The organism is Streptomyces sp. NPDC001914, assembly GCF_042891215.1.
Taxonomy (GTDB): Bacteria; Actinomycetota; Actinomycetes; order Streptomycetales; family Streptomycetaceae; genus Streptomyces.
Genome location: NZ_JBIASW010000005.1, coordinates 110,887 through 167,851, shown reverse-complemented (window position 1 = coordinate 167,851; position 56,965 = coordinate 110,887). Strand labels below are relative to the sequence as shown.

Genomic DNA, 56,965 nt, shown 5'->3' with positions numbered 1-56,965 from the left:
CCGTCCAGGTCGCCGCCGAGCCGCTTGCGCAGCCGCTTCCAGGCCACTCCGACGCCGACGGCGTACGCCAGTCCGTAGGCGCCGGCCATGCCGACGACCGCCCACTGCGCGGGCAGGATCACGTAACAGACGGCCGAGGCGGCGGCGTTGACGCCGGCCACGATGACCGTGTTGTAGAAGGGGGTGCGGGTGTCTTCGTAGGCGTAGAAGCCGCGCAGGACCACGTACTGCACCGAGAACGGGATCAGGCCGAGCGCGAAGGCCATGAGGACGTAGCCCTGGGACTGGGCGGCGGCGATGCCGCTGGAGCCGAAGAGCAGGGTGCACATGGGGATGCCCAGGGCGACGAACATGAAGGCCACCGGGACGATCGCGACGGCCGAGGTCCGCAGACCCTGCGAGATGTCGTCCCGGACGGCTCCCGGGTCTCCGTCGTGGGCCGCTCGCGAGATCCGCGGGAGCATGGCCGCCATGACGGAGACCGTGATGATCGCCTGCGGCATGCCCCAGATCAGCTGGGCGTTGGCGTAGGCCAGGATGCCCGCTCCGTCCTTGTCCGAGGCCTTGCCCGCGGCCGTGGCCAGCTGGGTGACGACGAGGACGCCGGCCTGGTTGGCGAGGACGAAGAGCACGGTCCACTTGGCGAGCCTGATGGCCTTGCCGAGGCCGTGGCCCCGCCAGTCGAAGCGCGGACGGAACCGGAAGCCGGCCTCGCGCAGGTACGGAATCATCGCCGTGGCCTGGACGACCAGGCCGAGCAGGGTGCCGATGCCCAGCAGGCGGACGCCGTCCGGCGGAATGTTGGTCACGTCCATGCCGGAGTGACGGGCGGTGCCGTAGACCCACAGGAACATGCCGAAGGTGAAGATCATGACGATGTTGTTCAGGACCGGGGTCCACATCATCGCGCCGAACTTCCCGCGGGCGTTGAGGATCTGGCCCATCACCACGTGGACGCCCATGAAGAAGATCGTGGGCAGGCAGTACCGGGCGAAGGTGACGGCCACGTTGTTGGACGCCGGGTCGCTCGCGATGGAGTTCGACATCAGCTGGATCAGCAGGGGCGCGATGAAGACCGCGGCCGTGACGATCACACCGAGGGCGACCATGACGAGCGTCAGCAGGCGGTTGGCGTACGCCTCGCCCCCGTCGTCGTCCTCCTTCATCGACCGCACGAGCTGGGGCACGAAGACCGAGTTGAGGCCGCCGCCGACGGTGAGGATGTAGATCATCGTCGGCAGGGTGTACGCGACGGTCCAGGCGTCACCGAGGGTCGCCGCTCCCAGCGCCGCGGTGATGATCATCGTCCGTACGAAGCCGGTGAGGCGGGACACCAGGGTGCCCGCCGCCATCACGGCGCTCGACTTCAGCAAACCGGAGGCACGGCCGCCGGACTTCGCCGGAGCGGCCGCGGGAGGCTGAGCGGCGGCCGGAGCCGGCTCGGGAGCGGGTGCCGGGACCGCGGGGGAAGCGGAGGGCGCGTAGCCGTGGCGGACGCCGCCCTGCTGCTGGTCGCGGAAGAGATGAGCGAAGGCGTCGGGCTCATGCTGGTCCTCGCCGGCCTGGGTGACCAGATCGTCCACGCCCACGTACTGGGTGGTGCGGGCGTCGTCGCCGTACGGCAGGTGACGCGTCGGCCCGGCCGGCTCGGGAGGCGGCGTCTGGGCCCACAGCCGCGGGTCGGGCGCGTACTGCGACGCGGGCGGCTGGGCGTAGAGGGACTGCTGGGGCGCGTACGTCCCGGGCGGCGGCGGAGGGTGCGCGGCACGGTCGTAGAGCGCCTCCGCGACCGGGTCCTGGGCCGAGAGGTCCTGAGCCCGGTACGGATCCTGGTCGTAGGCGTCCTGGAGGTACATGTCCGCGGGCGAGCCCTGCGGCATGTGAGCGTTCTCCGGCGAGCCCTCGGGGTGGCCGGAGCGGCCCGCGGCCTGGTCCGGGTAGTCCTCGGGGTAGCCCGAGGATCCCGCGCCCTGGCCGCGGTCACCGTCGTACGGCGCGTTCATGGTTACCCCACCTCATCGTCCCCGGGCCCACCGGCCACGACATCGCTCAACGGTCCACTCTCTCACCCGTGCCGGACGGGTCGGCGCTTTCCGGTGCGGTGTCCGGTGTCGGGTCACTCGGCTGCTCCGGGGCGTCTGCCCCGGACTCCGAGGCGGAAGCCCGTTCGGGACCGGCATCGGAATCCTCGGTGGAGTCAGTGTCCACGGTGGCGTCGGCGTCCTCGCTGTCGCCCCCCGCCTCGGGACCGTCCTGCGCGTCCTCCGCCGCCTGCCGGGCCGCGGCGCGCTTGCGCTGCGTGTACATCCGGAAACCGGCGAGAACGAGGAGCAGGACGCCGCCGCCGATGACGAGCATCACGGTGGAGGTGATCTCGGTGACCTTCACCTCGAAGGCGACCGGGTCGCCGTACGGCTGGCCGTCCTCCGTGTAGAGCTGGGCGACGACCTGAACCGGACCGTTGGCCTTGGTGGACGTCGTGAACTTGACCGACTGGCTGTGCTCGCCCGCGACCTGGATCGGCTGCTCGTCGTACGGGCCGTCACCGATCTTCAGGCGGGTGGGCTGCTGCGAGGTGAGCCGCAGCATCAGATGGCCCACGCCCTGCACGAGGTTGTTCTGCACCGTCACGGGGATCGTGGCGCTGCGCCCGGACAGCTTCGCGTCCGACTTCTGGATGAGATGCACCAGGCCCATGAGCCCGTCGAGATAGGTCTCCACGCCCTGCCGGAAGTCCGCCGCCTCCGCCGTGCGGCCGCGCCAGGACGAGGACATGCCGCGCTCTATGGCCCGTCCGAACGGCGTGACCACACGGGACTCGTCGGTCAGGATCACCCGGAACTTGTCGAGCTTGGCCTGGGTCGCCTGGATCCGCTCGAACGCCGAGCGCGGCAGTTCCCGGTGGCGCAGCGCCGACGGGTACGAGGACGCGGAGGGAACCCTCGTGGTGGCGCCGGGGTCCGGCTTGGCCTTGGCGGCCTCGGTCAGTCCCTGGGACTGCGACCAGTTCCCCTGCTGGAGCGTCCGCACCGCCTCGGCCATGGACTGCGCCTGGCTCGCCGTGGGCATGCGCTGCGGAGCCACGACGATGCTGCGTTCCTTCTTCGGCTCCTGAAGGTTGATCATCAGGCTCTGCGCGAGGAACTTCTGGACGGCGAGGGTCGAGGCGTCCGCCTTCATCATGTCGCCCTGGAACGCGGTCGACATCCGCTCGTCCGCGACCACAGCCGTGGTGCCGCCGCCGATGGGGCGGGCTGCGCTGGGCGTGTAGGACAGGCCGCCCGTCTCACGGAGGCTGTCGCTGCGGGCGATCACCTTGTCCGCGCCGGCGGAGGTGGCCACCTTGATGATCGAGGGGTCCACCGCACCGTCCGCGGGCCAGGCGAACTCCGTGCTCGGCTTCACGTGGACGATCGTCTCCACCGTGTCGGCCGCCACATCGGTGGCGTCCTTGAGGTGGCTCAGGGAACCGGTGACGTCCTTGCCGTGGTGGGCCAGGGACGCGAGATCGGGGTCGGCGAACGGAAGGGCCACGAGGCTCTGGCCCTGGACCGTCTTCTCCAGCTTGTCGAGCCAGGCATTGGCCACCGCCTGGTTCTTCCCGGCGACGGTGGTGCCGTTCTTCTGCTGGATCCGGTAGCCGCCCCGCATCGCGTCCACGGAGGCCAGCAGGTCCGGGTCGAGGACCCAGGTGACGTCGAGCTGGCTGCCCAGCGACAGGAGCTGGTCCAGGCGCCCGCCCGGGGAGATCTCCTTGGCCAGGTCGTCGTTCTTGAAGACGGGCGTCTGCTGGGCGTCCGACCCCGTCTCCGCCGTGAGGTGGACCGTGGAGATGAGCGGCCAGAGGTACGTCGTCTTCGTCTTCGTGTCCGCCGCGTCGGGCTGCCAGGGCAGGAACGTCCGCTCGATGCCGAGGACCTGGTCCCACGGCTGCGCGGTGGTCCGGCCCGTGAGCGACACACCGAGCTGGTAGACCCCGTCGTCGCCGAGGTCGAGGTCCTTGACCGGGACCGAGATGGAGAAGTGCTGCGAGCTGCCGGCGGCGAGCTTGGTGACCTTCGCGACGTACTTGCCGCCGAGTTCCAGCGTGTCGACGCCCGGCTGGAAGCTGGTGCGCTTCGCGACCGTGTCGATGGCGGTGCGGGTGTTCAGGGACGGCCCCACCCGGATGCCCACGTGGGCGTCGGTGACCGTCTGCTTGCCGGTGTTGGTGACCGAGCCCGAGACCGTGACCGTGTCGCCGTCGGTGGGGGCACTGGGAGTCAGCGAGTCGAGACTGACGTCCACGGGGCCGGACGACCCCGCGGCGGTGGCCGCGGACCCGGCCGCGGTGGACACGGAGGCCTTCTCGGCGGCCTGTGAGGGCGTACTGAGGGGCAGCTGGAGCAGCCCGGCCAGCAGCGGCGCCCCGGCCAGCAGTGCACCGCTGCGCCGGAGCCACCGGCGGGCAGGTGAGGGACTCGTCCCTTGGAAGTCTGCCGCCTCGGCCACGCGCTCGCCCGTCCCTCGTCGTCGTCAGTGGTCGTCGGAATGTGCGTCCACGCATGGTAACGAGGTGCGCTGAGAGTAAGTGCCGCGGAGTGGTCCACAAGATCAGGGATCAACGCGGACTGTCCTGTATGTGCGCCCATTCTGCCCGGGAAAAGATTGTGGGGCGCGGGTGTGGGATTTATCCAGGCGCTCCCCGCCGCCTCGGCCACGTACCCTTTTCTGTTGTGCCGAACGCCAACGAAGACAATTCCAGTGCCCTGAGCCAGGTGCAGCGCCGCGCGGTGAGTGAACTGCTGCGGGTGTCTCCTGTCGCCGACGAGCTCGCCCGCCGTTTCCAGGAGGCAGGGTTCTCGCTCGCCCTGGTCGGCGGCTCGGTCCGGGACGCGCTCCTCGGCCGGCTCGGCAATGACCTGGACTTCACGACGGACGCCCGGCCCGAGGACGTACTGAAGATCGTCCGGCCCTGGGCGGACGCGCTGTGGGAGGTCGGGATCGCCTTCGGCACGGTCGGTGCGCAGAAGGAAGCCCGCGTGGGCGATGTGGATCAGTCGTTCCAGATCGAGATCACGACGTACCGCTCCGAGGCGTACGACCGGACCTCGCGCAAGCCCGAGGTCTCCTACGGCGACTCCATCGGGGAAGACCTCGTGCGTCGCGACTTCACGGTGAACGCGATGGCCGTCGCGCTGCCGGAGAAGGAGTTCATCGACCCCTACGGCGGTCTGGAGGACCTCGCGGCCCGCGTTCTGCGTACCCCGGGCACTCCGGAGGCGTCCTTCTCCGACGACCCGCTGCGGATGATGCGTGCCGCACGGTTCGCCGCGCAGCTCGACTTCGAGGTGGCACCCGAGGTCGTCGCCGCCATGACGGACATGGCCGGGCGCATCGAGATCGTCTCCGCGGAGCGGGTGCGGGACGAGCTGAACAAGCTCATCCTGTCCGCCCATCCGCGCAAGGGGCTGACGCTGCTCGTGGACACGGGGCTCGGCGAGCACGTGCTCCCCGAGCTTCCCGCCCTGCGCCTGGAGCGGGACGAGCACCACCGGCACAAGGACGTCTACGAACACACGCTGATCGTTCTGGAACAGGCGATGGCGCTGGAGGAGAACGGGCCCGATCTGACACTCAGGCTCGCCGCACTGCTCCACGACATCGGCAAGCCGCGGACGCGTCGCTTCGAGCAGGACGGACGGGTTTCGTTCCACCACCACGAGATGGTGGGCGCCAAGATGACCAAGAAGCGGATGACGGCGCTCAAATACTCGAACGACCTCGTCAAGGACGTCTCACGTCTGGTCGAACTGCATCTGCGCTTCCACGGCTACGGCACCGGGGAGTGGACGGACTCCGCCGTCCGCCGCTATGTACGTGACGCGGGCCCGCTCCTCGACCGTCTCCACAAGCTGACCCGTTCCGACTGCACCACCCGGAACAAGCGCAAGGCGACCGCTCTCTCCCGTGCCTACGACGGGCTGGAGGAGCGCATCGCCCAGCTCAAGGAACAGGAAGAGCTCGACTCGATCCGTCCCGACCTCGACGGCAACGAGATCATGGGAATCCTGGGCATCGGCCCCGGCCCCGCGATCGGTCAGGCCTACAAGTTCCTGCTGGAGCTGCGCCTGGAGAACGGACCGATGGAGCATGACGCCGCGGTGACGGCGCTCAAGGAGTGGTGGGCCGAGCAGGGCTGAGGGGTGGGCGGCCCGTCATGTTTCACGTGAAACATTGCCGTCGGGCCACGCGAAGGGGCAGTGTTTCACGTGAAACACCGCCCCTTCGCGTCTGTACGGGTCTTACTTGGAGGCGAGCTCCTCCAGGCAGAGGGTGAAGTCGTTCTTGCCCGTCTCGGTGTACTCGGCGTACTTGGTGCGGTCGCAGCCGGAGTTGTCGGTCTTCTTCTCCGCGACCTTGTACTTGGCCTTGGCGTCGCCGCAGCCCACGACCTTCAGGCCCGGGTCCGTGGAGCTGTCCGGGTTGCTGATGCTCATGCAGTCGCCGACCTTGGCGGTGTCCGGGTCGTGCCGGCTCGCCAGGTAGCCGATGCCGGCGGCTATCACGGCAACAACCACGACCGCGCCGCGCAGGTACTGCTTGATGCTGCGCTTCGGGCGCTGCGGCGGGACCGGGGCGTAGCCGGCGGTCGGCTGCTGCGGGAATCCCTGCGGCGGCTGGCCCTGGGCGAACGGGTTGCCCCCCTGGGGTGGCTGGCCCTGCGCGTAAGGATTCTGACCCTGAGGCGGCGGCGGAGTTGTCATGGGGTCCCCCCTGGAACGTAGATGCGTGAGCCGAACGTAAGACTCACGTAAGCTATCGGGCCCCTGTGACATCACGGTCGTCAGAAGGGGGTCTGTGTCACTGATGTGACACTTGCCGACGTTCAAAGCGGGCCATAGCAACCGCAATTGATGCGTAGACCGCTGCCACGGTGAGGACGAGGGGAACCGACCGTCCGTCAGAAGGCAGCATCAGCGCGGCCACTGCTGCCGCCCCGACGAAGGCGATGTTGAACAGGACGTCGTAGACGGAGAAGATCCGGCCGCGGAATCCGTCGTCCACGGAGGACTGCACGATGGTGTCCGTGGCGATCTTCGCGCCCTGTGTGGTCACGCCCAGCATGAAGGCGGCTCCCAGCGTGGGGGCCGGGGCGAAGGGGAGGCAGAGCCCCGGAACCAGGACCGCGGCGGCGCCGGCGCAGCAGGCGATCCAGCGGCCCGGTCCCAGCCGTCCGGCCGCCCCGGGCGTCACCACGGCGGCGACGAAGAACCCGGCTCCCGAGACGCCCACGGCCAGTCCCAGGAGCGCGAGCCCGTCGTCCGAGCCGGACGCCCATGCGTAGCGGCAGAGCATCAGCACCATGACCGTCAGGGCGCCGTAGCAGAAGCGCATCAGGGTCATCGTCATCAGCGCCCAGGCCGCCTCCCGCCGCGGAAGCTCCGCGAGATGGCGTACACCGAGGACAAGACCCCGCGCGGTGCCGGCGAGGGCCGTGCCCACGTACGGGCGGACCCGCTCCTGGTCGGGCCCCAGGACCTCCGGGGCGATACGCAGCGAGGCGAGGGCCGCGCACAGATAGAGGACCGCCCCCACGAGGACCACCGCCGCGTCGGAGTCCGCGACGACCAGCCGTACGGAGAACGCGAGGCCCGCGCCCACGGTGGCGGCGAGCGTTCCGGCGGTCGGCGAGAGCGAGTTGGCCACCACCAGCCGCTCCCTGTCGACGACACGGGGCAGCGCGGCCGACAGCCCGGCCAGGACGAAGCGGTTGACGGCGGTGACACAGAGCGCGGAGGTGTAGAAGAGCCAGTCGGGCACCGGGCTCAGCATCAGGAGGGCCGTCACGGACGCGAGTGCCGCGCGCAGCAGGTTGCCGTACAGGAAGACCTGCCGCCGCCGCCATCGGTCCAGCAGGACGCCCGCGAAGGGACCGACGAGGGAGTACGGGAGGAGGAGCACCGCCATCGCGGAGGCGATCGAGGCCGCCGAGGTCTGCTTCTCCGGCGAGAAGACCACGTAGGTGGCCAGCGCGACCTGATAGACGCCGTCGGCGCCCTGGGACAGCAGCCGTACACCGAGCAGGCGTCTGAATCCCTGGAAGCGCAGGAGGACGCGCAGGTCACGCACGACGGCCATGGGTCACACCCTCACATACGAGGAGGGTCCCCGGGCAGTAAGCCCGGGGACCCTCCTCAGCAGCGAGCACGGAATCGTGCTTAGCGCTCGACCTCGCCCTTGATGAACTTCTCGACGTTGGCGAAGGCCTCGTCGTCGAAGTACTGGACCGGCGGGGACTTCATGAAGTAGCTCGACGCGGAGAGGATCGGGCCGCCGATACCGCGGTCCTTGGCGATCTTCGCGGCGCGCACGGCGTCGATGATGACACCGGCCGAGTTCGGGGAGTCCCAGACCTCGAGCTTGTACTCCAGGTTCAGCGGGACGTCGCCGAAGGCACGGCCCTCGAGGCGGACGTACGCCCACTTGCGGTCGTCGAGCCAGGCCACGTAGTCCGAGGGACCGATGTGGACGTTCTTCTCGCCCAGCTCACGGTCGGGGATCTGCGAGGTGACGGCCTGCGTCTTCGAGATCTTCTTGGACTCGAGGCGGTCGCGCTCCAGCATGTTCTTGAAGTCCATGTTGCCGCCGACGTTGAGCTGCATGGTGCGCTCAAGACGGACACCGCGGTCCTCGAACAGCTTCGCCATCACGCGGTGCGTGATGGTCGCGCCGACCTGCGACTTGATGTCGTCGCCGACGATCGGGACGCCCGCCTCGGTGAACTTGTCCGCCCACTCCTTGGTGCCGGCGATGAAGACCGGGAGGGCGTTGACGAAGGCGACCTTGGCGTCGATGGCGCACTGGGCGTAGAACTTCGCCGCGTCCTCGGAACCGACGGGCAGGTAGCAGACGAGGACGTCGACCTGCTTGTCCTTGAGGACCTGGACGACGTCGACCGGCGCCTCGGCGGACTCCTCGATGGTCATGCGGTAGTACTTACCGAGACCGTCCAGGGTGTGACCACGCTGGACCGTGACGCCCTTGTTCGGGACGTCGCAGATCTTGATGGTGTTGTTCTCGCTGGCACCGATGGCGTCGGAGAGGTCGAGGCCGACCTTCTTCGCGTCGACGTCGAACGCGGCGACGAAGTCGACGTCACCGACGTGGTAGTCGCCGAACTGGACGTGCATCAGGCCGGGCACCTTGGTCGCCGGGTCGGCGTCCTTGTAGTACTCGACGCCCTGAACCAGCGAGGCGGCGCAGTTGCCCACGCCGACGATGGCTACGCGAACCGAACCCATTCCGGTTGCTCCCTGTGTCTATCGGTGAAACCCCGAGCGGGGTCTCACGTGGCGGTGTCGTCGGACGGATCCGGCCGGGGGCTGTCCCGGTGCCGGGGCAGGCCGCCCGTCTCTCCAGATGTGTTGTCCTGCTGAGCGGAGCCTTCGAGGCCGGGGCGTTTGACGTCCCGGCCGGCCCGCTCACTCTCGATGAGCTCGTTCAGCCAGCGCACTTCGCGCTCCACGGACTCCATTCCGTGGCGCTGGAGCTCAAGCGTGTAGTCGTCGAGGCGCTCCCGGGTGCGCGCCAGCGAGGCGCGCATCTTCTCGAGGCGCTCCTCCAGACGGCTACGGCGACCTTCCAGTACGCGCATGCGTACATCGCGCGACGTCTGCCCGAAGAACGCGAAGCGAGCCGCGAAGTGCTCGTCCTCGTACGCGTCGGGACCCGTCTGCGCGAGAAGCTCCTCGAAGTGATCCTTACCTTCCGCCGTCAATCGGTAGACGATCTTGGCGCGGCGCCCCGCGAGTGTTGCCGACAGGGCGTCTTCAGGTGTGGATCCCTCTTCCTCGATCAACCAGCCGTTGGCGACCAGCGTCTTGAGGCAGGGGTAGAGCGTTCCGTAACTGAAGGCACGGAACACACCCAGTGACGTATTGAGTCGTTTGCGCAGCTCATAGCCGTGCATCGGAGACTCGCGGAGCAGGCCGAGTACGGCGAACTCGAGGATCCCGGCACGCCGGCTCATCGTCGCCTCCTCCCTGTCGCTGCCTCGTCCGCACGGTCTTTATGCCGTGCTGATGTATCGACTCGATACATCAGCACGATAGAACGACCTTGTGGGTGCGACAAGAGGGAGCAGAGTGAACGGCGTCACATCACCGATTCATACGAAGCAAGTTGCCTGATTTGGGGTGAACTTCGACGCTAGGTGGGTTTTGGCGGTGCGTACTCTGTGCGGGATGGACACCACCGGGAACCGAGTGACGTCTGAGAACGTCAACGTCTTTGGTGCAGTACGGGTGAATGCGCAATCGACCGCATCCGTACTTCGGGGGGACCGGAAACCAGCCGCCGTTTCCAGGCGCGCAAAGGTGCGCCTGCCCGAGGAGTAATCGTTCGATGAGCGAGCACCGTCGCAAACCGCCGCAGCCGCAGGGCGGCGGACGTGCCGCGGCCCGGCGCGGCCAGCCGCAGGCAGGCCCGTCCGCAGGCCGCCGCGATGCACCGCGAGACGCCACCGGGTCTCCTTCCGATCCATACGGTTCGGGGGGTGAAGAGAGCCCGTACGGCAGCCGTGCCGAGGCGCGGCGTGCCATGCAGCGCGGCGGCGGCGGCGGTGGGAGCCGGCGCAGAGCCGCCGACGGCGCGGGTCACGGCGGCGGCCCCGGTGGAGGGGGCGGCCGGCGCGGTGGTCCCCAGGGCCCCGGCGGTCCCGGGCGCGGCCGAGGCCGCGCTCCCGAGCCCGCCAAGAAGCGCATCATCGACTACCCGCGCGCGGGCCGGTACGGCGCGAAGCGCTGGGTGCCGTCCTGGAAGCTCGTGACGGGTCTGTTCATCGGCTTCTGCGGCAGCATGGTCGCGGCCGCCGGCGTCGGGTACGCCCTCGTGGGCATCCCGGACATCGGCAAGACGGCCAAGGCGCAGAACAACGTCTACTACTGGGCCGACGGCAGCGAGATGGTCGCCACGGGTGGCGAGGCCAACCGTCAGATCATCGGCTACGCGGAGATCCCCAAGGAGATGCGCTGGGCGGTGATGTCGGCCGAGAACAAGACGTTCGAGACCGACAGCGGCGTCGACCCGACGGGTATCGCCCGCGCCTTCGTGAACATGGCCAAGGGCGGCCAGACCCAGGGTGGCTCCACCATCACCCAGCAGTACGTGAAGAACGCGATGCTGGAGGACCAGTCCCAGACGGTCTCCCGCAAGCTCAAGGAGCTGTTCGTCTCGATCAAGGTCGGCGCCAAGGTTCCCAAGGAACAGATCATGGCCGGCTACCTGAACTCGGCGTACTACGGGCGTAACGCCTACGGCATCCAGGCCGCGGCCCACGCGTACTTCGACAAGGACGCCACCGACCTGAACCCGAGCGAGTGCGCGCTGCTGGCGGCGGTGCTCAAGGGCGCCACGTACTACGACCCCGCGGGCGCCGCGTCGATCGACCCGAACAACGCCACGCCGGAGAAGAACCGCGCCCGTGCCGAGGAACGCTGGCAGTGGATCCTCAACGAAGAGGTCAAGGACGGCCGTCTGGACGCGGCCACGCGGGCCAAGTACACGAAGTTCCCCACGACCCAGCCGCCGCGGTCGAACGCCGCGCTGGGCGGACAGGTCGGCTATCTGATCGACCTGGTCAACTCGTACCTGGTCAACAACAGTGACAAGACCGGGATCACCGAGACCAAGCTCCGTCAGGGCGGCTACCAGATCCACACGACCTTCGAGAAGAAGAAGGTCGACGCGCTCGAGGCCGCGGTGAAGAAGGTGCAGAAGGCCAACATCAAGCCCAAGCTGCGCCCGAAGAACGACAAGTACGTCCAGTTCGGCGGGGCGTCCGTCAACCCGAAGACCGGCGCGATCGAGGCCATCTACGGCGGTGTGGACGCGACCAAGCACTTCACCAACAACGCCGACCAGACCGGTGCCCAGGTGGGCTCGACGTTCAAGCCCTTCGTGCTGGCCGCCGCCATGTCCTGGGGCGTCCGGGACCCCGACGGGCCCGAGTCCCAGCCGCAGGACGAGCGGACGAAGGTCTCTCCGAAGAGCTTCTACAGCGGCAAGAACAAGCTCAAGATCAAGGACTACAACGGAACCGACTGGACGGACGACAAGGGCAAGGAGTGGCTGCAGGCGAACGACGGCCAGCGGTCCTACAACCCGCCCACGTACAAGATCGACCTGCGTGAGGCGATGCGCGAGTCCGTCAACTCCGCCTATGTCCAGCTCGGCATGGACGTGGGTCTGGACAAGGTGAAGGAAGCCGTGCTGAACGCCGGCATCAAGGAGTCGAGCCTCGCCAGCTCCAGGTTCCCCTCGTTCTCCTTGGGCACCTCCTCCCCGAGTGCGATCCGCATGGCCGGGGCGTACGCGACCTTCGCGGCCAGCGGCCAGCAGCGGGACCCGTACTCGGTCGAGAAGGTGACCGACAAGGACGGCACCGTCTTCCAGCACGACAAGATCGCGAAGGCGGTTGAGGCCTTCACCCCGGCGGTCGCCGACAACGTCACCGACGTGCTGAAGACCGTGGTCGAGAAGGGCACCGGCACCAACGCCCAGCTCCAGGGCCGCGAGGTGGCCGGCAAGACCGGTACCACCGACGGCAACAAGTCCGCCTGGTTCGTCGGCTACACCCCGCAGCTGTCGACGGCGATCGGCATGTACCGCCTGGACGACGACGAGACCAAGAAGAACCGCGAGTTCCTGCAGATGTACGGCACGGGCGGCGAGAAGACCATCCACGGTGCCTCGTTCCCGTCCCAGATCTGGCGGGACTACATGGAGGTGGCACTCAAGGGCGAGAAGGCGGAGTCCTTCCCGGTGCCTGAGGACATCGGTGAGATCATCGACGACTTCCCGAGCCCGACGCCGACGCCCTCGGCCACCGAGAGCGCGACGGAGAGCCCGAGCCCGACCCCGAGCGCGACGCTGACGTCTCCGACGCCCACGGCGACCGAGACCTGCCGGAAGTTCGACTTCAACTGCAACAACAACGGCGGGACGGACACCGGTGGCACCGACACCGGTGGCACCGACACCGGCGGCACCGATACCGGCGGCACGGACGGCGGTGTGACCACCTCACCGACGGCCACCGCCACCGGTACCACCAGAGGCAACGGCAACGGCAACGGAGGCCTCTTCGGAGGCTCCGGCTGACGGTCGCCGACCATCCTTCGCGCGTGCGCACCCTCGGGGCGCACGCGCGAAGGCGTTTCCGGGCCCGCTCCCCGGGCCCTCGCCTGGTTCCCGGCCTGTGGCCCCCGGCGCCGGGTGACCACGAGGGACGTCGACCTGAGTCGTCCCTGCTTCCCTTCTCAGACACGTACGGCAGGATGTGCGGCATGCCCAGTGCAGAGACGACGCGAGCGAGCGTTCACGATCCGGAGCCGGTGCGGCCGACCAGGGACGACGAGGTCGCCGCCGGCGGCAGTGAGCTGATCGGCGGTCCCATCGGGCGGCGGGCGCTGCTCGGGACGTCCTGGTGGACACCCGTGCGGGTCGTCGCGCTGGTGATGATCGGCATGTTCGCCCTCGGCATGGTCCAGAAGCTGCCGTGCTACGACGGCGGCTGGTTCTTCGGCGCCAGCTCGCAGTACACGCACGCGTGCTACTCGGACATCCCGCACCTCTACCAGGGGCGGGGTTTCGCCGACGGACTCGTGCCGTACTTCGACAAGATCCCCGGCGACATGGAGTACCTCGAATACCCGGTGCTGACCGGTGTGTTCATGGAGGTCGCGGCCTGGCTCACCCCGGGCGGCGGGAGCATCCAGCACCAGGAGCGGATCTACTGGATGGTCAACGCGGGGATGCTGATGGTGTGCGCGGCCGTCATCGCCGTGTGCACCGCCCGCACCCAGCGCCGTCGCCCCTGGGACGGCCTCATGGTCGCCCTGGCGCCCGCCTTCGCGCTCACGGCCACGATCAACTGGGACCTCCTCGCCGTGGCCCTGCTGGCCGCCGCGATGCTCATGTGGTCCCGCGGACGCGTCCTGGCCTTCGGCGTCCTGATCGGGCTCGCCACGGCCGCCAAGTTCTACCCGTTCCTGCTCCTCGGGCCGCTCTTCCTGCTGTGCTGGCGCACCGGCCGGTGGCGTGAGTTCGGTACGGCGCTCCTCGGCGCCGTCGGCGCCTGGCTGGTCGTTAACCTTCCCGTCATGTACCTCGCCCCCGAGGGGTGGGCGAAGTTCTACAGCTTCAGCCACGACCGCGGCGTCGACTTCGGTTCGGTCTTCCTGTTCGTCTCGCAGTGGATGAAGATCGCGATCACGCCCGACACGGCCAACGCCTGGGCGCTGGTCATGATGGTGGTCATCTGCGCGGGGCTGAGCGCCGTCACGCTCGCCGCCCCCCGGCGCCCCCGCTTCGCCCAGCTCGCCTTCCTGATCGTCGCGGCCTTCATCCTCACGAACAAGGTCTACTCGCCGCAGTACGTGCTCTGGCTGGTCCCGCTCGCGGTGCTGGCCCGGCCGCGCTGGCGGGACTTCCTGATCTGGCAGGCGTGCGAGGTCGCGTACTTCCTCGGCATCTGGACGTACCTCGCGTACACGACCAGCGGCGACGCCCACAAGGGTCTGCCGACCGACGGCTACCAGGTCGCCATCGCCGTCCACCTGCTGGGCACGCTGTACCTGTGCGCGCTGGTCGTACGGGACATCTTCAGGCCGGAGCACGACGTGGTGCGCCGTGCGGGCGACGACGACCCGTCGGGCGGGATCCTCGACGGTGCGGAGGACGTCTTCGTCCTCGGCCCGGCCGCGCACACCCCCCGCCACGCGGCGCAGTTCGACGCGGTCCCCCATGGCGAATGGCGTGAGGACCAGGTGCCGGGAGACCGTTCGCTCTGAGCGAACAGCCTCCGGAGGGCTCACGCGAAAGGCCGTACACGGTGTCCGTGTACGGCCTTTTCGTCGTTCCTGAGCGCGTCGGCCGCGGGGTCAGCGCTCGACGACGCGGTCGAACTGCGTGGTGGTGTGCCGCAGATGGGCCACCAGTTCGTCGCCGACCTTCGGCTCCGTGGCGTCGTGCGGCACGAAGAGGATCGAGACCTGCATGTGCGGCGGCTCGGCGAACCAGCGCTGCTTGCCCGCCCAGACGAACGGAGAAAGGTTCCGGTTGACCGTCGCGAGGCCGGCGCGCGCGACGCCCTTGGCGCGCGGCATGACGCCGTGCAGGGCCTTGGGAGCCTCCAGGCCCACGCCGTGCGACGTACCGCCCGCCACGACCACGAGCCAGCCGTCCGAGGCGGCCTTCTGCTGCCGGTAGCCGAAGCGGTCGCCCTTGGAGACGCGCGTGACGTCCAGGACGGCCCCGCGGTACTCCGTGGCCTCGTGGTCCCCCAGCCACAGCCGCGTGCCGATGCGGGCGCGGAAGTGGGTCTGCGGGAACTGCCGCTGGAGCCGCGCCAGTTCCTCGGCCTTGAGGTGGCTGACGAACATCGTGTGCAGGGGCAGCCGGGCCGCGCGCAGGCGGTCCATCCAGCCGATGACCTCCTCGACGGCGTCCGAGCCGTCGGTGCGGTCCAGCGGCAGGTGGATCGCGAAACCCTCCAGCCGGACGTTCTCGATGGCGGCGTGCAGGTGCGGCAGATCGTCCTCGCTCACGCCGTGCCGCTTCATCGAGGACATGACCTCGATGACGACACGGGCGCCCACGAGGCCGTACACGCCGTCGATGGACGACACGGAGCGGATGACGCGGTCGGGCAGCGGTACGGGCTCCTCGCCGCGCCTGAACGGCGTCAGGACCAGCAGATCGCCGCCGAACCAGTCCTTGATCCGGGCGGCCTCGTACGTGGTGCCGACGGCGAGGATGTCCGAGCCCAGACGGGTGGCCTCGTCCGCGAGCCGTTCGTGGCCGAAGCCGTAGCCGTTGCCCTTGCAGACGGGGACGAGCCCCGGAAACTGCTCGGACACCTGCTTGTGGTGTGCCCGCCAGCGCGCGGTGTCGACGTAGAGCGTGAGCGCCATGGCCGGTCCCGGAACCTTTCTCGTGGCTGCGGTGTATCAGAGGTATGAAAACGAATTGTCGCTGATTCGCCGGGCCGATGGGGCGGTCCCGGGCCGGTTCGGCGGCCCGGGATGCGATTCGGGGCGGACCGGCGGCCCGGGAAGCGGTTCCGGGAGGCTCAGCGGCGGGACATGTACATGTCGAGGGCCTTGTGGAGCAGCTTGTTGAGCGGGAAGTCCCACTCGCCGAGGTACTCGGCCGCCTCGCCGCCCGTGCCCACCTTGAACTGGATCAGACCGAAGAGGTGGTCGGTCTCGTCCAGCGAGTCGGAGATGCCCCGCAGGTCGTAGACCGTGGCGCCCAGCGCGTACGCGTCGCGCAGCATCCGCCACTGCATCGCGTTCGAGGGGCGGACCTCACGGCCGATGTTGTCCGAGGCGCCGTAGGAGTACCAGACGTGGCCGCCCACGACGAGCATCGTCGCGGCGGACAGGTTCACGCCGTTGTGACGCGCGAAGTACAGCCGCATGCGGTTCGGGTCCTCGGTGTTGAGGGCCGTCCACATGCGCTGGAAGTACGAGAGGGGGCGCGGCCGGAAGTGGTCGCGGATCGCGGTGATCTCGTAGAGCCGCTGCCACTCCTCCAGGTCCTGGTAGCCGCCCTGGACGACCTCGACGCCGGCCTTCTCGGCCTTCTTGATGTTGCGGCGCCAGAGCTGGTTGAAGTTCCTGTGGACCTCTTCGAGGGAACGATTGGCCAGCGGCACCTGGAAGACGTAGCGGGGCTGGACGTCGCCGAAGCCGGCGCCGCCGTCCTCGCCCTGCTGCCAGCCCATGCGGCGCAGCTTGTCGGCGACCTCGAAGGCGCGCGGCTCGATGAAGTCGGCCTCGATGTCGCGCAGGCGCTTCACGTCCGGGTTCTGGATGCCGCCCTTGATGGACGTGGCCTCCCAGCGCCGGATGATCACCGGCGGGCCCATCTTCACGGAGAAGGCGCCCTGGTGCTTGAGGTGCGCGAGCATCGGCTGCAGCCAGTCGTCGAGGTTCGGCGCGAACCAGTTGATGACCGGGCCCTCGGGCAGATAGGCGAGGTAGCGCTTGATCTTGGGCAGCTGGCGGTACAGCACCAGGCCCGCGCCGACCATCTGGCCGGTCTTGTCGTCGAACCATCCGAGGCTCTCGGAGCGCCACTCGGCCTTCACGTCCACCCACGCGGGGACCTGCATGTGGCTGGCCGCGGGCAGGCTCTGGATGTATGCCAGATGCTGCTCTCGGCTGATGGTCCTCAGGGTCAGGCTCATTCGGGGCGCTCCTCGGGCTGGTGTGTCCCCATGGGTACAAGGGCTCCGGCTCTCGCGCCGAAGCCTACTGCGCCCTGCGAGCGCCCCGAATGGCCGTATGGAACCTGGGCCCCGGGGGTGCCGTGCGAAGCCTCCCGAGGTCAGGGGAAAACGGACGTTCGACTCAGATCACACCGCCGAAGAGGCCGCCGTGGGCCAGGCCGAGGTAGAAACCGACCCCGGAGAGACCGAGTCCGACGATCAGTCCGAAGCGTTCCCGGGTCGTCTCGGAGATGAACTGGCCGTAGGCGCCGGTGAGGATCCCGACGAGACCGGCCCACGAGCTGAGCAGATGGAGGCTGTGGAACATCGACGTGACGAACGCCAGGACTCCGCACACCAGGGTCACCGCGAGCAGGGTGTCCTGGAGCGGATGGGACTTGCCGTCCGTGGCGAAGAGTGAGCCGGTCGTGCCGGGACGCATTACCTGTGCCATAGGGCACCTCCTGCGGAAGGCGGCGCATCGTAGCGCCATACACACCCGATGTGTACAGATTGACCGCCAACCCGGTCGGATTTCAACCGGAAGCGGGTGTGCAGGTAGTCTGTACCCTCTGCACCGGTGTCTGCCCAGGCTCAAGGCCAGGTCACGACAGGGATCACCGCTCGGTTCACCGATCGGAGGCCCGATTGTCAGTGGCGGCCGATACCGTTGCGTACGCATCACAACCCTCCTGCCACGGAACGACCGTGGCCGCTGAGTCCAAAGGAGGTGGGTTCCACATGCGTCACTACGAAGTGATGGTCATCCTCGACCCCGATCTGGAGGAGCGCGCTGTCGCCCCCCTGATCGAGAACTTCCTCTCCGTCGTCCGTGAGGGCGCCGGAAAGGTCGAGAAGGTCGACACCTGGGGCCGTCGTCGTCTCTCGTACGAGATCAAGAAGAAGCCCGAGGGCATCTACTCGGTCATCGACCTGCAGGCCGAGCCTGCGGTCGTCAAGGAGCTCGACCGCCAGATGAACCTGAACGAGTCGGTCCTCCGGACCAAGGTCCTCCGTCCCGAGACCCACTGAGCTCTCCAGCTCAGCTGATCTCGGGCATCGAGTAGCACCAGCAGCCAGCAGCAAACCCGCCGAGAGGTTCCCCCATGGCAGGCGAGACCGTCATCACGGTCGTCGGCAATCTTGTCGACGACCCCGAGCTGCGCTTCACCCCTTCCGGTGCGGCGGTCGCGAAGTTCCGTGTCGCGTCCACTCCCCGCACCTTCGACCGTCAGACCAATGAGTGGAAGGACGGCGAGAGCCTGTTCCTGACCTGCTCGGTCTGGCGTCAGGCGGCGGAGAACGTCGCCGAGTCGCTCCAGCGAGGCATGCGCGTCATCGTGCAGGGCCGGCTGAAGCAGCGGTCCTACGAGGACCGTGAGGGCGTCAAGCGCACGGTCTACGAACTGGACGTAGAGGAAGTCGGCGCCAGCCTGAAGAGCGCCACGGCCAAGGTCACCAAGACCACGGGCCGGGGCGGTCAGGGCGGTTACGGCGGCGGCGGTGGCGGCGGCCAGCAGGGCGGCGGCTGGGGCGGAAGCTCCGGCGGCGGCCAGCAGGGCGGCGGCGCTCCGGCCGACGACCCCTGGGCGACCGGCGCTCCCGCCGGTGGCAACCAGGGCGGCGGCGGTGGCGGCGGCTGGGGCGGAAGCTCCGGCGGCTCCGGCGGCGGCTACTCGGACGAGCCCCCCTTCTAGGCCTCAGGGCCGAGGGTGGGCCGTACCCCCACTTCTTGATCACACAGGAGATACACCATGGCGAAGCCGCCTGTGCGCAAGCCGAAGAAGAAGGTCTGCGCGTTCTGCAAGGACAAGGTCACGTACGTGGACTACAAGGACACGAACATGCTGCGGAAGTTCATTTCCGACCGCGGCAAGATCCGTGCCCGCCGCGTGACCGGCAACTGCACGCAGCACCAGCGTGACGTCGCCACGGCTGTGAAGAACAGCCGTGAGATGGCGCTGCTGCCCTACACGTCCACCGCGCGATAAAGGAAGGGTGACCGACACATGAAGATCATCCTTACCCACGAGGTCTCCGGCCTCGGTGCCGCCGGCGAAGTCGTCGACGTCAAGGACGGCTACGCTCGCAACTACCTGATCCCGCGGAACTTCGCGATCCGCTGGACCAAGGGTGGCGAGAAGGACGTCGAGCAGATCCGTCGTGCTCGCAAGATCCACGAGATCGCGACCATCGAGCAGGCCAACGAGATCAAGGCCCGCCTCGAGGGTGTCAAGGTCCGTCTGGCCGTCCGCTCCGGCGACGCCGGTCGTCTCTTCGGCTCCGTCACCCCGGCCGACGTCGCTTCGGCGATCAAGGCTTCCGGTGGCCCCGAGGTCGACAAGCGCCGCATCGAGCTGGGCTCGCCCATCAAGACCCTGGGCGCCCACGAGACGTCCGTGCGTCTGCACCCCGAGGTTGCCGCCAAGGTCAGCATCGAGGTTGTCGCTGCCTGAGTGCAGCACTCGGCCTAGCTGAGAGGAAGGGCCGCACCCCTCGGGGTGCGGCCCTTCTGCTTGTCCTGGACGCGTTCTCCTGAGCACGCGCGTGCGTTCTCCTGAACCTGCGCGTGCGCGTTCCTGGAAGGCGGCGATCGCCGTTTCACGTGAAACGGCGACCCGTGTTTCCCGTGAAACGTCCGGCGTACGTCACTGGACGCGCCCTGAGACGGCCGGCGTACGTCAGCGGGTCGCGCCCGTGACGATCCAGCGGCCCGAGCGGGAGCGCAGCCACAGCGTCAGCATCCGCATCGTCATCATCAGGGCCATCGCGCCCCAGAGCGCGGTCAGCCCGCCGCCGAGGACGGGAACGAGCAGGGCGACGGGGGCGAACACCGCCAGGGTGAGCAGCATGGCCCAAGCCAGGTACGGGCCGTCCCCGGCGCCCATCAGCACGCCGTCCAGCACGAAGACGATCCCGCAGACCGGCTGGGAGACGGCCACCATCACCAGGGCCGGCAGCGCCGCGTCCTGTACGCCCGGGTCGCCGCTGAACAGCGGAAGGAACAGGGGGCGGGCGGCGATGACCAGCAGACCGAGCACGAGCCCGGTGACGAGTCCCCACCGCACCATGCGACGGCAGGCCTCACGGGCACCGGGGACGTCGTTCGCACCGAGGTAGCGTCCGATGATCGCCTGCCCCGCGATGGCGATGGCGTCGAGGGCGAAGGCGAGCAGACTCCACAGCGACAGGATGATCTGGTGGGCCGCCATGTCGGCGTCCCCGAGCCGGGCGGCGACCGCCGTGGCGATCAGGAGGATCGCCCGGAGCGACAGCGTTCGGACGAGCAGGGGGGTGCCGGCCTGGGCACAGGCCCGAATGCCGGCCGCGTCCGGCCGCAGGGAGGCGCCGTGCTTGCGTGCACCGCGCAGGACGACATGGAGATAGACGGCGGCCATGCCGCACTGGGCGATGACCGTGCCCCAGGCGGAGCCGGCGATGCCCAGACCGGCGCCGTAGACGAGGACGGTGTTGAGGGCCGCGTTGGCCACGAACCCTCCGACGGCGACATACAGAGGGGTCCTCGTGTCCTGGAGTCCGCGCAGGATGCCGGTGGCGGCCAGCACGACCAGCATCGCGGGGATGCCGAGCACCGAGATCCGCAGATAGGTCGTCGCGTACGGGGCGACGGAGCCGGACGCGCCGAACAACTCCATGAGGAAGGGCGCGGTGGGCAGGGCGACGGCGATCACGGCCACGCCGATGAGCAGGGCGAGCCAGATGCCGTCCATGCCCTGGCGGATCGCAGCCCGCAGATCACCGGCTCCGACCCGGCGGGCGACCGCGGCGGTCGTGGCGTAGGCGAGGAAGACGAAGACTCCGACGGCCGTCATGAGAAGAGCCGAGGCGATGCCGAGTCCGGCCAGTTGCGCGGTGCCGAGATGGCCGACGATGGCACTGTCGGCCAGCACGAAGAGAGGCTCGGCCACGAGTGCGCCGAACGCCGGAACGGCCAGTGCGACGATCTCCCGGTCGTGCCGGCGTCGGGTGGCCCTGGGCGCCGTGGAAGCCTGTGTCATGGGCATCAATCTAATCTTCCACAGGTAAGAGATGCAAAAGGCGAAAGCCCCTTACTTTGCGGCGTGCGGGGTGTGGTGTGGCGCACTGTTCGAAGGGATCTTGATCCTGCTGGGGAAGTTTTTCTTCTGCACAGCCGGTGGATGGGAAAACGCCAGGTCAGATGCCGTTCTTTCGGAGGCCTGAGTGCTTGTTCACAGGGCTGTCCACCGGGTCGTACACAGGTTTCGCGGAGTTCTCCACAGCATCGGGGCCGTCGTCCACATGGCCTGTGGATAACCAGATTGGCTGACGGTGCCCGCGGGCCTAACGTGGTGCGGCGCCCGTTCTCCGCTCCGTCCTCGGAAAGCACGCAAAACCGACGCGCGAGAACCGGAGTCGGGCCGCTCACTTGTCAGTGCCGTGCCGTAGAAATTGAAGGCACTGCTAGGTCCGCTCTGCGGACGGGAGGAGGTGGCTCGGTGACTATTTCCGAGCCCTTGGACGACCCCTGGGCGGACAGCGGACCCAGTGATCGTCTGCCCTCGTCCCGTCGGCGCGGCAGCGGCGGCCGAGGCCGCGACGAACAGCACGACCGGGACAACGGGTCCTGGGAGAGCGGCGGTTCGTCCTTCGAACGGGTGCCTCCGCAGGACCTGGACGCCGAACAGTCCGTCCTCGGCGGCATGCTCCTGTCGAAGGACGCCATCGCCGACGTCGTCGAGGTGCTCAAGGGCCACGACTTCTACCGTCCGGCGCACGAGACGATCTACGGGGCGATCCTCGACCTGTACGCCAAGGGCGAGCCGGCCGACCCCATCACGGTCGCGGCCGAACTCACCAAGCGCGGCGAGATCACCAAGGTCGGAGGCGCACCGTATCTGCACACGCTGGTGCAGACGGTCCCGACCGCCGCCAACGCCGAGTACTACGCGGAGATCGTGCACGAGCGCGCGGTCCTGCGCCGCCTGGTCGAGGCCGGCACGCGCATCACGCAGATGGGATACGCGGCCGACGGCGACGTCGACGAGATCGTCAACAGCGCGCAGGCCGAGATCTACGCGGTCACCGAGCAGCGCACCACCGAGGACTATCTGCCGCTCGGCGACATCATGGAGGGTGCGCTCGACGAGATCGAGGCGATCGGATCGCGCTCGGGGGAGATGACCGGCGTACCGACCGGCTTCACCGACCTCGACTCGCTCACCAACGGTCTGCATCCGGGTCAGATGATCATCATCGCGGCCCGTCCCGCCATGGGTAAGTCGACGCTGGCCCTGGACTTCGCCCGTGCCTGCTCGATCAAGCACAACATGCCCAGCGTGATCTTCTCGCTCGAAATGGGCCGCAACGAGATCGCGATGCGCCTGCTGTCCGCCGAGGCGCGCGTCGCACTGCACCACATGAGGTCCGGCACCATGACGGACGAGGACTGGACCCGGCTCGCCCGCCGTATGCCGGACGTCTCGGCCGCTCCCCTCTACATCGACGACTCCCCGAACCTGTCGATGATGGAGATCCGCGCCAAGTGCCGACGGCTCAAGCAGCGCGCCGACCTCAAGCTCGTGGTCATCGACTACCTCCAGCTCATGCAGTCAGGAGGCAAGCGTTCCGAGAGCCGTCAGCAGGAGGTCTCCGACATGTCGCGAAACCTGAAGCTGCTGGCCAAGGAGCTGGAACTGCCGGTGATCGCGCTGTCGCAGCTCAACCGTGGTCCCGAGCAGCGTACGGACAAGAAGCCGATGGTCTCCGACCTGCGTGAGTCCGGGTCGATCGAGCAGGACGCGGACATGGTCATCCTGCTCCACCGCGAGGACGCCTACGAGAAGGAGTCCCCGCGCGCCGGCGAGGCGGACATCATCGTCGGCAAGCACCGTAACGGCCCGACGGCGACGATCACCGTGGCCTTCCAGGGTCACTACTCGCGCTTCGTGGACATGGCCCAGACCTGATCCGGCACCCTGCCGGGGTCCGGGGCGTGTGGGTGCGGCTGCTCAGCGCCTCGTCTCGTACCTGGTCAGAGCCACGCCCCCGGGAAACGTCCGCGTCTCCACCAGGTTCAGGTTCACCCAGCTGTCCAGCGCGGTGAAGAACGGGGTGCCGCCGCCCACCAGGACCGGATGGGTGGCGATCACGTACTCGTCGATCAGCCCGGCCCGCATGGCCGCCCCGGCGAGCGTTGCGCCGCCGATGGTCATCGGGCCGCCGTCCTCGGCTTTGAGCCGGGTGATCTCGGCGATCGCGTCGCCGGTGACCAGGCGGGTGTTCCAGTCGACCTTGTCGATCGTCGAGGAGAACACCACCTTCGGCGTGTCCCGCCAGTTCCGCGCGAACTCGATCTGCGCCTCAGTGGCGTCGGGCCGCTGGTCGCCGGTCGGCCAGTAGGAACTCATCGCCGTCCAGAGCTTGCGCCCGTACAGCGACAGGCCACTCGCCTGCTCGTGTTCGAGCCACCACTGGAACAGCTCGTCGCTCGGCGGTCCGCTCCAGTCGATGGTGTCGCCGGTCGCGGCGATGTAGCCGTCCAGGGTCAGGTTCATGCCGTAGATCAGTTTCCGCATGGCCCAGCCTTCCGTCCGTGGGTGTCCGGCGTACAGACCAGCGTGGCGCGGGAAACTCATCGGTGCGCGATCCGGGCTCGCCGGTGGTCCTCGTGCCCGGGGCTCAGCGTGGTGTACCCGGCCGACCCGGGCAAGCCGCCCGATCCCGACGAGAGGGCGACATGCCACTGGGGGAGAGACCTCGCGACCCGACGGGGCCGGCTCCGGATCAATCCGCTCGACGTCCGGCGTCCGGGCGGGTGGACTGGTGTCATGACGACATCCCACGATGATCTGCTTCCCGGCACGCGCCGGGCCCTGCTGCACCGCATCGCCGTCGCCCAGACCGAGGGACGGGCGCCGTCCATGGTCGCTTCGGTGGTGCGGGGCGGGAAGGCGGTATGGAACGGGGCGCGGACGTCTGTGCCCGGTCACGGCCCGGACGAGAACGTGCAGTACCGGATCGGCTCCATCACCAAGACCTTCACCGCCGTTCTGGTGCTCAGGCTGCGCGACGAGGGTGTCCTGGACCTCGGTGACCCGCTGGAGAAGCATGTGCCGGGCACCGGCGCGGGGGAGGTCACCATCTCCCAACTGCTCGCCCACACCGGAGGGCTGGCCGCGGAGTCGCCGTCGCCCTGGTGGGAGCGCACATCCGGTTCCCTGCGACCCGAACTGGCCGACGTACTGGGCGAGCAGCCCTTCCGTCATCCGGTCGGACGGCGGCACCACTACTCGAACACCGGTTACACGTTGCTCGGCGCCCTGGTCGAGGAGTTGCGCGGCGCACCCTGGGAAGAGGTGCTGCGCCGCGAGATTCTCGAACCGCTGGGCCTGCACCGTACGAGCGCCCACCCGCAGGCGCCGCACGCGGGGGGATGGGCGGTCCACCCCTGGGCGGACGCGATGATGCCGGAGCCCGCCGAGGACCTGGGGCGGATGGCTCCGGCCGGACAATTGTGGTCCACCACGGGGGACTTGGCCCGCTTCGCGGTCTTCCTCGCGCGTGGTGACGACCGCGTGCTGAGCGCGGAGTCCGTCACGGAGATGCACGCGCCGGCCGCTCCGCCGGAGGCCGCGGAACTGGCGGCGGGGACTTCGTACGGGCTCGCCCTGCAGATCGTGCATCGTGACGGCCGGACCCTCGTCGGGCATTCCGGGTCCCTGCCGGGTTTCCTCGCCGGACTGGTCATCAGCACGGAGGACGACGTGGCCGCGGTGGTGCTGTCCAACTGCACCTCGGGCCCGCCCGTGTTCACCGTCGCCGCCGATCTGGTGCGGATCGTCGCCGAGGCGGAGCCACGGATCCCCGAGCCCTGGCAGCCGATGGCCGAAGTGGACCAGAGCGCCTTGGAGTTGGCGGGCCAGTGGTACTGGGGGACTCAGGCATTCGGACTGCGGCTGCCCGCCGACGGAGGGCTGGTGCTGGGCCCGCTCTCGGGAGTCGGCCGCGGGGCGCGCTTCCGGACGAACGGCGACGGGACGTGGACGGGGCTCGACGGCTACTACGCCGGCGAGCTTCTGCGGCCCGTACGGCGGCCCGACGGCTCCGTGAGCCACCTGGACCTCGGGTCCTTCGTGTTCACGCGGCAGCCGTACGACGAGGACGCCCCGGTGCCCGGCGGAGTTGACCCCGAAGGCTGGCGAGGAGTGCGGTAGGCACCGCCGGACGCGAGGCGGCCTGTTTCACGTGAAACAGGCCGCCTCGCCCGTGAGCGGGCTCCGGTCTGTCTCAGAGCGGGAGTTTGAAGCCGACGTGCGAGGCCTCGAAGCCGAGCCGCTCGTAGAAGCGGTGGGCGTCGGTACGGGTGACGTCGGAGGTGAGCTGGACCAACTGGCAGTTCTGGCGGCGGGATTCCTCGACCGCCCATTCGATGAGTTCCGTCCCGAGACCGCTGCCGCGCTCGTCGGCGTGAATGCGCACGGCCTCGATGACGGAGCGCGTGGCCCCCCTGCGGGACAGCCCGGGAATCACTGTGAGCTGCAGGGTGCCGACGACGCGGCCGTCGCGGACGGCGACGACGAGATGCTGGTTGGGGTCGCGGCTCAGGCGCTCCAGGGCGGCCAGATAGGGGCTCAGGTCATCCGGCGATTCGCGCTGGGCACCCAGCGGGTCGTCCGCCAGCATCGCGACGATGGCGGGCACGTCGTCGGCGGCCGCGGGTCGTATCTCAAGATCTGCCATGAGCGCACCCTATGAGGGCACGCTCACCGACGGCACGGGGTGGACGGGCGCGCTCGCCGACTCCACGACCCGGACCAGGGGGGCGAGGTCGGGATTCTCGGCCGCGTCGTCGAGCGCTTCGCGCAGGGCGGCGTCGTTCGTGGGCCGCGCCTCGGCGAGGAGCTTCAGTCCCGCCTCGCTGACGTTCGTGTAGATGCCGCGGCGGTCGGTGGGGCAGAGATAGCGGGCGAGCAGTCCGCGGTCCTCGAGACGGGTGACCAGGCGCGTGGTGGCGCTCTGGCTGAGTACGACCGCGTCCGCGACCTGCTTCATCTGGAGATGACCGCCCTCGCCGTCGTGCTGACGGCTGAGCACGTCGAGCAGGGAGTACTCGCGTGCGCTGAGTCCGTGCTCGGCCTGCAGGGCCCGCTCGATGTGGGCCTCGATCCTCCCGTGCAGCAGGGAGAGTGCGCACCATCCCTGGGCGAGGGCGGTGAGCGCGGGGTCCGTGGCTGTCATGGCGTTTCCTCCTCGTCCCGGAGCGGCTGTGTCCAGGATAGAGCACAGACGCAATAGCCCGCGGTTGCATATAGCCCGCGTCTGCAACTATTGTGAACGAAGGCAAAGCGCTCGTGCAATCTTCTGGAAGGTGTCTCCACCATGCCTCTCGCGCTTCTGGCCCTCGCGATCGGGGCCTTCGGAATCGGAACGACCGAGTTCGTGATCATGGGCGTCCTGCCCGAGGTCGCCGGAGACTTCGGAGTCTCCATCCCCACGGCCGGACTGCTGGTCACGGGCTATGCCCTGGGCGTCGTCATCGGCGCGCCGATCATGACCGCGCTCGGCACGAAGGTGTCCCGCAAGCGGATGCTCATGGTGCTGATGGGGCTGTTCGTCCTCGGCAATCTGATCTCCGCCGTGGCTCCGGCGTTCTGGCTGATGTTCGCGGGCCGGGTGGTCGCCTCCCTCGCGCACGGTGCCTTCTTCGGCATCGGCTCCGTGGCCGCCGCCGAACTGGTCGCGCCCGAGAAGAAGGCCGGCGCGATCGCGATGATGTTCAGCGGGCTCACGATCGCCAATGTCGTCGGCGTTCCCCTGGGAACGCTGATCGGACAGTCCGCCGGCTGGCGCGTCACGTTCGCCGGCGTCGCCGCGCTCGGTGTCATCGGCCTGCTGGGCATCGCCAGGCTGGTCCCGGAGATGCCCAAGCCCGAGGGAGTGCGTCTGCGCCATGAGCTGGCCGCCTTCAAGAACGTCCAGGTCCTGCTCGCGATGGCGATGACCGTGCTCGGATTCGGCGGGGTCTTCGCCGCCATCACCTACATCGCGCCGATGATGACGCACGTCGCCGGTTTCGCCGACGGATCGGTCACCTGGCTGCTGGTCCTCTTCGGCCTCGGCATGGTGGGCGGGAACCTGATCGGCGGCCGGTTCGCCGACCGCGCGCTGATGCCGATGCTGTACGCCTCGCTGGGCGGCCTCGCCGTCGTGCTCGCACTCTTCACCCTCACCGCCCACAACAAGTTCCTGGCGGCCGTCACGATCGCCCTCATCGGCGCTCTGGGCTTCGCGACCGTGCCGCCCCTGCAGAAGCGCGTTCTCGACCAGGCTCACGGCGCTCCCACCCTGGCCTCGGCCGTGAACATCGGCGCCTTCAACCTGGGCAACGCCCTCTCGGCCTGGCTCGGCGGCGTCGTCATCGCCGCGGGCCTCGGCTACACCGCACCCAACTGGGTCGGCGCCGTCCTCGCCGCAGGCGCGCTCGTCCTGGCCGTCGTCTCGGCCGCTCTGGAGCGCCGCACGTCCCGGCCCGCTGTCGTGGTCGCCGGAGGCCTCCCCGCCGAGTCCCGGACCGCCGTCCACCACTGACCGGGAACGAGCCCGACGCGGGGCCGGGGCCGTTCCCACGGCGCCTCGATCCGGCGCGTTCCCGACGCGACACAGAACACCCCCACAAGGAGAACACTCTGATGAGCACCACCACCGCCGTCGCCCCCCTGACCATCGAGGACGCCGAGGTCCTCGTGACCGCCGCCCGACGCGCCGCCGAAGCCGCCGGTGTCCGGGTCAGCGTCACCGTCCTCGACGCGGGCGGCCACCTGCTCGCCTTCCGGCGCGACGACCAGGCCGTGCTGATCTCGGGAGAGACCAGCACACGCAAGGCCTACACGGCACTCCAGCTCGACTCGGCCACCGCCGACCTCGTCGACGCGGTGCAGCCCGGCGGTCTCTTCCACACCCTGCCCACCGCGCTCGACCGGCCCCTGCTGTTCATCGCGGGCGGCGTACCGGTCCGCCGCGACGGCCGCCTGATCGGCGCGATCGGCGTCGGTGGCGGAATGCCCGAGCAGGACCACGGCTTCGCCGTCGCGGCGGTCGAATCGCTCGTCTGACACTCGTCGGCCGAGGCACCTGCCGACGAACGACGAACGACGAACGACGACCGGCAGCCGACGAACGACGGACCGCATGTGCCGGCCCCCCTTGTATCCGGGGGACCGGCACATCCGTGTGTCCGGAGGAGCCGACGGATTCCTAGCCGGCGGCCACGGTCAGCGGTGCGAAGCGGCGGGTCCAGTCGCCGGGCAGTTCCGGGATCCGGTGCGTCATCACCGCGTTGAAGCCGACCGAGGCCAGCCCGCGTTCCTTGAGCCAGCTCAGCAGCTCCTCGTGGCGTGTGTCGACGTCGGTGCGCAGCGGACGGTCGGTGTGTGCGGCGAGCGAGGAGACGAGGGCCTTCGCCGTCCGCGTGTCCCGGGCGATCAGGGGGCCCACGACCTGTGTGGTCATGTTGGGCCAGGCGGCCGCGTAGCCGATGATCCGGCCGTTCTCCTCGGCCACGCGCAGCTGGTCGCCGAAGGCGGGCAGGCGCGTGATCATGTGGGTGCGGTCGGCTCCGAAGACCTCTTCGTCGAGCCGCAGGACGGGGGCGAGATCCTCCGCCGTGGCCGGGCGGGTGAAGACCCTGGTCTCCGTGCCGTCGGGGCTGAAGACCCCGCGGACCATCTCCGCCCGGCCGGTGGCCTTGAATCCCAGCTCCTCGTAGAGCGGGCGCCCGTACGCGGTGGCGTGCAGGGTCAGCGGGGTCGTGCCAGCCTCCTCGATCACGTGCCGCATCAGACGGCGTCCGACACCCTGGCGCGCGTGCCGCTCGGCGACGAGGACCATGCCGATCGCGGCCAGTTCGGGGCGCTCGCCCGGTCCGTACTCCGTCACCACGCACGCGGTGACGAGACCGCCGGCGGGGTCGTCGATGCCGTATCCGGTTCCCCCGGCGAGGAGCAGACCCCACTTGTGTTCTTCGCGGGGCCACCCCCGGTCCTCGGACAAGTCGGCGCAGGCGACGAGGTCGCGGGGCGTCAGACGGCGAATGGGCAGAGCGGTGAGGGAAGGAATCGACACGCAGGTCAGGCTGTACGAGATCAGCGCCTGCCGTCCACCGCTTTCCCGCGACTCCCACCGGCTTTTGGGCACAGTCCACGCCGGTGGTGGCGCCCGGCCGGGGGTTTCACGTGAAACCCCCGGCCCCGAAAGCCGATTGGCCCCAGTAGCCTCGACGGACATGGCCAGACTTCATCTCTTCGACCTCGACGGGACGCTGCTCCACGGAAGCACCGCGCCCTTGGAGATCTCCCGGCAACTCGGCCTGGAGGCCGAGACCATCGCGCTCGAGAAGGACATCTCCGAGGGGCGCATAGGCCCGCCGGAGTACGCGACCCGGGTGCACGCCCTGTGGAGGGACCTCACCGAGGCGCATGTGACGGCGGCTTTCGACGGTGCGCCCTGGATGTCGGGGATCGAGGACGTCTGGAGTGAGATCCGGCGGAACGGCGACTACTGCGCTGTCGTCTCGCTGTCGCCCTCCTTCTTCGTGGAGCGCCTGCTGACGTGGGGAGCGCACGCGGCTCACGGCTCGCGCTTTCCCGCGGTGCCGTTCGTGGAGCCGCTGGACCTGGCAGGCGTTCTCAACGCTGCGGCGAAGGTGCGGATCGCGGATCTGCTCTGTGCGGAGTTCGGGGTGAGCCGGGCCGACTGCGTCGCCTATGGCGACTCGGGCTCGGACAAGGATCTCTTCGGCGTCGTACCGGTGTCCGTCGCGGTCAACGCGGACCGGCATCTGAGCAGCCTCGCCACGCATTCCTACGTGGGACGGGACCTGGGCGCCGCCTATCGGCTGGTGGACCGCACCGCGTGACCCAGCCGGGCGGCCGACCCGCGCCGGAATCACACCGGATCGGATCAGCCCAGGTCGGGTGCGTGCATGGCGCGTACGCCCTCGATGTTCCCGTCGAGGTAGTGCCTCAGCGACAGGGGTACGAGGTGGACGGAGGCGATGCCGACGCGGGTGAACGGGATACGGACGATCTCGTATTCGCCGCAGGGCTCGTCCACCTCGGGACCGTGCCGCAGGGACGGGTCCATGGACTCCAGCCGGCAGACGAAGAAGTGCTGGACCTTCACGCCGGTCGCGCCGCCGTCGTCGCCGATGTGCTCGACCGTGTCGACGAAGCAGGGAACCACATCGACGATCTTGGCGCCGAGTTCCTCGTGCACCTCGCGATGCAGTGCCTCGACGACAGTCGTGTCCTCCGGCTCGACCCCGCCGCCTGGTGTGAGCCAGTAGGGATCGACGCCGGGCTTGGTGCGTTTGATCAAGATCAGGTCGTCGCCGTCGAGCAGGACGGCTCGTGCGGTGCGCTTGACCACGGGTCGGACGGTCATGGGAGAAATGTGGCCCGGCTGGTTCCACGTGAAACATCGTGCGGCCGCGATTCCGCGTGAAAACCGCTTCAGCTCCAGTCGGCGGCCGCCCGCAGCAGCCATTCGTGTGCGCGGGCTATGTGCGGCATCGCCAGCGTTCCCGTCCGCACGACCAGGAAGTACGTACGCAGCGGGGGCACCGCGGGGTCGAGGAGCGCCACGACGTCTCCGCGCTCGATGGCGTCGGAGCAGAGGTATTTGGGCAGGACGGCGAGGCCCGCGCCGGCGGAGGCGCAGGCGAGGACGGCTCGGAGGTCCGGGACGATCACCGTGCCGGAGGCGGCGGGCCGGCAGTCGAAGACCGAGGCCCAGTAGCGGGCGACGAGCGGTAGTGACTCGTGGACCTCGACGACGGGGAAGTCCTCGAGAGCGCGTGCGCCCTTGCGGCGGAGTTTGCCCGGACCGATCTCGGCGGCCCAGCGCGGAGCGGCGACCAGGACGTGCTCTTCGTCGCAGAGCGGAGTCGCGGTGAGCAGCGCGCCCCGCGGCCGGGCCGTCGCCATGGCCAGATCATGATGTCCGGCGGCGAGCCCCTTCATCGTCTCCTCCGCGTTGCCGAAGGAGGCGCGCAGTGCGAAGCCCTGGCCGTCGCCGCCGGTCAGTTCCATGAGGGAGGGCAAAGCGCGTTCCGCGGTGAACTCGGGCGGACCGGCGAGGTGCAGGGTCCGAAGGGACGAGTCCTCGTCGAGACCGGTCTCGGTGATCTCCACCAGGGCGTCGAGATGCGGAGCGGCCTTGTGGGCGAGTTCGTCGCCGATGGTCGTGGGCGTCACCCCTCGTGCCTGGCGCAGGAACAGGGGGCGCCCCAACTGGCGTTCCAGCGTGCGGATCTGCGAGGTGACGGCCGGCTGGGACAGGCCGAGCAGGGCGGCGGCACGAGTGAAGGAACCGGCCCGGTGCACGGTCACGAACGTGCGCAACAAGGCCAGGTCCATGGTGCCTCTCCCCTTTCAGCACCCCGCGCGAGCCACAACTATAAATAAGTCGATAGGTTTCTGTCGCTACTGTGATTGGACACTGACACAGAGTCAACTAGCCTTGTTCGCGCGGTTCTTCGCGCGCGGAACCGGGACGGTCCGAGCCACGAGGGGGGAGGCTCGGACCGTCCGTTGTACGTAGCGGGGGTACTGATTCCGCGGTGAGGGACGCCCTACGCGGCGGAGGCGTCGAGGGCCCGCAGGATGTCCGCCACCAGGTCCTCGGGATCCTCGGCGCCGGCGGAGAAGCGGATGAAGCCTTCCGGGACGGCGTCGCCGCCCCACCGGCCGCGCCGCTCGGCCGTGGACCGCACCCCGCCGAAGCTGGTGGCGTCGTCCACCAGGCGCAGCGCGTCGAGGAAGCGCTCCGCGCGCTCGCGCGAGGGCAGCGTGAAGGAGACCACGCATCCGAAGCGGCGCATCTGCTGCGAGGCGATCTTGTACGAGGGGTCGTCGGGCAGTCCCGGGTAGCGCAGCCCCGTCACTTCGGGGCGGTCCCGCAGGACTTCGGCGATCGTCCTCGCGGTGGCGGTCTGCCGGTCGGCCCTGAGCTGGAGCGTGGCCAGCGAGCGGTGGGCGAGCCAGGCCTCCATGGGCCCCGGGATGGCTCCGACGATCTTGCGCCAGCGTCGTACGGGAGCCATCAGTTCGGCGTCTTGGCCGGTGACGTACCCGAGGAGGATGTCGCCGTGCCCGGTGAGCATCTTGGTGCCGCTGGCCACGGAGAAGTCGGCGCCCAGCTCCAGCGGGCGCTGTCCGAGCGGGGTGGCCAGCGTGTTGTCCACGGCGACGAGCGTGCCCTGCGCGTGCGCGGCGTCGACGAGGCGGCGCAGGTCGCAGACGTCGAGGCCCGGGTTGGACGGTGTCTCGATCCACAGCAGCTTCGCGCCGTCCAGCACCTCGAGCTGGGCGTCTCCGGCGGTGGGGGCGGTGCGCACCTCGACGCCGAACGCGGTCAGCTGCTCGCGGACCAGCGGCAGCACCTGATAGCCGTCGTCGGGCAGGACGACGATGTCGCCGGAGCGCAGATGCGAGAAGAGCACCGCGGAGATGGCGGCCATGCCGGAGGGGAAGGAGAGCGTCTCGGCGGACTCCTGCCCGGGTGCCTCCAGCTCGCCGATGGCGCGCTCCAGCAGCGTCCAGGTCGGGTTCTCGTCGCGGCCGTAGGTGTAGGGGCCGGTGGGCTCGCCGGGCAGGTGGAAGTGCGCGGCGAAGACCGGGCCGGGAAGGGTCGGCTCGTACTTGACGGGCTCGGGCAGCCCGGCGCGTACCGCCCGTGTGCCGTCGCCCGGCACTGGCGCGGGGGTGGCCACGCGCTCTTCCGCGGGGCCCGCGCCCTTGTCGTCCGCCGTGACGAAATCCCCTGACGTCATGCCTGTCGTCCCTCCATATGCTCGCGTACCGCGGCGAGCAGCCCGGGGCTCGCCGCCTCCACCATCTCAAGACATTCCTCGAAGCCGTCCATCTGTCCGTAGTACGGATCAGGGACGTCCAGGTCGTCGCCCGCGGCGGGGTCGTACGAGCGCAGCAGCCGGACCTTGCCGGCGTCCTCCGCACTGTTCGCGAGGCGGCGCAGGGCCTTGAGGTGGCCGGTGTCGAGGGCGATGACGAGATCGAGACGGGAGAGCCACGAGGCCTGGAACTGCCGGGCCGTGTGATCGCTCTCGTAGCCCGCCGCTTCCAGCACGGCGACGGTGCGCTCGTCGGCTCCGTCGCCCTCGTGCCAGCCACCCGTGCCCGCGCTGTCGACCTCGACGAGTTCGCCGAGTCCGGCTCGCGCCACATGGGCACGGAAGACGGATTCGGCCATCGGCGAGCGGCAGATGTTGCCGGTGCAGACGAAGCAGACGCGGTAGGTCATCGGACTCTCCCGGTCGTTTCAGTCGCCGTCGGGCAGCACGACGTTGAGCGCCCAGGAGACGACGGAGATGATCAGGCCGCCCAGGACGGCGGTCCAGAAGCCCTCCACGTGGAAGCTGAGGTCGAGTTTGTCGGCGAGCCACGAGGTGAGCAGCAGCATCAAGGCGTTCACCACAAGGGTGATCAGGCCGAGGGTGAGGATGAAGAGGGGGAAGGTCAGTACCTTCACGATCGGCTTGACCAGGGAGTTCACCAGTCCGAAGACCAGCGCCACGAAGAGGAGCGTGGCTATCTTCTTGCCCGTGCTGTCGCCCGTCAGGGTGATCTTGTCGAGCAGCCAGACGGCGACGGCCAGGGCCCCCGCGTTGGCGAGCGTCTTGACTACGAAATTCTTCATGTGTCTGATCGTGGCAGAGAGATCGACTGGCCAGAAGAGGCTGTGGAAACAGCCTGTGGTGCACAAGAGCGGACGAGGGCGATGAAGGCATTCCGGCTGGATGAACTGGAGGCGGAACGCGCCGCCAACGATGGCGCCTATCTGCAGTTCCTGCGTGAGCGGAACATGTCGGTCGGGCTGTACGCGCTCGACGCGGGCGCCCTCGATCCGCAGAAGCCGCACGCCCAGGACGAGGTGTACTTCGTCGTCAGCGGGCGGGCGTCGGTCACGGTCGGCCTGGAGACCACTCAGGTGGCCCGGGGCAGCGTCGTGTACGTGCCCGCCGGGGTCGCCCACAAGTTCCACCACATTACGGAGGACCTGCGGGTCCTGGTGGTGTTCTCTCCACCCGAGAGCTGACCCCGCGTCTCAGGGTTCCCTAGGGGAACGGTCAGGGGAGGACAAGGGATGCGAGGCCACCGCACGGCGTCCCTCCGTCCTAGCATCGGATGCGAGACACGACAGAACCCGGAATCGGCGTCCCGGACTCGGGGCCACGGGCAGGAGAGGCAAGGACAGGGCGATGCAGGAGATCTTCAGCGGTATGCCGTGGTGGGTGAAGTGGGTCGCGGTGCCGGTCATCGCCCTCGTGGTGTTCGGCGGTCTGATAGCGAGCGTCGTCGGGTTCGTCATCGGCCTGCTCTTCAAGCTGCTCGTCTTCGTCGCGCTGGTCGGCGGGCTGATCTTCATCGTGCGGAAGTTCATGTCGGGTTCCTCCTCGCGCAGCGACTGGTGAGGTGCGCGCGGGGGTGAGCGACAGGTAACGGAGAAAGGGGAAAGGGAACCCAAGGTTCCCTCGGCCGGGGGAAGTTTTCCGGTGAGGCCGCATATGGGCGGTGACGGGCCGTTAGAGTCCGGAACTCGACGCGGGGCCGACCCCGCGGGCAGCGCACAGCCCCCTCCCGTGACTCCCCGCACGGGCGGTCCTCCTCGCTCTTCGGAGTGCCCCTTGGCCACGGTTGACACCGCACCCGCACCATCCGTCGCTCCACCCTTCCGGCGACCGGGTACGCCCGCTGCGGCACGCGTTCCGCCGGTCCAGCCGCGTTCGTCGCCGGGGGAGGCGCCGCCCTCGCACACCCCGCCCGGGGAGCGGGCGGAGTGCCGGACTCCGGCGACCGGGGAACCCGCCCGGCGGCCCCGCACCCCCTCGGCGGAGCCCGAAGCCGCTCCCCTGGACTCGCACACCACCACGCTGATCGGCTCGGTCCAGCGCGCGATGCGTCTGCTGGAGGCCGTCGCCGCACGTGAGCAGGGCGCCCCCGCCAAACAGCTCGCCCGGGAGGCGGGACTGGCGCTGCCGACCGCCTACCACCTGCTGCGCACCCTGGTCCACGAGGGCTATCTGCGCCGCGACAGAGGGCTGTTCTTCCTTGGCGAGGCCGCCGAGCGCCTCGGCAGCAACGGAGCCCGGCAGAAACGTCGCAGCACGATGCGGGACACGCTCGAGCAGTGGCGCGACGCGATCGGCGCACCCGTGTACTACGCGGCCTACCGCGAGGGCGAGATCGAGGTCATGTGTGTCGCCGACACCCCGGCGAACCCCGCCGTCGCGGAGTGGGCCGATTTCCGCGAGACCGGGCACGCCCACGCGGTCGGCCAGTGTCTGCTGGCCCAGCTGGACGACAGATCCCGGCGTGACCACCTCGACCGCTATCCGGTGCGGGCACTCACCGCGTACACGGTGCGTGACGAGGACCGTCTGCTGCGCCGGCTGGAACGGACGGGCCGGATGGAACCGGTGATCGAGCGGCAGGAGTACGCGCTGGGCACGGTCTGTGCCGCGATCCCGGTCACGGCGGGCAGTTCCGCAGCCACCGTGGCCTTCTCCCTCCCGTCCCACCAGGGCGACCGGCTGATCCCCACAGCACGCAGGCTGCAGAGCGAGGTCGGCCGCCGGCTAGGAACACTCGCCCTCTCTATCAGTATCTGAAAACTCACTCCTTGTAATTAGGCATGCACGTTGAGCAAGATTTCCAGCAGTGTCAGGTGGGACCACTCCTGGCCAGTCGAGGGCAAACGACGGGGTAGGCGATGCGCGAGTCGGTGCAGGCAGAGGTCATGATGAGCTTCCTCGTGTCCGAGGAGCTGTCGTTCCGCATTCCTGTCGAGCTGCGATACGAGACCTGTGATCCGTACGCGGTGCGGTTGACCTTCCACTTGCCCGGCGACGCGCCGGTGACCTGGGCGTTCGGTCGGGAACTGCTCATCGACGGGGTGGGCAGGCCCTGCGGGGACGGTGATGTGCACATCGCTCCGGCCGACCCGGAGGCGCTCGGCGAGGTGCTGATCCGGCTTCAGGTCGGCGGCGACCACGCGCTGTTCCGGTCCGGGACCGCGCCACTCGTCGCGTTCCTCGACCGGACGGACCGGCTCGTGCCGCTCGGGCAGGAACGCTCCCTCGAGGGTTTCGACACCTCGCTCGACGCGGTGCTCGACCGCATCCTCACGGAGGAGCAGAGCGCGGGCTGACGCCGCGGCCGGCCCACAGCGGAGGAACGCTTCCTCACAAGGGCCGCCGATGCAGGATGGTTTCAGCGCTGCCTCGGTACGCGTCAGTGCTTGCGACGACGTCCCTTCCCGCCCCGTGCCGGGGTCCTGTCGGCCTGGGGCTGCGCGGGGACGGGTGCGCCGCCCTCGCGGTCCGCGGCGACCACCAGGGCGGCCAGAGCGGTCGTCACCGGCACCGCGGCGACCAGACCGATCGATCCGACCAGCGTGCGCACGATCTCCTCGGCGACCAGTTCGCTGTTGGCGACGGTGCCCACGCTGCTCTGAGCGATCGAGAAGAGCAGCAGCAGGGGCAGCGCGGCGCCCGCGTAGGCGAGGACGAGCGTGTTGACGACCGAGGCGATGTGGTCCCGGCCGATGCGGATACCCGCGCGGTACAGGCCGCGCCAGCCCATCGTGGGGTTCGCCTCGTGCAGTTCCCACACCGCGGACGTCTGCGTCACCGTCACGTCGTCCAGGACACCGAGCGAACCGATGATGACGCCCGCCAGCAGCAGACCGCTCATGTCGATGGACGGGAACAGGCCGTGGATCAGGCCGGTGCTGTCGTCGGTGTTGCCGGTCAGCACGGCCCAGTCGATGAAGAACGAGCCGAGGAAACCGATCAGCACCAGGGAGAGCAGGGTGCCGACCACCGCGACGGAGGTCCGGGCCGACAGGCCGTGACACATGTAGAGCGCGATCAGCATGATCGCGCTGGACCCGACGACGGCCACGAGCAGCGGGTTCGAACCCTGGAGGATCGCGGGCAGGATGAAGAAGTTCAGGATCACGAAGCTGATGGCCAGCGCGACCAGCGCCATGACGCCGCGCATCCTGCCGATCACCACGACGACCACCGCGAAGATCACGGCGAGCAGTGTCAGCGGCAGCTTCCGGTTCGCGTCCGTGACCGAGTACTGGAGGTCCTTGGGGGCGGACGGCTCGTAGGCGACGACGACCTTCTCGCCCTGGTGCAACTGCCGTGACTGGTCCGGCTGCACGATCTCCGTGAACGTGCGGCCCTTGTCCTTCCCGGTGTCGATCCGGACGGTCGCCTTCTTGCATTCCCCCGCGGTCCGGCCCTGGTCGGAGGAACCCCCGGTGGTGGAGGCGGCTCCCACCGAGCTCCCCGAGGAGGCGTTCACGGACTTGCAGTCCACCTGGTCGATCTTCGTGACCGTCGCCTGCTGGGTCTGCCGGTCGAAGCCGACGCCGGTGCGCTCGTGGGCCGGCGCGCCGCCGGGCCACAGGAGCACGAGACCCGCCACGACCGCGGCCGCGAAGGGGATCAGTACCGCGGCGATGACCTTGCGCAGATGCCGGGAGACCGGCGCGGCGGGACCGTGGCTGTGGGAATGCCCGTGCCCGGAGCCCGCCGGCTCGCCGTGCCCGCGGCGGGGACCCGGCTCGTGCCCGTCGCCCGGACCGTGATGATCGCCGTCCGGTCCGTGCCCCTGTCCGTGCCCGTGCTCGTGGCCGGTGCCGGAGCCATGCCCGCGGCCGCCGTCGGAGCCGGGACGCCGTGGTGGCTCGGACGGGGGGAACGGGTGCTGCCGGGTCGTCGTCACCGCCCGATCATCGCAAGAACGTCAAGGGCCCTCTGTTCACCGCGCCAAATATGACGCTAGCGTGGAGGCACCTTTGCACACGCGGGAGCTCGGAGCACCGGGCTGAGAGGACGCTGACCTCCGTCTTCGCGATGTTTCACATGAAACATCGGCGATCGGAAGCCGCTGCGTCGACCGCTGAACCTGTTACCGGGTAATGCCGGCGTAGGGAGTAGGTCAGATGACCGACAAGGATGTACGCACGCCTGCCTTCGGACGGACGGACGGGGCTTCCCCGTCGTCCCCGGACGGCCAGGACAGGCGGTCCATCGGCTGGCACAAGGCGTACGTCGGGGGCACACGCCCCGATCTGCGGGTGCCGGTCCGCCAGGTGCACCTCACCAACGGGCAGTCCGTGACGTTGTACGACACCTCCGGCCCGTACACCGATCCGACCGTCGACACCGATGTGCGCAGGGGGCTGACGCCGCTGCGCGAGAGCTGGATCATCGCCCGCGGGGACACGGAGGAGTACGCGGGCCGTCCCGTCCGTCCCGAGGACGACGGGATCAAGCACACGTCCCCGCGCGGAGGGCTGCGCAACCTCGACGCGGTCTTCCCGGGCCGGCCGCGCCAGCCGCGCCGGGGCCGGGCCGGGCAGGCGGTCACCCAGCTCGCCTACGCGCGGCGCGGAGAGATCACGCCCGAGATGGAGTTCGTGGCGCTCCGCGAGAACGTCGACCCCGAGGTCGTACGGGAGGAGATCGCAGCGGGCCGGGCGGTGCTGCCCGTGAACGTCAACCATCCCGAGATCGAGCCGATGATCATCGGCAAGCGGTTCCTGGTGAAGGTCAACGCCAACATCGGCAATTCCGCGGTGACGTCCTCCATCGAGGAGGAGGTGGAGAAGATGACCTGGGCGACCCGCTGGGGCGCCGACACGGTCATGGACCTGTCCACCGGCCGCAACATCCACACCACGCGTGAGTGGGTGCTGCGCAACTCCCCCGTCCCCATCGGCACCGTGCCGCTCTATCAGGCGCTGGAGAAGGTCGACGGCCGTGCCGAGGAGCTGACCTGGGAGATCTACAAGGACACCGTCGTCGAACAGGCCGAGCAGGGCGTGGACTACATGACGGTCCACGCGGGCGTGCGCCTGGCCTACGTGCCGCTCACCGCGAACCGCAAGACCGGCATCGTCTCGCGCGGCGGCTCGATCATGGCCGCCTGGTGCCTCGCGCACCACAAGGAGTCGTTCCTGTACGAGAACTTCGAGGAGCTCTGCGAGATCCTCGCCGCGTACGACGTCACCTACTCGCTCGGTGACGGGCTGCGGCCGGGTTCCATCGCGGACGCCAACGACGCGGCGCAGTTCGCCGAGTTGAGGACGCTCGGGGAACTCAACGCGGTCGCGAAGCGTTTTCAGGTACAGACGATGATCGAAGGCCCGGGGCATGTCCCGATGCACAAGATCAAGGAGAACATCGACCTTCAGCAGGAGATCTGTGATGAAGCTCCGTTCTATACGCTCGGCCCGCTGACGACGGACGTCGCGCCCGCGTACGACCACATCACGTCCGGCATCGGTGCCGCGATGATCGCCTGGTGGGGCACGGCCATGCTCTGCTACGTCACTCCCAAGGAACACCTGGGGCTGCCCGATCGTGACGACGTCAAGACCGGCGTCATCACCTACAAGATCGCCGCCCACGCGGCCGACCTCGCCAAGGGGCACCCGGGTGCGCAGGAATGGGACGACGCGCTCTCCGACGCCCGCTTCGAGTTCCGGTGGGAGGACCAGTTCAACCTGGCTCTCGATCCGGACACGGCACGGGAGTTCCACGACCAGACGCTGCCGGCCGAGCCCGCCAAGACGGCCCACTTCTGCTCCATGTGTGGGCCGAAGTTCTGCTCGATGAAGATCAGTCAGGACATCAACGAGCGGTTCGGCGGTGAGGTGGCCGACGGTGCCTCCGCCGCGGAGATCTCCGAGGGCATGCTCCAGAAGTCCCGGGAGTTCGCGGAGGCCGGCAACCGCGTGTACCTGCCGCTGGCCGACTGAGCCACCCCACGGGGGCGCGGTCCGGGGAGCACCCCCGGACCGCGGTCCCCGGCCCGGTCACGGCGTGACGTCCTGCGGGTACCAGCGCAGTTCGAGGGTGTTGCCGTCCGGGTCCCGGACGTAGACCGAGGTCGCGGTGCCGCGTGCGCCGAAGCGTTCCACGGGTCCTTCGAGCACGGTGAAGGCTCCCGACGCGATGACCTGGTCCCAGTCCAGCGGTTCCACGGTGAGACAGATGTGGTCGACGTTGGACCCCTCGGGGGCATGGGCGATCAGGTCGATGATGGTTTCCGCGGTCACCCGCACCGACGGGAACGGAGCCTGGCCGAGACGCCATTCGGCGACGCGCACGGGTTCCAGGCCGAGAAGTCCGGTGTAGAAGTCCAGGGACCGTTCGATGTCCTCGACCTTGAGAACAAGGTGGTCGAAGGCCTTCACGCGCAGCGTGGTCATGTCGTCTCCAGGGCTACGGCGTGGCGGAGCCACGCGCTGAACAGGACGGGGTCGATCTCGTCGGCACGCCCGAGCTTTACGGAGGCCATCCGGCGGGCTCCCGCGACGAGCCGGCCCGATGGATCGCTCACGTCCTGGCCGCGCCACAGGCCGAAGGTGACAGAGGACGTGTGGGCCTTGAGCAGGCAGACCGGGGCCCGGCCCGGCTTGTCCCCGAGGCTCCAGGTGGGATGGCCGTGCCACATGGCCCCGGAGTCCTCGGGGAGGGCCGCGTCGATGACGTGCCTCAGTCTCTCGCCGATGTCGCGCAGCGGGCCGTCGAGTCCGTTCAGGTAGGCGGTGATGTCCGCGGAAGGCATGGGTCCCCGTTCGGAAGGATGTGATGGGTGTGGTGGATGGGGTCGTCCGAGCCGGGCTCGGAGTCGTCGTTGGGTGCTCGGGCGGCCGGGGCGTTCGGCTTCTTCCCTCGGCCGGGTGGACGCCTTCCACGATCCACCGCGGGGCGGTACGCCATCAAGGCATGATCGCTGTACGACTGTTGAGCCAGATTTAACGCCGGGGGTTGCATGCTGGAGCGACTGGAGATCGAGACCTTCCTGACGCTGGCCGAGGAACTGCACTTCGGCCGGACCGCCGAGCGGCTGCGGGTCACGACCGGCCGGGTCAGCCAGGTGATCAAGGCGCTGGAGCGCAGAATCGGCGGCCTGCTGTTCGAGCGCACCAGCCGTTCCGTCCGGCTCACCCCGATCGGCCGGCAGCTCGCGGACGACCTGGCACCTCTGGTCGCCGGGATCGAGGCCGCGCTGCGGAGGGCGGCCGACGCCGGCCGGGGCGTCACCGGAGAGCTGCGGGCCGCCTTCCTCGGCGAGTGGACGGCGCCGGCGCTTCTCAGAGCCGTCGCCCTGTTCGGTGAGCGTCACCCGGACTGCCGCGTCGACGTGCGCGAGGTACAGCTCTCCAACTCCCGGGCGAGCCTGGTGGACGGTTCGGTCGACGTGCTGCTCGCCTCGTTCCCCTTCGACGGAATGGCCTGCGGACCGGCCCTGCTGCGGGAAGGACGGGTCCTCGCCGTCGCGGCCGGTCATCCGCTGGCCGGCGAGGAACGGCTGTCCCTCGAAGTGCTCGCGGAACACCCCGTGGTTCAGTACCCCCAGGTGACCTCGGCGGCGTTCAAGCGGGACCGCACACCGGACCACACCCCCTCGGGCAGGCCCGTTCCGAAGGGCCCGGTCGGCGAGTCCTTCTCCGAGATGCTGACCCTGGTCGCGATGGGCCGGGGCGTCCTCCCGGTCGGGGAGCACTCGCGGCAGTACTACCCCCGGCCCGACATCGCCTACGTACCCCTTCACGACGCCCGCCCGATCGAACGGGGACTGGTCTGGAGGGAGGGCAACACCAGCGAGCGCCTGCGGGAGTTCGTCCGGGCCGCGACGGACGCGGCCACCCCGTCCCACGCGCAGGCGTATGGATCGGATCCATCGACGGCTTCTCCGGGGAGACTGGGCGCATGACACCGACATCGATGAGCAAGGGCGCCAACCTTCCCGTTGCCGCGCAGGAGGTGCGGGTCGTGCTCGGCTGGTCCGGAGGCCCCGGCGCGCCGGACGCCGATGCCTCGGCCCTGCTGCTGCGCGCGGACGGGCGGGTCCGCGACGACGGTGACTTCGTCTTCTACAACCAGCCCAGACATGCCTCCGGCGCCGTGCGTCACGCGGGCAAGCGCCGTGAGGGCGACGGGACGACGGACACCGTCGAGGTGGATCTGCGCGCCCTGGAGCCGGAGGTCGAGCGGGTGGTCCTGGGCGCCTCGGCCGACGGCGGCACGTTCGGCGGACTGTCGGGTCTGCGACTGAGACTGTTCGACGCCAGGACCGGCGACGAGCTGGCGTTCTTCGACATGGAGGCGACGACGGAGACGGCGTTCATCGGAGGCGAGCTGTATCTGCGGGGCGGTGCGTGGAAGTTCCGCGCGGTGGGCCAGGGATACGCCTCCGGGCTCGCGGGCCTGGCCACCGACTTCGGGATCAGCGTGGACGAGGAGCCGGGCACTTCCGGGACCCCGGACGCGACGAGCGCGACCGCCTCACCCGCACCCCCGCCGCCATCGGCTCTCCCGCCGGTCCCGGCACCGATGACCGCTCCCGTCCCCCCGCCGCCTCCGTCGGCTCCGGCACCCCCGCGCGCCCCCGCGCCCCCGGCCGCTCCCGCCTCGCCGGCACCCCCGGGGCCCCAGGCACCCCCGGCCCCGGGTGCCGGACCGGCTCCTCGCCTCGTCAAGGGAGAGGAGCGGCTGCCCGTGGACATGCGCAAGCGGCTCTCCCTGCGCAAGGAGCAGGTGGCGGTCAGTCTTCGCAAGCACGGGGCCGTGGGTGTCCGCGCCCGCGTCATCCTGGTCCTGGACGCCTCCGGCTCGATGTCGTTCCTGTACTCCAAGGGCGTCGTGGCCGACGTCGTGGAGCGGATGGCCGCGGTCGCGGCCCAGCTGGACGACGACGGGGAGATGCAGGCGTGGACCTTCGCGTCGAACCCGGCGCGGCTGCCGGACCTCGCCCTGGGTGATCTGCCGGAGTGGCTGGAGCGCCATGTCCGGGTCGGTGAACTGACCTTGTTCCGGCGAAAGAAGCCGAAGAAGGGCCTCCTGCCGGGGCAGGTGGACATGCGGGCGGTCGGCATCCAGAACGAGGAGCAGAAGGTGATCGCCGAGGTCCGGGCGTTCGTCCGTGAGCACCCGGCCGCCGATCCCACGCTGGTGCTCTTCTTCTCCGACGGCGGTGTCTACCGCAACAAGGAGATCGAGAAGGAGCTGATGGAGGCGGTGGACGAGCCGGTCTTCTGGCAGTTCGTCGGACTGGGTCGCTCCAACTACGGCGTTCTGGAACGGTTCGACACCCTGCCGGGCCGGCGCGTCGACAACGTGGGCTTCTTCGCCGTCGACGACATCGGCCACGTACCCGATCCGGAGCTCTACGACCGGCTGCTGTCCGAGTTCCCGTCATGGATGAAGGAGGCGCGGCGGCTGGGCATCGTCTGAGACGGTCCGACGCGGCGGAGGACGCCCGCCGGACGCCGCCGACCCGTTCCGGGCAGCCGTGAGGGACCGCCCGTCCGGCGGCCGGAAAAGGCCGCACCGGCACCGGTGTGCGGGCCCGCGCACCCGCGCGGGCCCTCTCCTGCCTCGGACCCGGCCGTCGGCCGGCCGGGTCACTCGGGCTGGTGTTCAGGTCCTCCGAAGTCCGGGCTGGTGAAGTCCGGGCTGGAGAAGCTCGGGCGCGGGCCCGCCGCGGGTCCGCCCTCGGGGCTGCTGAACCCCGGCCGGTCGTACCCGAGGTGGGGTATGCGGCTGGGGGCCGGTGCGGGGCGGCCCAGTGCCGCCGAGCCCGGGTCCGCGAGGGCTTCCCGGAGGAACGGCATGATGCCGCGCTCCAGCAGGGCGTCGCGCCAGGCCTCCTTGGCCCGGGCGACCTGTCCGTTCAGTTCGTCGCCCGCGTCCGCCAGGAGGGAGGACGAACTGTTGCGCAGGGCGGTCAGCAGCAGTCCGGCCGCGGCGACCAGGATGGCTGCCGCCGTGACCGCGCCGAAGACCCATCCGGTGGTCAGAAGGGTTCTGGCGATGGTCGGCTCGGGGTCGAGCATCCTCAGGACGTATCCGACGAGGAGGAATATCGCCGCGGCCGTCCCGGCGAGGACGGGGGCGAGCACCGCGACGACGGCGACCGCTCCGGCCCCGGCGGTCTCGGTGACCTCTCCCACGGTGGCGGCGAGCCCCATCGCGGTCGTGCCCGGCTCGGTGGAGCCGGCGTCCTCGCTCGCGACGGGGGCGGACCGCACCGGGCGGCGCAGTTCGCTGCGGATCTTCACGTAGTGCGCGTACTCGTCCGACGCGGCGGTCGTGATGAGGGCCGTGGCGTTGAGCGCCATGGTGCGCAGTTGTTCGAGGTTGAGCCGCTGGCCGACAGCGGCGAGTTCCGGGCGGTGTGGTGCGGAGCGCAGCGCCTCATCGAGGATCCGCTCGTATTCCTGGCGGTCCTCGCTCAGCAGGTGCTGCGGAACGCTGTTCATCTGCATCCCCCGATGCTCCGTAGGGCTGATGGCTCGCACGCTGACGAGCCGTTGGGCAGAAACGGAGGGGAGCCTGCTACGGATAAGCCGATGGTAGAGCGGCGACGGCACGCCGTGACAGGGGGTTTCCAGAAATTGGCCCCTGTCCGGAGCGGTCCGCCGGCCGGACGCCTGTCCGGTGAACGCTCAGATATCCAGCGGAAGTTGTTGGACCAGCAGCTTTCCGGCCATGGTCACTCCGCCGTCCATGGCGATGGCCAGGCCGTCGGCGTAGACGTGGGGTCCTTCGATGACGGGACCCGCTCCGGCCTCGCCGTCCTCCGGGCCCACCTCGCCCAGGAGGTAGGGAATGGGGCTGTGACCGTGGACGACGCGGGTGCCGCCGTAGGCGCCGAGCAGTTCGTGGACGGCCTCGGCACCCTCGTCGCGGAAGGCGAAGCGCCGGGTGAACTTGCGGAAGAGGTCCCAGCAGTCCTCGGCGTCGTTGCGGGTGAGGGTTTCGCGGACGGTGTCGTTGACCGCTTCGATGGAGTCGCCGTAGTCGAGGTAGGCGGTGGTGTCGGAGTGCACCAGCAGGTGGCCGTCGACCAGCTCCATGGCGTCGAGGCGGGCCATCCACTGAAGGTGGTGGTCCTGGAGGCGGTCCATGTCCGTCTTCTGGCCGCCGTTGAGGAGCCAGGCGGCCTGGAAGGTGGCGGTGCCGGCGCCCGAGCTGACCGGGGTGTCGCCGAACCGTTTGGCGCCGAGCAGCAGCAGCTCGTGGTTGCCCATGAGTGCCTTGCAGTAGCCGCCGGCCGCGGCCGCCTCGGCGGAGAGCCGCATCACGAGATCGATCACGCCGATGCCGTCCGGGCCGCGGTCGGTGAAGTCTCCGAGGAACCACAGGCGCGAGGTGCCGGCCGACCAGCTGCCGGAGGCGTCCACGAGGCCCTTGGCCTGCAGCGCGGCGAGGAGCTGGTCGAGGTAGCCGTGCACGTCTCCGACGACGTACAGCGGGCCGGGCCCGGCGCCGGGGGCCGGGGCGGGTGCGCCGGAGGGGTCGACGACGACCTGCTGGGTGTCGCCGCGGTTGATGACCGGAAGATCGCGCTGCGTGGGCGTGTACCCCTCGGAGAACTCCCCCGGGAACTCCGGCGGAGCCTCCGCGGACGCGTACGGGGAGGGCCCTCCCGGCGCGTACCGCGCGGTCATGGGTCCGGCGCCCTCGCCGTGAGGCGTGTCCTGCGCATACGGACCGGTCTCGTGGACGTACCCGGGCACCCGGAAGTCGCGCAACGTCGCCGTCCGCACCACCTCGGGTCCCTGACCGGCCCCCTGAGTCATCGACCCCTCCACCACCATCGCGCCGCATCTGCACCGGTTCGGACTGCCTGGTCGCAGCGGCCCGCGGTGTCGTCCGCCCATCATAGGAATGCGGATCGCGCCATGTGATGACCCAGGGGTGGTGAATCGGAACAGGAGCCCAGTTCACCGCGGTTTTCGCCCGAATTGGGCGGGGCTCACCCCGCCCTGGCCGGATCGGTCCTCAGCCCTGTTCGGGTGATCGGGGCGGACTGACGGTCGTCCGGGGCGGGCGCCGCTGCGACGAGGTCCGCACGATCAGCTCCGTGGGTATCACCTGCTCGACCGGTTGGTCCGATTCGACCCCTTCGATGGCGTCGATCAGTAACTGGACGACCGCCGTGCCGATCCTGCGCGGTTTGAGGGACAGGGTCGTGACGGGCGGTTCGGTGCTGGCGTAGACGTTCGACTCGCTGCAGCACACCAGGAGCAGGTCGTCGGGTACGCGCAGACCGTAGCGGCGGGCGGCCGCCAGCAGGTCGGTGCCGTTCGGGTCGAAGAGGCCGTAGACGGCGTCCGGGCGGTCGGGCCGGGCGAGGAGCCGGTCGGCGGCCACCGCTCCGGCGCACGGATCGTGCGCCGGGTAGGCCTCGTACACCGGATCCTGGCCCACGCGCTCGCACCAGCGCAGGTACGCGGTGGTGGAGAGGTGGGTGTACGTGTCCGTGCTGGTGCCGGTGAGGAGGCCGATGCGGCGGGCGCCGGCGTCGGCCAGGTGGTCGAGGATGCCGAGGACCGCGGCCTCGTGGTCGTTGTCCACCCAGGCGGTGACCGGGAGCGATCCCACGGGCCGGCCGTCGGAGACGACGGGCAGCCCCTGGCGGACCAGCTCGCTGACGACCGGATCCTGGTCGGAGGGGTCGATGACCACGGTTCCGTCCAGGGCGACGTTCGACCACACATCGTGGCGGGAGGTCGCGGGGAGGATGACCAGGGCGTATCCCCGGGCGAGCGCCGCCGAGGTGGCGGCTCTGGCCATCTCGGCGAAGTACGCGAACTCGGTGAAGGTGAAAGGTTCATCCCCGTACGTGGTGACGGTCAAGCCGATCAGGCCGGACTTGCCCGTACGGAGGGTTCGGGCCGCGGCCGACGGGCGATAGCCCAGCCGGTCGGCGACTTCGCGGACATGGCGTCGGGTGGCGTCCGGGAGCCGTCCCTTGCCGTTGAGGGCGTCGGAGACGGTTGTGATGGAGACCCCTGCTGCCGCGGCCACGTCTCTGATGCCCGCCCGGCCCGGCCGACCGCCTCGGCGGGAGGTCTCCGCCCGGCTCACCTGGTGCTTCCCTGCTGCTGTCATGGCGAGCCGATAGTAGGGCTCATACGGTGGGGTAGTGCGGACGCATATGCACGCGTTGACAGGCACGTTTCTGCATGATCGAAATGCGTTAACTCCCTTTGAAGTGAAGGTAGTTGAGCGATCTCATCCCAATACGTGACTTGTCGGCGCGTGCGAGCCTGCCAAGCGAGCCATGTCTCGAAGAGGTCTCAACTCACCTGTACGAGGGATGCGCGCCACGGCGTGAGCCACCGGCGCATGTGATAGTCGTCGACGCGCCCCCTTTCATACGACTTGGTACGAGGACGGCCGCCGGGCCGTGCGACGGCGGCGGTCCGGCATCTGCCGCCAAAGTCCGCGGACGATCACCCGGCGGGGCACGTGACGGTGTCGGGTTGTCCACAGGCCATTCGCAGCGGCGCGGAATCCTCATAAGGTGAGAAGTATTGGTAGCCGGTGGTGGTCATGAGCCGCTGGTGGTCACGAGGAGGACTGCGGTGAGCGACACGAACCCCAAGCTGCGTGCCGAGCTGGCGGGTATCCCCACCTACAAGCCCGGAAAGCCCGCCGCCGCCGGCGGCGCCGTGGCGTACAAGCTGTCCTCCAACGAGAACCCGTATCCGCCGCTGCCCGGCGTGGTCGAGAGCCTGACCGCGGCGGCCGGTTCGTTCAACCGCTACCCGGACATGGCGTGCACCGGGCTGATGAACGAGCTGGCGGACCGTTTCGGCGTCCCCGTCTCCCACCTGGCGACGGGCACCGGCTCGGTCGGCGTCGCGCAGCAGCTCCTGCAGTCCACGAGCGGCCCCGGCGACGAGGTCATCTACGCCTGGCGCTCCTTCGAGGCGTACCCGATCATCACGCAGATCAGCGGGGCGACCTCGGTGCGGGTGTCGCTGACCCCGGGCGAGGTGCACGACCTGGACGCGATGGCCGACGCCATCACCGACCGGACGCGGCTGATTTTCGTCTGCAACCCGAACAACCCGACCGGCACGGTGGTGCGCCGGGCCGAGCTGGAGCGGTTCCTGGACCGGGTGCCGAGCGACGTGCTGGTCGTCCTGGACGAGGCGTACCGCGAGTTCATCCGTGACGTCGAGGTGCCGGACGGCGTGGAGATCTACCGGGACCGGCCCAACGTCTGTGTGCTGCGCACGTTCTCCAAGGCGTACGGGCTGGCCGGTCTGCGGGTGGGCTTCGCGATCGCTCACGAGCCGGTGGCGGCCGCGCTGCGCAAGACCGCGGTGCCGTTCGGTGTGAGCCAGCTCGCCCAGGACGCCGCGGTGGCGAGCCTGCGGGCCGAGGACGAACTGATCGGCCGGGTCGGCTCCCTGGTCTCCGAGCGCACCCGGGTGGTCGACACCCTGCGCGGTCAGGGCTGGACGGTGCCCGAGACGCAGGCCAACTTCGTGTGGCTGCGCCTGGGGGAGCGCACCATGGACTTCGCCGCGCACTGCGAGCAGGCCGGGGTCGTCGTGCGTCCCTTCGCGGGCGAGGGTGTCCGGGTGACCATCGGCGAGACCGAGGCGAACGACATCTTCCTGAAGGCCACCGAGGGCTTCCACAAGGGGCTGTAGTCATCCGTCGAGGGGCCCGTACGCGTCGGTCGCGTACGGGCCCCTCGGCCTTGGGGCCGCTTGGGCTTTCGGCCCTCGGACACCTGGCCCCTCCGCTTCAGGGACCTTTGGTCCGGCTTAAGGACCCCCCACCCCTCGGCCTTCGAACGGGCATGCGTCATAATTGCTTGTGAATGTGAACGCGTTCACAAGCGTGTCCTGTTCCTCCCGTGATGTCTGCAATAAAGCGGGCAAACTGCCGCTGTGACCACGGCCATGTAAGGAGACTGACGACGTGGAATTGGCTTTGGCGCCAGAGACCATGGCGCGATGGCAGTTCGGAATCATCACCGTCTACCACTTCTTCTTCGTGCCCCTGACGATCTCGCTCGCCGCGCTCGTCGCCGGCCTGCAGACCGCCTGGGTGCGTACGGAGAAGCCGAAGTACCTGAGCGCCACCAAGTTCTGGGGCAAGCTGTTCCTGATCAACATCGCGATGGGCGTCGTCACCGGAATCGTCCAGGAGTTCCAGTTCGGCATGAACTGGTCCGCCTACTCACGCTTCGTCGGTGACATCTTCGGCGCCCCCCTCGCCTTCGAGGCCCTGCTCGCCTTCTTCTTCGAGTCGACCTTCATCGGGCTGTGGATCTTCGGCTGGGACAAGCTGCCGAAGAAGCTCCACCTCGCCTGCATCTGGATGGTCTCCATCGGAACCATGCTGTCCGCGTACTTCATCCTCGCGGCCAACTCGTGGATGCAGCACCCGGTCGGCTACCGGATCAACAAGGAGAGGGGGCGCGCGGAACTCACCGACTTCTGGCATGTGCTGACCCAGAACACCGCGCTCGCCCAGGTGTTCCACACCCTCACCGCGGCCTTCCTGACCGGTGGCGCCTTCATGGTGGGCATCGCCGCGATCCACCTGGCCCGCAAGCGGCACGTCGCCGTCATGAAGACCTCGCTGCGCCTCGGTCTCGTCACCGTCGTCATCGCCGGTCTCCTCACGGCGATCAGCGGCGACACCCTCGGCAAGATCATGTTCAAGCAGCAGCCGATGAAGATGGCCGCCGCCGAGGCCCTGTGGGACGGCCAGGACTCCGCGCCCTTCTCGATCTTCGCCTACGGAGACGTCAGCAAGGGCCACAACACCGTGGAGCTGTCCATCCCGGGGATACTGTCGTTCCTCGCCGATGACAACTTCGACTCCTACGTCCCCGGCATCAACGACACCAACAAGGCCGAGCAGGAGAAGTACGGCCCCGGCGACTACCGCCCCATCATCCCGGTCACCTTCTGGGCGTTCCGCTGGATGATCGGCTTCGGCATGGCCTCCTTCGCGATCGGCATCGTCGGACTCTGGCTGACCCGCAAGAAGTTCATGCTGCCGCAGCACCTGAGGGTCGGTGAGGACGAGGCACCGCATCTGGTCCTGTTCAAGAACAAGGCACTCGGCCCGAAGCTCACCAAGTGGGGCTGGCGCATCGCCATCTGGACCCTGGCCTTCCCGCTGATCGCCAACTCCTGGGGCTGGATCTTCACCGAGATGGGCCGTCAGCCGTGGGTCGTGTACGGCGTCCTGCAGACGCGGTTCGCGGTCTCCCCCACCGTCTCGCAGGGCGAGGTCATCACGTCGCTGGTCGTGTACTCGCTGATCTACGCGATCCTCGCCGTCATCGAGGTCAAGCTGCTCGCGAAGTACGTCAAGGCGGGGCCGCCCGAGCTCACCGAGTCCGACCTCAACCCGCCCACCAGGATCGGCGGCGACTCCAGGGACGCCGACAAGCCGATGGCCTTCTCCTACTAGGCTCAGGGAGCTGCTGAGTCATGGAACTTCACGACGTCTGGTTCGTCCTCATCGCGATCCTCTGGATCGGCTATTTCTTCCTGGAGGGCTTCGACTTCGGAGTCGGCATCCTCACCAAGCTGCTGGCCCGCGACCGTATCGAGAAGCGGGTGCTGATCAACACGATCGGCCCCGTGTGGGACGGCAACGAGGTGTGGCTGCTCACGGCCGGCGGTGCGACCTTCGCCGCCTTCCCCGAGTGGTACGCCACCCTCTTCTCGGGCTTCTATCTGCCGCTGCTGATCATCCTGGTCTGCCTGATCGTGCGGGGTGTCGCCTTCGAGTACCGGGCGAAGCGGCCCGAGGAGCACTGGCAGCGCAACTGGGAGACGGCGATCTTCTGGACCTCGCTGGTCCCGGCGTTCCTGTGGGGTGTGGCCTTCGGGAACATCGTGCACGGAGTGAAGATCGACCGGGACTTCGAGTACGTGGGCAACTTCTGGGACCTGCTCAACGTGTACTCGATCCTCGGCGGTCTGGTGACGCTCACTCTGTTCACCTTCCACGGGGCGGTGTTCGTCGGACTCAAGACGGTGGGAGACATCCGGGAACGGTCCCGGAAGCTCGCACTGAAGGTCGGTCTTGCGACGGCGGTGCTGGCGCTGGCTTTCCTCATCTGGACGCAGGTCGACAGCGGTGACGGCGCGTCGCTGGCCGCGCTGATCGTGGCCGTGGTCGCCCTGGTCGCGGCGCTGGTGATGGTCAACGGCGGCCGGGAGGGGTGGGCGTTCATCCTCTCGGGGCTCACCATCGTGGCCGCCGTCGCGATGCTCTTCCTGTCGCTCTTCCCGGACGTCATGCCGTCCTCGCTCAACGAGGACTGGAGCCTCACGGTCACCAACGCCTCGTCGAGCCACTACACCCTGACGATCATGACCTGGTGTGCCGTGATCGCCACTCCGATCGTTCTGCTCTACCAGAGCTGGACCTACTGGGTATTCCGCAAGCGCATCGGCACGCACCACATCGCCGTGGACGCGTCGCACTGAATCCGAAGTATCGGCACGTTTCACGTGAAACGTGCCTGATGGGCCAAAGGTGTGTTTCACGTGAAACCAATCGATCCGCGCCTCCTCCGGTACGCCCGGGCCACCCGCCGCTTCCTTGTCGCGGTGGTGGGGCTGGGCGTGGCCGGGGCGGCCCTGGTCATCGCCCAGGCGATGCTCATCGCCGAAGTGGTGGTCGGCGCCTTCCAGCACGGGTTCTCCGTCGCCGAACTGCGCACTCCCCTGATCCTGTTGACCGTGGTGGCGCTCGGACGCGCGATGGTGGCCTGGCTCACCGAGCTCGCCGCGCACCGCGCGAGTGCCGCGGTCAAGTCGGAACTCAGGGGGCGGCTGCTGGAGCGGGCCGCAACCCTTGGTCCCGGATGGCTCAGCGGCCAGCGGACGGGCTCCCTGGTCACGCTCGCGACCCGCGGTGTGGACGCGCTCGACGACTATTTCTCGCGCTATCTGCCGCAGCTGGGCCTCGCGGTGGTGGTCCCGGTCGCCGTGCTGGCGCGGATCGTCACCGAGGACTGGGTGTCCGCGGCGATCATCGTCGCCACCCTGCCGCTCATCCCCATGTTCATGGTGTTGATCGGCTGGGCCACGCGCGGCCACATGGACCGCCAGTGGCGGACACTGTCCCGGCTGTCCGGACACTTCCTGGACGTGGTCGCCGGGCTGCCCACACTCAAGGTGTTCGGCCGGGCCAAGGCGCAGGCCGAGTCGATCCGGAAGATCACCGGCGAGTACCGGCAGGCGACCATGCGGACGCTCCGGATCGCCTTCCTGTCGTCCTTCGCCCTGGAACTGCTCGCCACCATCTCGGTCGCCCTGGTCGCCGTGACCATCGGAATGCGGCTCGTCCATGGCGAGATGGACCTGTACGTGGGACTCGTCGTCCTCGTGCTGGCGCCCGAGGCCTATCTGCCCCTCAGGCAGGTGGGAGCGCAGTACCACGCGGCCGCCGAAGGGCTCGCGGCCGCCGAGGCGATCTTCGAGGTGCTGGAGACTCCGGCCCCGAGGTCCGGTGCGCAGCGCGTGCCCACGGGAGAGATCGTCTTCGACGGCGTGACCGTGCGCTACCCGGGGCGTTCCACGGACGCGGTCTCGGACGTCTCGTTCACCGTCGAGCCCGGTGAGACGGTCGCGCTCGTCGGAGCCAGCGGAGTGGGCAAGTCGACCCTGCTGAACGTTCTGCTCGGGTTCGTGGAGCCCACCGCCGGCCAGGTACGTGCCGGGGGAGTTGATCTCGCCGACGCCGACCTCGGCGAGTGGCGTTCGCGGATCGCCTGGGTGCCGCAACGGCCGCACCTGTACGCCGGGTCCATCGCCGAGAACGTACGGCTGGCGCGGCCCGAAGCCGACGACACCGCGGTGCGCGCGGCGCTCGTCGACGCCGGTGCGGCGGAATTCGTCGACGCCCTGCCCGCCGGGGCCGACACGGTCCTCGGCGAGGACGGCGCCGGACTGTCGGCCGGCCAGCGCCAACGCCTGGCACTCGCGCGGGCGTTCCTCGCGGACCGGCCCGTGCTGCTGCTGGACGAGCCGACGGCCTCGCTCGACGGGGGGACCGAGGCCGAGGTCGTGGCGGCGGTCCGGCGGCTGGCCGTCGGACGGACGGTGCTGCTGGTCGTGCACCGGCCCGCGCTGCTGGGCGTCGCGGACCGGGTGGTCCGCCTGGAAACCGCCGCCGTCGGCGCGCCGAGGCCGGCGATCGAGGCCGGCGTCCTCGACCCGGCGCCGCGGGCGAACGCACAGCCGCCCCGAGGAACCGCGCCGCAGAGCCCGGCCCCGGCGGAAGGACTCGTCGCGCTGCCCCGGGGCCGTGACGGGGTGCTCGCCCGCGTCCGGGCGATGGCGGCGCCCCGCCGGGGTCCGCTCGCGCTCGCCCTGCTTCTCGCCGGCCTCGCGCTCGGGAGCGCCGTCGGCCTCATGGCGACCTCCGGCTGGCTCATCTCACGGGCCTCCCAGCAGCCGCCCGTCTTCTATCTGATGGTGGCAGTGACGGCCACCCGGACGTTCGGCATCGGACGGGCGGTGTTCCGGTACGCCGAACGGCTCGTCTCGCACGACGCCGTGCTGCGGATGCTGGCCGACACGCGGGTCGCCGTCTACCGGCGTCTGGAACGGCTCGCGCCCGCCGGACTGCGGACCACCCGGCGCGGTGACCTGCTGTCGCGGCTCGTCGCCGACGTGGACGCCCTCCAGGACTACTGGCTGCGCTGGCTGCTGCCGGCCGGAGCCGCGGTCCTGGTCTCCGCCGCCTCCGCCGGGTTCACCGCCTGGCTGCTCCCCGAGGCCGGGGCCGTCCTCGCCGTCGGTCTCCTGGCCGCCGGTGCCGGAGTCCCCCTGGTGACCGGCGCCGTGGCGCGCAGGGCCGAGCGACGGCTGGCTCCCGCCCGCGGCGTGCTGGCCACCCAGGTGGCCGATCTGCTCACGGGGACCGCCGAACTGACCGTCGCGGGCGCGCTGCCCGCCCGTACGGCCCGGGCGCGGCAGGCCGACGGCGTTCTTACGAGGATCGCCTCCAGGGCCGCCACCGCGACCGCCCTCGGCGACGCGCTCACGGCACTGATCTCGGGGCTCACCGTCGCGGCCGCCGCTCTGGTCGGCGCCCAGGCGGTCGCCGCGGGGCGCCTGCACGGCGTGCTCATGGCCGTCGTCGTCCTCACCCCGCTCGCCGCCTTCGAGGCGGTCATGGGACTGCCCCTCGCCTTCCAGTACCGCCAGCGCGTGCGCAAGAGCGCCGAGCGCGTGTACGAGGTGCTGGACGCCCCCGATCCCGTACGCGAGCCCGAACAGCCGAGGCCGGCGCCCGCGTCACCCTTCCCCCTCCGGCTGTCGGGACTCCGGGCCCGGTACGCGGGACAGGACCGGGACGCGCTGGCAGGACTCGACCTGACCCTCGAAAAGGGCCGCAGGATCGCCGTGGTCGGCACCTCCGGGGCCGGCAAGACGACGCTCGCGCAGGTGCTGCTGCGGTTCCTGGACCCCGAAGCCGGGACGTTCACCCTCGCCGGCGCCGACGCCCGTGGCATGGACGGGGACGCCGTACGCCGGCTGATCGGGCTGTGCGCCCAGGACGCGCACCTCTTCGACAGCACCGTCCGCGAGAACCTGCTGCTCGCCCGCAAGGACGCGACCGAGGCCGCGCTGCGCGACGCGCTCGGGCGGGCCCGTCTCCTCGACTGGGCGGACGGACTGCCCGACGGGCTCGACACCCCGATCGGAGAACACGGGGCACGGCTGTCCGGCGGCCAGCGCCAGCGGCTCGCCCTGGCACGGGCACTGCTCGCCGACTTCCCCGTACTCGTCCTCGACGAACCGGCGGAACACCTCGACCTGCCGACGGCCGACGCACTCACCGCGGACCTGCTGGCCGCGACCGAGGGCCGTACGACTCTTCTGATCACCCACCGGCTCGCCGGACTCGACGCGGTGGACGAGGTGATCGTGCTCGCGCGGGGACACGTGGTGCAGCGCGGCTCGTTCGCCGAGCTGTCGGCCGTCGAGGGGCCGCTGAGGGAGATGGCGGAACGGGAGAGCGCAGCGGACCGGCTGGTGAGCGCTGTGGCCCCCCATTAGGCTCGGGGCATGTCAGCGGCGAGGGGTTTCCCCGACCCGGGTGACGGCACCGGCGCGGCGGGACCGGCGGCCCGTGCCCCGGGAGAGCCGCCCGGCGGACCGGACGCCCGGGTCCCGCGGCTGCTGGAGGCCGTGCGGTCGGTCGGATCGGGGCTGGAGCTGCACTCCAAGCTCGACCGGATCTGCGAGACGGCGGCCGAACTCGCCGACGCGCGGTACGCGGCCATCGGAGTCGTGGACGCGAACGGGAAGGGCCTCTCGGACTTCGTCCAGCACGGCGTCGACGAGGACACCGTCCGCCGGATCGGCCGGAGGCCCGACGGCCGCAAGGGGCTGCTCGGCGCTCTCATCCGCGACCCCGATCCGGTGCGGCTCGCGAACCTGACCGACGACCCGCGCTCCTGCGGGTTCCCGGCGGGCCATCCGCCGATGCGCAGCTTCCTCGGCGTACCGATCCGGGTCCAGGGGGAGATCTTCGGAAACCTGTACCTCGCCGAGAAGCGCGGCGGCGGCACCTTCGACGACGACGATCTCGACATGGTCCGGGTGCTCGCCACGGAAGCGGGCATCGCCATCGGCAACGCCCGCCTGTACGAGGCGGCCAAGCAGCGCGAGCGCTGGATCGACGGCTCGGTGGCCGTCACCACCGCGCTGCTGGCCGGCGGAGACGCCGAGGACGCGTTGCAGATCGTCGCCGAACAGGCCCGCCGCCTCTCCGGCTCCGAGGCCGGGATCGTGCTGCTCCCCGCGGAGGAGGGCGGCCTTGAGGTCGTCGCGGTGGCCGCCGACCATCCGTCGAAGGTGCTCGGCGTGGTCGTTCCGCCGGAGAGCGAACTGGTCACCGAACTCTGCGACGGGAAGCCGGTGTTCCTGGCGGACGCGTCCGCCGATCCGCGCATGCGGACGGAACTCACCCGCGCGTACGGGCCCGTCATGATGCTCCCCCTGCAGAGCGACGGCCGGGTCCTCGGCGCCCTTCTGACCCCGAGGTCGCGCGAGGGACGCCAGTTCACCGAGACCGAGCGGAGCGTCGCCACACAGTTCGCCTCGCAGGCGGCCCTGGCGCTGATGATGGCCGAGAGCCGGCGTGACCGGGAACGGCTCGCGGTCTACGAGGACCGCGACCGGATCGCCCGCGACCTGCACGACCTGGTCGTCCAACGGCTGTTCGCCACCGGGATGATGCTGGAGAGCGCCCAGCGCCGGTCGGCCGTGCCCGAGGTGAGGCGGGGCGTCGGCAAGGCGGTCGACGAACTCGACGTCACCATCCAGGAGATCCGCGCCGCGGTCTTCGCGCTCCGCCAGGGTTCCGCCGAGACGCCCTCCGGACTGCGCACCCGCGTCCTGCGCGAGATCAACATGGCCGCCGTCCCCCTCGGCTTCCACCCCGGGCACCGCTTCACCGGCCCCGTCGACACACAGGTCGGCGAACTCACCGCCAAGAACCTCATCGCCGCGCTGCGCGAAGCCCTCTCCAACGCGTTCCGGCACGCGGGGGCCTCCCGGATCGAGGTCTCCGTCGACGCGGACCTCGTGCTGCCGGACGGCCGGCCCGGCGTGCGCCTCGCCGTCGCGGACGACGGGGTCGGCATTCCCGAGGGCGGCCGGCGCAGCGGCCTGAAGAACCTGAAGCGGCGTGCCGAGTCGCTGGGCGGGGCGAGTTGGTACGGGCCGGGGATCGGCGCCGACGGCGGCGGTACGACGGTGGTGTGGCAGGCGCCGCACTGAATCCCCTTGCGGGGGTGATCCGTTCGTGAGCAGCGCCCGCCG

The 56,965-nt window shown here is 69.5% G+C and carries 49 protein-coding genes and 1 riboswitch (1 of these 50 cut by a window edge); of the genes, 24 read left to right on the top strand and 25 right to left on the bottom strand.

Going from position 1 to position 56,965, the window contains the following annotated elements:
• Both murJ and ACFYYF_RS16335 read right to left on the bottom strand, forming a co-directional pair.
• Positions 1-2,003, bottom strand: partial view of a murein biosynthesis integral membrane protein MurJ gene (gene murJ, locus ACFYYF_RS16340; protein ID WP_388776087.1) — the 5' portion only. Its footprint begins 241 nt before the window's first position; the window shows 2,003 of its 2,244 coding nt (coding positions 1-2,003); it begins with the start codon at positions 2,001-2,003; its stop codon lies off the left edge, out of view.
• A gap of 46 nt (positions 2,004-2,049) precedes the next feature.
• Positions 2,050-4,491: a DUF6049 family protein gene (locus tag ACFYYF_RS16335; protein WP_388776084.1), complete on the bottom strand. Its 2,442-nt coding sequence runs from the start codon at positions 4,489-4,491 to the stop codon at positions 2,050-2,052.
• A 224-nt stretch (positions 4,492-4,715) separates the two neighbouring features.
• Between ACFYYF_RS16335 and ACFYYF_RS16330 the strand changes: the two genes are divergently transcribed.
• Positions 4,716-6,182: a CCA tRNA nucleotidyltransferase gene (locus ACFYYF_RS16330; protein WP_388776081.1), complete on the top strand. Its 1,467-nt coding sequence runs from the start codon at positions 4,716-4,718 to the stop codon at positions 6,180-6,182.
• A gap of 102 nt (positions 6,183-6,284) precedes the next feature.
• Here the strand turns inward: ACFYYF_RS16330 and ACFYYF_RS16325 are convergent, their stop codons facing one another.
• From ACFYYF_RS16325 to ACFYYF_RS16310, 4 genes are all read right to left on the bottom strand, one after another.
• Positions 6,285-6,746: a hypothetical protein gene (locus ACFYYF_RS16325; RefSeq protein ID WP_361693388.1), complete on the bottom strand. Its 462-nt coding sequence runs from the start codon at positions 6,744-6,746 to the stop codon at positions 6,285-6,287.
• Between the two features lie 97 nt (positions 6,747-6,843).
• Entirely contained in the window at positions 6,844-8,121 is a 1,278-nt protein-coding gene (locus ACFYYF_RS16320; protein ID WP_388776077.1) for an MFS transporter, read from the bottom strand.
• Positions 8,122-8,201: 80 nt separating this feature from the next.
• Positions 8,202-9,284 (bottom strand): inositol-3-phosphate synthase, encoded by a 1,083-nt coding sequence (locus ACFYYF_RS16315; RefSeq protein WP_361693392.1) that lies wholly within the window; start codon positions 9,282-9,284, stop codon positions 8,202-8,204.
• 44 nt (positions 9,285-9,328) lie between these two features.
• On the bottom strand, positions 9,329-10,012 hold the full coding sequence (locus ACFYYF_RS16310; protein ID WP_361693394.1) for a PadR family transcriptional regulator: 684 nt from the start codon (positions 10,010-10,012) through the stop codon (positions 9,329-9,331).
• Between the two features lie 374 nt (positions 10,013-10,386).
• Between ACFYYF_RS16310 and ACFYYF_RS16305 the strand changes: the two genes are divergently transcribed.
• Entirely contained in the window at positions 10,387-13,143 is a 2,757-nt protein-coding gene (locus ACFYYF_RS16305) for a transglycosylase domain-containing protein (RefSeq protein WP_388776072.1), read from the top strand.
• A gap of 185 nt (positions 13,144-13,328) precedes the next feature.
• A complete protein-coding gene (locus ACFYYF_RS16300; protein ID WP_388776070.1) occupies positions 13,329-14,834 on the top strand; it encodes a glycosyltransferase family 87 protein in 1,506 nt (501 codons plus the stop codon).
• A gap of 90 nt (positions 14,835-14,924) precedes the next feature.
• Here the strand turns inward: ACFYYF_RS16300 and ACFYYF_RS16295 are convergent, their stop codons facing one another.
• The 3 genes from ACFYYF_RS16295 to ACFYYF_RS16285 form a co-directional block, all read right to left on the bottom strand.
• Positions 14,925-15,956, bottom strand: a complete 1,032-nt coding sequence (locus ACFYYF_RS16295; protein WP_361682938.1) for an alanine racemase — start codon at positions 15,954-15,956, stop codon at positions 14,925-14,927.
• A 158-nt stretch (positions 15,957-16,114) separates the two neighbouring features.
• Positions 16,115-17,236, bottom strand: coding sequence for a lipid II:glycine glycyltransferase FemX (locus tag ACFYYF_RS16290; protein ID WP_388776066.1), 1,122 nt, complete (start codon positions 17,234-17,236; stop codon positions 16,115-16,117).
• Positions 17,237-17,399: 163 nt separating this feature from the next.
• A complete protein-coding gene (locus ACFYYF_RS16285) occupies positions 17,400-17,711 on the bottom strand; it encodes a hypothetical protein (protein ID WP_361682936.1) in 312 nt (103 codons plus the stop codon).
• Between the two features lie 287 nt (positions 17,712-17,998).
• Between ACFYYF_RS16285 and rpsF the strand changes: the two genes are divergently transcribed.
• The 4 genes from rpsF (at position 17,999) to rplI (ending at position 19,713) form a co-directional block, all read left to right on the top strand.
• The gene (gene rpsF / locus ACFYYF_RS16280; RefSeq protein ID WP_037615007.1) at positions 17,999-18,289 is read left to right on the top strand and encodes a 30S ribosomal protein S6; all 291 of its coding nucleotides are present in this window, start codon (positions 17,999-18,001) and stop codon (positions 18,287-18,289) included.
• A 74-nt stretch (positions 18,290-18,363) separates the two neighbouring features.
• Entirely contained in the window at positions 18,364-18,954 is a 591-nt protein-coding gene (locus ACFYYF_RS16275) for a single-stranded DNA-binding protein (protein WP_361682934.1), read from the top strand.
• Between the two features lie 57 nt (positions 18,955-19,011).
• A complete protein-coding gene (gene rpsR, locus ACFYYF_RS16270; RefSeq protein WP_003949403.1) occupies positions 19,012-19,248 on the top strand; it encodes a 30S ribosomal protein S18 in 237 nt (78 codons plus the stop codon).
• Positions 19,249-19,266: 18 nt separating this feature from the next.
• Positions 19,267-19,713 (top strand): 50S ribosomal protein L9, encoded by a 447-nt coding sequence (rplI, locus tag ACFYYF_RS16265; protein WP_328450525.1) that lies wholly within the window; start codon positions 19,267-19,269, stop codon positions 19,711-19,713.
• Between the two features lie 225 nt (positions 19,714-19,938).
• Here rplI and ACFYYF_RS16260 read toward each other — a convergent pair whose 3' ends face one another.
• The gene (locus ACFYYF_RS16260; protein WP_388776062.1) at positions 19,939-21,276 is read right to left on the bottom strand and encodes an MATE family efflux transporter; all 1,338 of its coding nucleotides are present in this window, start codon (positions 21,274-21,276) and stop codon (positions 19,939-19,941) included.
• Between the two features lie 459 nt (positions 21,277-21,735).
• Between ACFYYF_RS16260 and dnaB the strand changes: the two genes are divergently transcribed.
• Positions 21,736-23,205, top strand: a complete 1,470-nt coding sequence (dnaB, locus tag ACFYYF_RS16255; RefSeq protein ID WP_361682930.1) for a replicative DNA helicase — start codon at positions 21,736-21,738, stop codon at positions 23,203-23,205.
• Between the two features lie 42 nt (positions 23,206-23,247).
• Here dnaB and ACFYYF_RS16250 read toward each other — a convergent pair whose 3' ends face one another.
• Positions 23,248-23,814 (bottom strand): dihydrofolate reductase family protein, encoded by a 567-nt coding sequence (locus ACFYYF_RS16250; protein ID WP_388776059.1) that lies wholly within the window; start codon positions 23,812-23,814, stop codon positions 23,248-23,250.
• Between the two features lie 252 nt (positions 23,815-24,066).
• On the opposite strand from ACFYYF_RS16250, the gene ACFYYF_RS16245 reads away from it, so the two are divergent.
• On the top strand, positions 24,067-25,452 hold the full coding sequence (locus tag ACFYYF_RS16245) for a serine hydrolase domain-containing protein (protein ID WP_388776056.1): 1,386 nt from the start codon (positions 24,067-24,069) through the stop codon (positions 25,450-25,452).
• A 73-nt stretch (positions 25,453-25,525) separates the two neighbouring features.
• Here the strand turns inward: ACFYYF_RS16245 and ACFYYF_RS16240 are convergent, their stop codons facing one another.
• Together ACFYYF_RS16240 and ACFYYF_RS16235 are read right to left on the bottom strand one after the other, a co-directional pair.
• A complete protein-coding gene (locus ACFYYF_RS16240; RefSeq protein WP_388776053.1) occupies positions 25,526-25,978 on the bottom strand; it encodes a GNAT family N-acetyltransferase in 453 nt (150 codons plus the stop codon).
• Positions 25,979-25,987: 9 nt separating this feature from the next.
• A complete protein-coding gene (locus tag ACFYYF_RS16235) occupies positions 25,988-26,476 on the bottom strand; it encodes a MarR family transcriptional regulator (RefSeq protein WP_361682922.1) in 489 nt (162 codons plus the stop codon).
• Between the two features lie 141 nt (positions 26,477-26,617).
• Here ACFYYF_RS16235 and ACFYYF_RS16230 point away from each other — a divergent pair, with 141 nt between their 5' ends.
• Positions 26,618-27,826 (top strand): MFS transporter, encoded by a 1,209-nt coding sequence (locus ACFYYF_RS16230; RefSeq protein WP_361682920.1) that lies wholly within the window; start codon positions 26,618-26,620, stop codon positions 27,824-27,826.
• A 101-nt stretch (positions 27,827-27,927) separates the two neighbouring features.
• The gene (locus ACFYYF_RS16225) at positions 27,928-28,350 is read left to right on the top strand and encodes a heme-binding protein (protein ID WP_361682918.1); all 423 of its coding nucleotides are present in this window, start codon (positions 27,928-27,930) and stop codon (positions 28,348-28,350) included.
• Positions 28,351-28,492: 142 nt separating this feature from the next.
• On the opposite strand, the gene ACFYYF_RS16220 is transcribed toward ACFYYF_RS16225, so the two are convergent.
• Positions 28,493-29,359: a GNAT family N-acetyltransferase gene (locus tag ACFYYF_RS16220; protein WP_388776048.1), complete on the bottom strand. Its 867-nt coding sequence runs from the start codon at positions 29,357-29,359 to the stop codon at positions 28,493-28,495.
• Positions 29,360-29,519: 160 nt separating this feature from the next.
• Between ACFYYF_RS16220 and ACFYYF_RS16215 the strand changes: the two genes are divergently transcribed.
• The gene (locus ACFYYF_RS16215; protein WP_388776046.1) at positions 29,520-30,152 is read left to right on the top strand and encodes an HAD family hydrolase; all 633 of its coding nucleotides are present in this window, start codon (positions 29,520-29,522) and stop codon (positions 30,150-30,152) included.
• A gap of 44 nt (positions 30,153-30,196) precedes the next feature.
• Here ACFYYF_RS16215 and ACFYYF_RS16210 read toward each other — a convergent pair whose 3' ends face one another.
• The 5 genes from ACFYYF_RS16210 to ACFYYF_RS16190 form a co-directional block, all read right to left on the bottom strand.
• Positions 30,197-30,679 (bottom strand): NUDIX hydrolase, encoded by a 483-nt coding sequence (locus tag ACFYYF_RS16210; RefSeq protein ID WP_361682912.1) that lies wholly within the window; start codon positions 30,677-30,679, stop codon positions 30,197-30,199.
• A gap of 68 nt (positions 30,680-30,747) precedes the next feature.
• Positions 30,748-31,653 (bottom strand): LysR family transcriptional regulator, encoded by a 906-nt coding sequence (locus tag ACFYYF_RS16205; protein WP_388776043.1) that lies wholly within the window; start codon positions 31,651-31,653, stop codon positions 30,748-30,750.
• Between the two features lie 215 nt (positions 31,654-31,868).
• Positions 31,869-33,068 (bottom strand): cystathionine gamma-lyase, encoded by a 1,200-nt coding sequence (locus tag ACFYYF_RS16200; protein WP_388776040.1) that lies wholly within the window; start codon positions 33,066-33,068, stop codon positions 31,869-31,871.
• A complete protein-coding gene (locus ACFYYF_RS16195; RefSeq protein ID WP_388776037.1) occupies positions 33,065-33,556 on the bottom strand; it encodes a low molecular weight protein-tyrosine-phosphatase in 492 nt (163 codons plus the stop codon). The genes ACFYYF_RS16200 and ACFYYF_RS16195 overlap by 4 nt, the downstream gene beginning before the upstream one ends.
• 18 nt (positions 33,557-33,574) lie before the next feature.
• Entirely contained in the window at positions 33,575-33,952 is a 378-nt protein-coding gene (locus ACFYYF_RS16190; protein WP_361682904.1) for a phage holin family protein, read from the bottom strand.
• 81 nt (positions 33,953-34,033) lie between these two features.
• Here ACFYYF_RS16190 and ACFYYF_RS16185 point away from each other — a divergent pair, with 81 nt between their 5' ends.
• The 4 genes from ACFYYF_RS16185 (at position 34,034) to ACFYYF_RS16170 (ending at position 36,463) form a co-directional block, all read left to right on the top strand.
• Positions 34,034-34,351, top strand: a complete 318-nt coding sequence (locus tag ACFYYF_RS16185; RefSeq protein ID WP_361682902.1) for a cupin domain-containing protein — start codon at positions 34,034-34,036, stop codon at positions 34,349-34,351.
• 163 nt (positions 34,352-34,514) lie between these two features.
• Entirely contained in the window at positions 34,515-34,727 is a 213-nt protein-coding gene (locus ACFYYF_RS16180; RefSeq protein WP_326786791.1) for a DUF5326 family protein, read from the top strand.
• A gap of 438 nt (positions 34,728-35,165) precedes the next feature.
• Complete coding sequence (locus tag ACFYYF_RS16175) at positions 35,166-35,924, top strand: IclR family transcriptional regulator (protein ID WP_388776751.1); 759 nt, start codon at positions 35,166-35,168, stop codon at positions 35,922-35,924.
• Between the two features lie 101 nt (positions 35,925-36,025).
• The gene (locus ACFYYF_RS16170; protein ID WP_361682900.1) at positions 36,026-36,463 is read left to right on the top strand and encodes an SsgA family sporulation/cell division regulator; all 438 of its coding nucleotides are present in this window, start codon (positions 36,026-36,028) and stop codon (positions 36,461-36,463) included.
• An 83-nt stretch (positions 36,464-36,546) separates the two neighbouring features.
• Here the strand turns inward: ACFYYF_RS16170 and ACFYYF_RS16165 are convergent, their stop codons facing one another.
• Entirely contained in the window at positions 36,547-38,052 is a 1,506-nt protein-coding gene (locus ACFYYF_RS16165) for a YibE/F family protein (protein WP_388776033.1), read from the bottom strand.
• A gap of 71 nt (positions 38,053-38,123) precedes the next feature.
• Positions 38,124-38,280: riboswitch (TPP riboswitch) on the top strand.
• Here ACFYYF_RS16165 and thiC point away from each other — a divergent pair.
• On the top strand, positions 38,273-40,093 hold the full coding sequence (thiC, locus tag ACFYYF_RS16160) for a phosphomethylpyrimidine synthase ThiC (protein WP_388776031.1): 1,821 nt from the start codon (positions 38,273-38,275) through the stop codon (positions 40,091-40,093). It overlaps the preceding riboswitch by 8 nt.
• Before the next feature lie 57 nt (positions 40,094-40,150).
• Here thiC and ACFYYF_RS16155 read toward each other — a convergent pair whose 3' ends face one another.
• Both ACFYYF_RS16155 and ACFYYF_RS16150 read right to left on the bottom strand, forming a co-directional pair.
• Positions 40,151-40,546 (bottom strand): VOC family protein, encoded by a 396-nt coding sequence (locus ACFYYF_RS16155; RefSeq protein ID WP_388776029.1) that lies wholly within the window; start codon positions 40,544-40,546, stop codon positions 40,151-40,153.
• Positions 40,543-40,905: a DUF1801 domain-containing protein gene (locus ACFYYF_RS16150; protein ID WP_361682894.1), complete on the bottom strand. Its 363-nt coding sequence runs from the start codon at positions 40,903-40,905 to the stop codon at positions 40,543-40,545. Before ACFYYF_RS16150 ends, ACFYYF_RS16155 begins: the two co-directional genes overlap by 4 nt.
• A gap of 207 nt (positions 40,906-41,112) precedes the next feature.
• Here ACFYYF_RS16150 and ACFYYF_RS16145 point away from each other — a divergent pair, with 207 nt between their 5' ends.
• Both ACFYYF_RS16145 and ACFYYF_RS16140 read left to right on the top strand, forming a co-directional pair.
• On the top strand, positions 41,113-42,057 hold the full coding sequence (locus ACFYYF_RS16145; RefSeq protein WP_388776026.1) for a LysR family transcriptional regulator: 945 nt from the start codon (positions 41,113-41,115) through the stop codon (positions 42,055-42,057).
• Positions 42,054-43,577 carry a VWA domain-containing protein gene (locus ACFYYF_RS16140; RefSeq protein WP_388776023.1) on the top strand — a complete coding sequence of 508 codons (1,524 nt, stop codon included), beginning with the start codon at positions 42,054-42,056 and terminating at the stop codon, positions 43,575-43,577. Before ACFYYF_RS16145 ends, ACFYYF_RS16140 begins: the two co-directional genes overlap by 4 nt.
• Positions 43,578-43,747: 170 nt before the next feature.
• Here the strand turns inward: ACFYYF_RS16140 and ACFYYF_RS16135 are convergent, their stop codons facing one another.
• The 3 genes from ACFYYF_RS16135 to ACFYYF_RS16125 all read right to left on the bottom strand — a co-directional run bounded on the left by ACFYYF_RS16135 (position 43,748) and on the right by ACFYYF_RS16125 (position 47,243).
• The gene (locus ACFYYF_RS16135; protein ID WP_388776021.1) at positions 43,748-44,611 is read right to left on the bottom strand and encodes a hypothetical protein; all 864 of its coding nucleotides are present in this window, start codon (positions 44,609-44,611) and stop codon (positions 43,748-43,750) included.
• Between the two features lie 180 nt (positions 44,612-44,791).
• The gene (locus tag ACFYYF_RS16130) at positions 44,792-45,928 is read right to left on the bottom strand and encodes a metallophosphoesterase (protein ID WP_361682887.1); all 1,137 of its coding nucleotides are present in this window, start codon (positions 45,926-45,928) and stop codon (positions 44,792-44,794) included.
• A 202-nt stretch (positions 45,929-46,130) separates the two neighbouring features.
• On the bottom strand, positions 46,131-47,243 hold the full coding sequence (locus ACFYYF_RS16125; RefSeq protein WP_361682885.1) for a LacI family DNA-binding transcriptional regulator: 1,113 nt from the start codon (positions 47,241-47,243) through the stop codon (positions 46,131-46,133).
• A gap of 476 nt (positions 47,244-47,719) precedes the next feature.
• On the opposite strand from ACFYYF_RS16125, the gene hisC reads away from it, so the two are divergent.
• From hisC to ACFYYF_RS16100, 5 genes are all read left to right on the top strand, one after another.
• Positions 47,720-48,799: a histidinol-phosphate transaminase gene (hisC, locus tag ACFYYF_RS16120; protein WP_388776017.1), complete on the top strand. Its 1,080-nt coding sequence runs from the start codon at positions 47,720-47,722 to the stop codon at positions 48,797-48,799.
• Positions 48,800-49,073: 274 nt separating this feature from the next.
• Positions 49,074-50,582, top strand: a complete 1,509-nt coding sequence (locus ACFYYF_RS16115) for a cytochrome ubiquinol oxidase subunit I (protein WP_361682881.1) — start codon at positions 49,074-49,076, stop codon at positions 50,580-50,582.
• A 20-nt stretch (positions 50,583-50,602) separates the two neighbouring features.
• On the top strand, positions 50,603-51,610 hold the full coding sequence (gene cydB / locus ACFYYF_RS16110) for a cytochrome d ubiquinol oxidase subunit II (RefSeq protein WP_388776013.1): 1,008 nt from the start codon (positions 50,603-50,605) through the stop codon (positions 51,608-51,610).
• A gap of 60 nt (positions 51,611-51,670) precedes the next feature.
• Entirely contained in the window at positions 51,671-55,195 is a 3,525-nt protein-coding gene (cydD, locus tag ACFYYF_RS16105; RefSeq protein ID WP_388776011.1) for a thiol reductant ABC exporter subunit CydD, read from the top strand.
• A gap of 9 nt (positions 55,196-55,204) precedes the next feature.
• Positions 55,205-56,923 carry a GAF domain-containing protein gene (locus ACFYYF_RS16100; protein ID WP_388776008.1) on the top strand — a complete coding sequence of 573 codons (1,719 nt, stop codon included), beginning with the start codon at positions 55,205-55,207 and terminating at the stop codon, positions 56,921-56,923.
• Positions 56,924-56,965 lie beyond the last annotated feature (42 nt).

Bases quoted from the DNA above. Each gene is read 5' to 3' on its own strand.
- ACFYYF_RS16135 (WP_388776021.1), bottom strand. From the start codon at position 44,611: ATGCAGATGAACAGCGTTCCGCAGCACCTGCTGAGCGAGGACCGCCAG.
- ACFYYF_RS16200 (WP_388776040.1), bottom strand. From the start codon at position 33,068: ATGACGTCAGGGGATTTCGTCACGGCGGACGACAAGGGCGCGGGCCCC.
- ACFYYF_RS16235 (WP_361682922.1), bottom strand. From the start codon at position 26,476: ATGACAGCCACGGACCCCGCGCTCACCGCCCTCGCCCAGGGATGGTGC.
- ACFYYF_RS16145 (WP_388776026.1), top strand. From the start codon at position 41,113: ATGCTGGAGCGACTGGAGATCGAGACCTTCCTGACGCTGGCCGAGGAA.
- ACFYYF_RS16215 (WP_388776046.1), top strand. From the start codon at position 29,520: ATGGCCAGACTTCATCTCTTCGACCTCGACGGGACGCTGCTCCACGGA.
- ACFYYF_RS16285 (WP_361682936.1), bottom strand. From the start codon at position 17,711: ATGGCACAGGTAATGCGTCCCGGCACGACCGGCTCACTCTTCGCCACG.
- ACFYYF_RS16155 (WP_388776029.1), bottom strand. From the start codon at position 40,546: ATGACCACGCTGCGCGTGAAGGCCTTCGACCACCTTGTTCTCAAGGTC.
- ACFYYF_RS16225 (WP_361682918.1), top strand. From the start codon at position 27,928: ATGAGCACCACCACCGCCGTCGCCCCCCTGACCATCGAGGACGCCGAG.
- cydB (WP_388776013.1), top strand. From the start codon at position 50,603: ATGGAACTTCACGACGTCTGGTTCGTCCTCATCGCGATCCTCTGGATC.
- ACFYYF_RS16130 (WP_361682887.1), bottom strand. From the start codon at position 45,928: ATGACTCAGGGGGCCGGTCAGGGACCCGAGGTGGTGCGGACGGCGACG.
- ACFYYF_RS16275 (WP_361682934.1), top strand. From the start codon at position 18,364: ATGGCAGGCGAGACCGTCATCACGGTCGTCGGCAATCTTGTCGACGAC.
- rpsF (WP_037615007.1), top strand. From the start codon at position 17,999: ATGCGTCACTACGAAGTGATGGTCATCCTCGACCCCGATCTGGAGGAG.
- ACFYYF_RS16230 (WP_361682920.1), top strand. From the start codon at position 26,618: ATGCCTCTCGCGCTTCTGGCCCTCGCGATCGGGGCCTTCGGAATCGGA.
- ACFYYF_RS16305 (WP_388776072.1), top strand. From the start codon at position 10,387: ATGAGCGAGCACCGTCGCAAACCGCCGCAGCCGCAGGGCGGCGGACGT.
- ACFYYF_RS16260 (WP_388776062.1), bottom strand. From the start codon at position 21,276: ATGACACAGGCTTCCACGGCGCCCAGGGCCACCCGACGCCGGCACGAC.
- ACFYYF_RS16295 (WP_361682938.1), bottom strand. From the start codon at position 15,956: ATGGCGCTCACGCTCTACGTCGACACCGCGCGCTGGCGGGCACACCAC.
- ACFYYF_RS16325 (WP_361693388.1), bottom strand. From the start codon at position 6,746: ATGACAACTCCGCCGCCGCCTCAGGGTCAGAATCCTTACGCGCAGGGC.
- ACFYYF_RS16150 (WP_361682894.1), bottom strand. From the start codon at position 40,905: ATGCCTTCCGCGGACATCACCGCCTACCTGAACGGACTCGACGGCCCG.
- rplI (WP_328450525.1), top strand. From the start codon at position 19,267: ATGAAGATCATCCTTACCCACGAGGTCTCCGGCCTCGGTGCCGCCGGC.
- ACFYYF_RS16300 (WP_388776070.1), top strand. From the start codon at position 13,329: ATGCCCAGTGCAGAGACGACGCGAGCGAGCGTTCACGATCCGGAGCCG.
- ACFYYF_RS16100 (WP_388776008.1), top strand. From the start codon at position 55,205: ATGTCAGCGGCGAGGGGTTTCCCCGACCCGGGTGACGGCACCGGCGCG.
- ACFYYF_RS16205 (WP_388776043.1), bottom strand. From the start codon at position 31,653: ATGGACCTGGCCTTGTTGCGCACGTTCGTGACCGTGCACCGGGCCGGT.
- ACFYYF_RS16240 (WP_388776053.1), bottom strand. From the start codon at position 25,978: ATGGCAGATCTTGAGATACGACCCGCGGCCGCCGACGACGTGCCCGCC.
- ACFYYF_RS16170 (WP_361682900.1), top strand. From the start codon at position 36,026: ATGCGCGAGTCGGTGCAGGCAGAGGTCATGATGAGCTTCCTCGTGTCC.
- ACFYYF_RS16315 (WP_361693392.1), bottom strand. From the start codon at position 9,284: ATGGGTTCGGTTCGCGTAGCCATCGTCGGCGTGGGCAACTGCGCCGCC.
- ACFYYF_RS16140 (WP_388776023.1), top strand. From the start codon at position 42,054: ATGACACCGACATCGATGAGCAAGGGCGCCAACCTTCCCGTTGCCGCG.
- ACFYYF_RS16180 (WP_326786791.1), top strand. From the start codon at position 34,515: ATGCAGGAGATCTTCAGCGGTATGCCGTGGTGGGTGAAGTGGGTCGCG.
- thiC (WP_388776031.1), top strand. From the start codon at position 38,273: ATGACCGACAAGGATGTACGCACGCCTGCCTTCGGACGGACGGACGGG.
- ACFYYF_RS16195 (WP_388776037.1), bottom strand. From the start codon at position 33,556: ATGACCTACCGCGTCTGCTTCGTCTGCACCGGCAACATCTGCCGCTCG.
- ACFYYF_RS16320 (WP_388776077.1), bottom strand. From the start codon at position 8,121: ATGGCCGTCGTGCGTGACCTGCGCGTCCTCCTGCGCTTCCAGGGATTC.
- ACFYYF_RS16250 (WP_388776059.1), bottom strand. From the start codon at position 23,814: ATGCGGAAACTGATCTACGGCATGAACCTGACCCTGGACGGCTACATC.
- ACFYYF_RS16245 (WP_388776056.1), top strand. From the start codon at position 24,067: ATGACGACATCCCACGATGATCTGCTTCCCGGCACGCGCCGGGCCCTG.
- ACFYYF_RS16210 (WP_361682912.1), bottom strand. From the start codon at position 30,679: ATGACCGTCCGACCCGTGGTCAAGCGCACCGCACGAGCCGTCCTGCTC.
- ACFYYF_RS16185 (WP_361682902.1), top strand. From the start codon at position 34,034: ATGAAGGCATTCCGGCTGGATGAACTGGAGGCGGAACGCGCCGCCAAC.
- ACFYYF_RS16310 (WP_361693394.1), bottom strand. From the start codon at position 10,012: ATGAGCCGGCGTGCCGGGATCCTCGAGTTCGCCGTACTCGGCCTGCTC.
- rpsR (WP_003949403.1), top strand. From the start codon at position 19,012: ATGGCGAAGCCGCCTGTGCGCAAGCCGAAGAAGAAGGTCTGCGCGTTC.
- ACFYYF_RS16290 (WP_388776066.1), bottom strand. From the start codon at position 17,236: ATGAGCCTGACCCTGAGGACCATCAGCCGAGAGCAGCATCTGGCATAC.
- ACFYYF_RS16190 (WP_361682904.1), bottom strand. From the start codon at position 33,952: ATGAAGAATTTCGTAGTCAAGACGCTCGCCAACGCGGGGGCCCTGGCC.
- ACFYYF_RS16125 (WP_361682885.1), bottom strand. From the start codon at position 47,243: ATGACAGCAGCAGGGAAGCACCAGGTGAGCCGGGCGGAGACCTCCCGC.